A 56365-nucleotide genomic window follows, 5' to 3' on the forward strand; every position below is an offset into this window, starting at 1 on the left:
CGTGGGCCAAGGCACGGACCACCGCCAGGTCGTGGCTGATGAACAGGTAGGTCAAGTCGTACTTCTCCTGGAGCTGACGGAGCAGGGCGACGACTTGTTTCTGCACGGTGCGGTCCAGTGCCGAGGTGGGTTCGTCCAGCAGAATCAACGCTGGCTTGAGCACCAAGGCCCGGGCAATGGCGATGCGCTGGCGCTGGCCGCCGGAGAACTCGTGGGGGTAGCGATGACGGGTCGAAGGGTCGAGGCCGACCTCCTTGAGGGCCTGGATCACCCGGGCTTCACACTGTTCGGGGCTGGAAGGCTGGTGGACCTCCAGGCCCTCGCTGATGATCTGCTGCACCGACATGCGCGGGCTGAGGCTGCCGAACGGGTCCTGGAACACCACCTGCATCTGCTTGCGCCATGGCCGCAGCGCCTTGTGCGACAGCTGATCGAGGGCCTGGCCCTGGAAGTGGATGCTGCCTTCGGAGTCGATCAGCCGCAGGATCGCCTGGCCGAGCGTGGACTTGCCGGAACCGGACTCGCCGACGATACCCAGGGTCTTGCCGCGCTGGATGCTCAGGCTGATACCGTCCACGGCGCGCAAGTATTCCTTGCGCCGGAACAGCCCGCCGCCCAAGGGAAAGCTCACGCGCAGGTCCTGTACCTGCAACACGTTTTCGCGCTCGTCCCGGGGCAGGGCTTCGCCTTCCGGTTCGGCGTGCAGCAGTTCGCAGCTGTAGGGATGTTTCGGTGCGCTGAACAGGGTTTCGCAAGGCGCCTGTTCGACGATTTCTCCCGCCTTCATCACGCACACCCGTTGGGCGATGCTGCGCACCAGGTTGAGGTCGTGGCTGATCAGCAGCAAGGACATGCCGAGCCGTTGCTGCAACGACTTGAGCAGCAGCAGGATCTTGCGCTGCACGGTCACGTCCAGCGCGGTGGTCGGTTCGTCGGCGATCAACAGCTCCGGCTCGCAGGCCAGGGCCATGGCGATCATCACCCGTTGTCGCTGGCCGCCGGACAGTTGGTGGGGATAGGCCTTGAGGCGTTCGGCAGGTTTCTGGATACCCACCAGGGCCAGCAGTTCCAGGATGCGCTGGCGCGCCGCTTTGCCGCCCAGGCCCCGGTGCAGCATCAGGGTTTCACCGATCTGCTTCTCGACGCTGTGCAGCGGGTTCAGCGAGGTCATCGGCTCCTGGAAGATCATCGCGATCCGGTTGCCGCGCAACTCCCGCAGCGTCTTGGCCTCGGCGCCCAGCAGTTCCTGGCCGCGATAGCGAATGCTGCCGGTGGTGCGGGCTTCTGTCTCGGGCAGCAATTGCAGGATCGAGTGGGCCGTCACCGACTTGCCGGAGCCGGACTCGCCCACCAGGGCCAGGCACTCGCCGGGGCGGATGTCCAGGCACAGGTTGCGCACCACCGTCTGGTCGTTGAAGGCCACGCTCAGGTCGCGGATTTCGATCAGGTTGTCGCTCATCTCAAGGTTCTGCTTCATGGCCGTTTCATGATCGTGGGTCGAACGCGTCTCGCAACGCCTCGCCGATAAACACCAGTAGAGAAAGAATCAGCGCCAGGGTGAAAAACGCCGTCAGCCCCAACCACGGCGCTTGCAGGTTTTGCTTGCCCTGGGCGATCAGTTCCCCCAGCGACGCGCTGCCGGCCGGCATGCCGAAGCCGAGGAAATCCAGGGCGGTGAGGGTGGAGATCGCCCCGGTGAGGATGAAGGGCAGATAGCTCAGGGTGGCGTTCATCGCGTTGGGCAGGATATGCCGCACGATCACCTTGCGGTCCGACAAACCCAGGGCCCGTGCGGCTTTCACGTATTCCAGGTTGCGCCCGCGCAGGAACTCGGCGCGGACCACATCCACCAGGGCCAGCCAGGAAAACAGCGCCATGATCCCCAGCAGCCACCAGAAGTTCGGCTCCACGAAGCCGGACAAGATGATCAGCAAGTAGAGCACCGGCAGCCCGGACCAGACTTCCAGCAAGCGTTGCCCGAGCAGATCCACCCAGCCACCGTAATACCCCTGCAACGCACCGGCGGCGATACCGATCAGCGTGCTGATGGCGGTCAGGGCCAGGGCGAACAGGATCGACACTCGCGCACCGAAGATCACCCGGGCCAGCACGTCCCGGGACTGGTCATCGGTGCCCAGCCAGTTCACGGTCGAGGGTGCGCTCGGGGCCGGCTGGTTGAGGTCGTAATTGGGTGTGTCGTCGCTGAACGGGATCGGTGGGAACCACAGCCAGCCGCCGTCCTTGTGGATCAGGTTCTGCACATAGCTGCTGCGGTAGTCGGCCTGGAACGGCAGCTGCCCACCAAATTCCTGTTCGGTATGGCGCTTGAACACCGGGAAATACAGCGAACCCTGGTAGCTGACCACCAGCGGCTTGTCATTGGCGATCAATTCGCCGCCCAGGCTCAGGATGAACAGGCCGATGAACAACCACAGCGACCACCAGCCCCGACGATTTTTCTTGAAACGTTCGAAGCGCCGACGGCCCAAGGGGGAAAACTTGAACATCAGGCGTTCCTCGCGGCGAAGTCGATGCGCGGGTCCACCAGGGTGTAGCAGAGGTCGCCGACGAGTTTGATCAGCAGGCCGAACAGCGTAAAGATGAACAACGAGCCGAACACCACCGGGTAGTCGCGAGACACTGCGGCCTCGTAGCTCATGCGGCCCAGGCCGTCGAGGGAGAAGATCACCTCGATCAGCAAGGAGCCGGCAAAGAACACGCTGATGAACGCCTGGGGAATGCCGGATACCACCAGCAGCATCGCATTGCGGAACACGTGACCGTAGAGCACCCGCTGTTCGCTCATGCCCTTGGCTCGCGCGGTGACCACGTACTGACGGGTGATTTCATTGAGGAACGAGTTCTTGGTCAGGATCGTCAGGGTGGCGAAGCCGCCGATCACCAGCGACGTGACCGGCAGCACCAGGTGCCAGAAGTAATCGGCGATCTTGCCCAGCGTCGACAGTGACTCGAAGTTATCCGACACCAGCCCGCGTACCGGAAACCAGTTCAGCGAGGTGCCGCCGGCGAACACCACGATCAGGAACATCGCGAAGAGGAACGCCGGCATCGCATAGCCAATGATGATCGCCGTGCTGCTCCACACATCGAATGCCGAGCCGTGACGCACCGCCTTGCGGATGCCCAGGGGGATCGACACCAGGTACGTGATCAGCGTCGCCCAGAGCCCGAGGGAAATGGTCACCGGCATCTTTTCCAGGATCAGGTCAGTGACCGTTGCGCCGCGGAAGAAACTCTTGCCGAAGTCCAGGCGAGCGTAGCTGCTGAGCATCAGCCACAGGCGTTCGTGAGCCGGTTTATCGAAGCCGTATTGTTTCTCGATGTCCTTGATCAGTTGCGGATCCAGGCCGCGACTGGCGCGGGAGCTGTTGGTCATGGTGTTGCCTGAACCGCCGACACTGGTGCCGCCGATGCCTTGCAGGTGGGCGATGGCCTGTTCCACCGGCCCACCGGGTGCGGCCTGCACGATAACGAAGTTCACCAGCAGGATAATCACCAGCGTGGGGATGATCAGCAGCAGGCGCCGCGCGATATAAGCCCACATCAATGCGGCCCTCCGGGTGTGCCGCGTTTGATGCGTTCGGCGCGCATCTGCTCGTTGGTCAATGGTGTGGTGCTCACTTCCCACCAGCTTTCGATGGCTTCGTCATTACTGGCCTGAACTTTCGGGATGCCGAAGCGGTTCCACCACACGGTCGAGCTGCCCGGCGGGTAATAGTTGGGGATCCAGTAGTAATTCCATTGCAGCACCCGGTCCAGGGCGTGGGCATGACGCAGCATGTCGGCTTGGGTGGTGGCCTTGACCAGCCCGTCGATCAGCGTGTCCACCGCCGGGTTCTGCAAGGCCATGTAGTTGTTGGCCCCCGGATCGTTGGCGGCCGCCGAGCCGAAGTAGTTGTAGAGTTCCATGCCCGGCGATGTGCTGACGGGGTAGCCGGTGATGATCATGTCGTAGTCGCGGCTCATGAGGCGATTGACGTACTGGGACGCGTCGATACGACGGATGCTCATGTCGATGCCGATTTGCGCCAGGGTTCGTTTATAGGGCAGCAGCAGGCGGTCGATACCGTTCTGGCTGTTCAGGAACGTGAAGCTCAGTGGCTCGCCCTCGGCATTCACCAAGCGGTCGCCGTCGGGTTTCCAGCCGGCCTGTTCCAGCAGCGCCAGGGCTTGCAGTTGCTTGTCGCGGATCACGCCGCTGCCGTCGGTTTTCGGGGCCTGGAAGACTTGGGTGAAGACTTCGTCGGGAATCTGTCCGCGCAACGGCTCGAGGATCGCCCGTTCGCCGGCATCGGGCAGTTCTCGAGCAGCGAGTTCAGTGTTGGAAAAGTAACTCTGCTGACGCACATAGACGTTGCGCATCATCTGGCGATTGCTCCATTCGAAATCCCAGAGCATCGCCAGGGCCTGGCGCACACGACGATCCTGGAACTGCGGTTTTTGCAGGTTGAAGACGAAACCCTGGGCGGTCTGGGGAGCCTCGGTGGCCAGGTGAGCCTTTTGCAGGCGACCGTCGTGCAGGGGCGGGCTGTCATAGCCGATGGCATAGCCGGTGGCGGAGAACTCGCGATTGTAGTCATAGGCGCCGCCGCGCAGCACCTGGCGGGCCACATCGGTGTCGCCAAAATACTCGATGCTGAAATGGTCGAAATTGTAGAGACCACGACTGACCGGCAGGTCCTTGCCCCACCAATCGGCATTACGTTCGAAGGTAATGCTGCGCCCGGAATCGACTTTGCTTACCCGGTAGGGGCCACTGCCCAGCGGGGCCTCGTAGCCGCCGCCGTTAGCGAAGTCGCGGGTCTTCCACCAATGTTCGGGAAAGACCGGCAAGGTAGCGATGTCCAGGGGCAGGGTGCGGCTTTCGTTGTTCTTGAAGTTGAAGCGCACGGTGCGCTCGTCCTCGACCACGACGTCCTTGACCGCCGCGAACTGGGTGCGATAGCGCAGGCTGCCCTGGGTCATCAACAGCTCGAAGCTGTAGCGCACGTCCTGGGCGGTAATGGGTTTGCCATCGGCGAAGCGCGCCTTCGGGTTCAGGTAGAAGCGCAGCGACAGGCCATCGTCGGCCCGCTCCATCTTCTGCGCCACCAGGCCGTAGACGGTATAGGGCTCATCCAGCGAGCGCTGGGCCAGTGGCGAATACAGCATCCCGTCGATCTGGCTGACGCCGATGCCTTTGTCGATGTAGGGCAGGATGTGGTCGAAGTGGCCGATCTCGACGGCCGAGCGGCGCAGGGTCCCGCCTTTGGGGGCCTGGGGATTGGTGTAGGCGAAGTGGCCGAAGCCTTCGGCGTATTTGGCCGGTTCGCCATAGACGGTCAGGGCATGTTGCGGTGCTGCATCGACGCCGACGGCGCCTGTCAGCAGGACCACGGCAGTCAATAGCAGGGAAGGGAACGCCAGTCGCATTGTCAGCCTTAAAGCCGGGTGATCGATGACACGATTTGTACGCGAGCGGCGCCTGGATCGCCAGCCCTTGTGGAGAAGGGATTTATCTGTGGGAGCAAGACCTGTGGGAGCAAGGCTTGCCCGCGATGGCCGCGCCACGGTCCAACAGCTAAGCCGCGTTATCGTTCATCGCGGGCAAGCCTTGCTCCCACAGCGGGGATAAATCCCCTCGCCATAATGAATCACATCACCCTTGAGTGAAGGGTATCTGTACCGGGATCAGTCCTGGCGGCTGGTGACTTCCAGCAGGTGGTAGCCGAACTGAGTCTTGACCGGGCCCTGGACCACATTGATCGGTGCGCTGAATACCACGGTGTCGAATTCCTTGACCATCTGGCCCGGGCCGAACGAACCCAGGTCGCCGCCCTGACGGCTGGACGGGCAGGAGGAGTTGGCCTTGGCAACTTCGGCGAAATCGGCGCCAGCTTCGATCTGGGCCTTGAGTTCGTTGCACTTGTCTTCGGTGGAAACCAGGATGTGGCGGGCAGTGGCTTTGGCCATGGGGGAAATTCCTTTCGCTGTAATTTAAAGGTGCTGAGCCTACCGGATTCATTGACGGGTTGTTGTCAAAATTGCGTCAAAACCATGGGCCCGGCGATCAAAGGCCGGCTTTGCGCAGGCGCTCGGCGTGGCGCAGGTAAAGCTCTGTGGGGTCTGTACCCTTGCGTGATGTGCCGGCTCCTGGGCTGATGGCCTCCATATGGTCCATTGGATAGTCGGAGCGAATGACCTTGCCCAGGTGCGAACTGAAGCGCCCGACCAGACCGTCGTTCTGCTCGGCTTCGGTGATGAAGTAGTCGGAAAAGGCCCGGCAGAAACCCTGCAAAGGCTCCGATGCTTGCCCCGTAGCCTCGCGCAACGTACCGCTCCATGAGTAGTAGCGCACGCCATTGACCCGGTCCGGGCCGTTCCCACCCCAGCTCTTTGGCAGGCCTTGGGGGTATTTGTCGTTGAAGGCGCCCACGCCCTCAGTGGTCAACGTCGCCAGCGCCGCGACGGCGGCGGGCGATAGCTGCGCCTGCCCGTCAAGCAGCGAGATGAAATCGGCGAACAGTGTGGCGACGCCTCTTGCCACATGCCCTGGCAAGCGTCCGGGGATAAGGGCCTTGCGCAGGAAGTCGGCCAGTTCGGAACCATGGTTGGGACCGCTGACCGACGTGACCGAGGCCACTTTGTCGGGTGCCAGCGCGGCGGCATACCGGGCGGACAGCACACCCTGGCTGTGGCCGATCAGGTTGACCCGGGCGGCACCGGTGCCGACCAGGACCCGATCGATTTGTGCCAGTAGTTGTTCGCCTCTGGCCTCGTTGCAATGGGTGGCCGACAGGTACGGGATGAACACCCGGGCACCGCCTGCGCGTAGGGCTTGTTTGATGCCATGGAAAAGTTCGAAACCGCCGATCCTGTCAAACCCGAACAACCCATGGACCAACAGGATGGGAAATTGAGTGGTTGCATTCCGTTGCATGTTCGTACCTTTTTCGAAGAGGTTCACGATGAATTTGCGACTTCACTCTAATCCAGGCCCGTAATGGGCGGTGTAGGAAGAAACCGCGCTGAACCGGGGAAACCGGAATAGAAAAAGTGGGAAGAATGGGAAATAGCCCGGCGCTGGCTAAAGGTGTAGGAGGTCTCCTATAACCCGAGTCGTTTGCAGCTACAGCTTTGAACGCCAGGGACCACCGCCGTTGTCGTCTTGTCTGGCTGTGGGTTTGGCGCGAGCGGGTTTTAATGGGGCCATCGAGCGCCGTTATGCAAACGGTGCCTTCATCCAAGGACTGGAGCCTGCACATGATCACTTATCCTTCTCTTCAACGATCCCGTTCAACCTCAGGAACAAGGCTGCCGCCACCGGTCCTGGCAGCAGCCAGGGACGGGGTGATCGACCCCGCTTGGCGCAAGGCCGTCGTTACCGTCAAGCCTTATCCAATGATGGCGTGCGGGGATGAGGTGCTGCTGCGTTGGCATGGGCTCAACAACGAGGGAGAGCCTTACCGACATGAAGTGGCCGGGTTCGTCACGGAGCGGCAAGTAGGGCGAGACGTCGTGTTTGTCGTGCGCGAACCGCATATCGCCGAGTTGGACGGTGGCTCGCTGGAGCTCTCCTACCAGGTGACGGGCAAACAGTTGCCGGCCATCCTGGTTTCGCAACACCTGCAACTGGACATCGGCGATGTATCACCGCAACTGCTGCCTGCCATTGCCAACGATGCGGTCGGTGGCAGCCTTGATCCGAGTCGGGTACCTGATGGAACGTGGGTGACGATTCGGCCCTACGCCAGGATGGCGGTCGGCGATCGGTTGATCCTGGCGGCCAGCAAGGACTCCAACGCGCTTTGGCGCGATGTGCTGGAGATAGAAGCCCATGCGGTTGGTCGTGAGGTGTTGCTCTGGGTCGATCATTCGCTGATCGCTCCCCATGTAGGACACAACCTGGCCTTGGCCTATGTCGTCAGGCGCGGACATTCGGTGCGCCGCGCCGAACCCTTGTCGTTGCACATCGGTCCTCTGCTGCGTCCTGCGTTGAAGGCACCCAGGATTCGGGAGATGAACGACGGGTGGCTGGATGTCGACGATTTGCAAGAGGGGGTGACGATTGTCATCGATGATCCCGGGCTTGAGGCGGGCGAGCTGGTCTGGTTGCAGTGCAACGGAAACTCGTCTTATGTCCTTGAACGCGAAATCACCGAGGCCACGGCAGGCCAACCGCTCGCTTTTGTGATTCCTGCGGTGTATTGGCAGGATCAAGGCGACAGGTCGGTGGCCGTGTTCTATCAGGTCGAGCGCCTGGATGACGTCAGCCAGCGTTCCGAGTGGGTGACGGTCCAGGTTCGTTCCAGTGCGCCAGGCTGAACGAGGCGCTCCCAGAGAAGATAATGCTGTTCACTTGGGAGGGGCGATAGATCTGTGGCGAGGGAGCCTGCTCCCGCTGGGCTCTGTAGGAGCTGTCGAGCGAAGCGAGGCTGCGATCTTTTGATCTTTCGCTCCAGACTCAATTGGCAATGGAAAGATCGCAGCCTCGTTTCACTCGACAGCTCCTACAGCGCAGCCCAACGGGAGCAAGTGCTCACCACAATGATCCAGACAAGCCACAGTATTTATCCCAGAAGAGGGCGCATTCGGACCTCAGGCTGGCAATTGCAGCTTGCGATGGGCTTCGCGCAGCAGCAGCTCGGTGGACTCCCAGCCCAGGCAACCGTCGGTGACCGAGACGCCGTAGCGCATCGACGGGCCCAGCGGCTGGCAGCCTTCGAACAGATGGCTTTCGAGCATCATGCCGACCAGGGAACGGTTTCCTTGCAGCCGTTGTTCCAGCACGTCATTGAACACCTGCGGTTGGCGCAGCGGGTCTTTGCCGCTGTTGGCGTGGCTGCAGTCCACCATGATCCGGGCCGGTATCTTGAGGCGGGTCAGGTCGTGGTGTATCTGCGTGACGCTCTGCTGGTCGTAGTTCGGCCCGCGATGGCCGCCGCGCAGCACCAGGTGGGTGTCGGGGTTGCCCGGCGTCTGGATGATCGCCGGATGCCCCTGGCTGTCCACGCCGAAATGCCGATGGGGATGGGCGGCAGAGCGCATGGCATCGCAGGCGATGCCGACCCCGCCGTCCGTGCCGTTCTTGAACCCCACGGGCATGCCCAGGCCGCTGGCCATTTCCCGATGGATTTGCGATTCGGTGGTGCGCGCACCGATGGCGACCCAACTGAGCAGGTCGTCGAAGTAACTGGCGGCCATGGGTTGCAGCAGTTCGGTGGCGACGGGCAAGCCCAGTTGCAATATTTCACGCATCAGTTCCCGGGACAAAGTCAGCCCGGCGGCCATGTCATCGCTGCCATCCAGACCAGGATCGTAGGCCAGGCCTTTCCAGCCAACGGTCGTGCGGGGCTTTTCCACGTAGGCGCGCATGACCAGCAGCATGCTGTCGCTCACTTCATGGGCCACGCGAGCCAGGTTGGCGGCGTATTCGAGGGCGGATTTCGGGTCGTGGATCGAGCAGGGGCCGACGATGACCAGCAGGCGGGAGTCCTCACCGTCGAGGATCGCGCGGATGGCCTGGCGATGGGCGCTCACTTGATGGCTCAACGCGGTGCTGAGCGGCAATTGGTGCTTGAGTTGCAACGAGCTCGGCAGACGCAGGGTCAGGGCTTCGTTGGCAGGGTTGAGCGTGGACAGCGGCAAAGCGGAGATGGACGAATTCATGATTTGGCTTCCTGGACGGGCAGCGGGTTCATTCCCGCGCGCCGGTCCTAGTGGGGTGTTCGACAATTGGCCGGATTGGCCCGCAATTGAGGCTTGCCACCGGTAGGTGACCGATCGGAGGCGGCAGGCTGTCCCGAGCGGTGGCTGGTAAATCGCCAGGCGGAAAAACTGTCGTAACGGTAATAAGTGGCGTAGTTCATGGCTCAATCCTCAAGTTGTCTGGTGTTGCAAATGTGTGGGGCCTGAAAAAACAAAACCCCCGGTCGGGAGGCCGACCGGGGGTTTGGAAAACTCTGGAAGGCGACCCGTTTAAAGTGGGCGCCGGTTGGGTATCAGGCGCGCCAGTGGCTAAACCAATACCCAAAATAAAAGCTGACCGGAGTTTGAACACTGTTCGCCCGGGCAGCCGCAACCGAGCGCGGGGCGCTGGCGGTTTGAAGCGGTGAGAGGGCGTTGAACATGGTCTGTCTCCGATGAATGGCCCTGAGCTTACTTGAGGACGGGGCGCCGGTTCAATCAGAAAATTCTATCGAGGGCATGCAATGGTTCGCCCCGGCTTGAGTCCGCTGGGCTTTGTGACAAACTTCAGGTTTGCAGCGCCTCCCAAGGATGACCCATGACCGCTCCAGCCTTCGCCGCCGCCCAGTCGATCTCCATCGCGGGGGACGTTCGCGCCAACCTCCTGCGTCATCAGCATTTCATGCAGGCGGCCGCTGAGCAGGGCGTGCAGTTGCTAGTGTTTCCTGAGTTGTCACTCACCGGCTACGAACGCGGCCTGGCGGCGGATCTGGCCATCCTGCCGGAGGATGCCGTATTACAACCGCTGCGCGACTTGGCCCAAGAACTCGGCCTGACCGCCGTGGTGGGCATGCCCATTCGACTGTCGGCCGACGCTCCGGTGTTGATCGGCGCGTTGGTCCTCGGTGCCGATGGCTCCCTCGGGGTGTACAGCAAGCAGCATCTGCACCCAGGGGAAGAAGTCGCCTTCGCCCCGGGCCATGGCGGCTCGATGCTGACGATGGGGCAGGATCGCATCGCGCTGGCGGTGTGTGCCGATTTCTCCCACGCCAGCCATGCTGCCGCGGCAGCCGGGCAGGGCGCTACGCTGTATGCAGCAGGCGTGTTGATTACCGAAGGTGGCTACGTGCCCGATACGACCTTGCTACAAGGCTATGCCCGGCAGCATGCCATGACCGTGCTGATGGCCAATCATGGCGGCGCCACCGGAGGCTGGGAATCGGCTGGTCGCAGTGCCATCTGGGGGCCCGGCGGTTCGCTGCTCGCGGCAGCGCCTGGCACGGGCGAGCTGTTGGTGATCGCCCGCCGCGACGTCAACGGTTGGGTAGGGCAAGTCGTGCCGGTGGCAGTGCTTGGATGAGGTGTTCATGAGCTTCGAGTGGCGTGCGGCAACGGCAGGGGACATCGACTTCGCCCGGCAGCTGACCTGCGACAACATGCTTGCTTATTACCTCAAGCATGATTTGCTCTGGCAGGACGAAGCGTTCGACTTGGCCTGGATCATTCGCCAGAACTGGATAATCAGTCGTGCCGGCCAGGCACTGGGCTTTGTCAGTCTCAGTCGTGACGCCCGGGCGTTGTATATCCGGGAGTTGCAGATCGACGAGGTGTTTCGCGGGCAGGGCGCCGGGACCTGGGCGATCGGACAGGTTTGGGACCTGGTGGGCCTGGAGCGTCGCCCGGCGCTGCGCCTGACGGTGTTCAAGGATAATCCGGCCAGGGCGTTGTACGAACGCATGGGCCTGCGTGTCGTGGGCGAGGATGAATGTTTCCTGAGGATGCAGCGAGACGCCGGTGCTTGACGCCTCGGATGTCGTGTTGATAAAGATGTGTTGTAACTTTTATCTGTCCCTTTGCGCTAGGTCTGCGGGATGCTTTTTTGCTAAGGTGTTGTGCAATCCAAATAAGACCAAATCGTGAGGTGTCTGCTTGATTAGGGTGTTAGTGGTCGATGACCATGATCTCGTCCGTACGGGCATTACACGAATGCTGGCTGACATCGACGGCCTGCAGGTAGTTGGCCAGGCTGAATCCGGGGAAGAATCCCTGATCAAGGCGCGTGAATTGAAGCCCGACGTGGTGTTGATGGACGTCAAGATGCCTGGCATCGGCGGCCTTGAGGCCACGCGCAAACTGCTGCGCAGTCACCCGGACATCAAGGTGGTCGCGGTGACCGTGTGCGAAGAGGATCCGTTTCCCACCCGGCTGTTGCAGGCGGGCGCGGCGGGCTACCTCACCAAGGGTGCTGGCTTGAACGAGATGGTCCAGGCCATTCGTCTGGTTTTTGCCGGGCAACGCTACATCAGCCCGCAAATCGCCCAGCAATTGGCGATCAAGTCGTTCCAGCCAACCAACGATTCTCCCTTCGACGCACTGTCGGAGCGGGAAATCCAGATTGCGCTGATGATTGTCGGTTGCCAGAAGGTGCAGATCATCTCCGACAAGCTGTGCCTGTCGCCAAAAACCGTCAACACCTACCGCTATCGTATCTTCGAGAAGCTTTCGATCAGCAGTGATGTCGAATTGACACTGTTGGCGGTGCGCCACGGCATGGTCGATGCCAGCGCCTGAAAATGACTGATTTGTTTGATCCAAGCGCGTTCCTGTCCACTTGCAGCGGTCGCCCTGGCGTGTACCGCATGTTCGACGGCGACGCACGCCTGCTGTATGTCGGCAAGGCCAAGAACCTCAAGAAGCGCCTGGCCAGTTACTTTCGCAAGACCGGCCTCGCCCCGAAGACCGCCGCCCTGGTGGGGCGCATCGCGCAAATCGAAACGACGATCACCGCCAATGAAACCGAGGCGCTGCTGCTTGAGCAGACGCTGATCAAGGAATGGCGCCCGCCGTACAACATCCTTCTGCGCGACGACAAATCCTACCCCTACGTGTTTCTGTCCGACGGGGCCTTTCCGCGCCTGAGCATTCATCGGGGTGCCAAAAAGGCCAAGGGTCGGTATTTCGGTCCTTACCCCAGCGCCGGGGCGATTCGTGAAAGCCTCAGCCTGCTGCAGAAGACCTTCTTCGTTCGCCAGTGTGAAGACAGCTACTACAAGAACCGCACCCGGCCCTGCCTGCAATACCAGATCAAGCGCTGCAAGGCGCCTTGCGTGGGGTTTGTCGAGCCGCAGGTCTACGCCGAGGACGTGCGTCACTCGGTGATGTTCCTGGAGGGCCGCAGCAATGCGCTGACCGACGAACTGTCGGCAGCCATGGAAGACGCGGCGGTCAACCTTGAGTTCGAACGGGCCGCCGAGCTGCGCGACCAGATTGGCCTGCTGCGCCGCGTGCAGGACCAGCAAAGCATGGAAGGGGGCAGCGGTGATGTCGATGTGATCGCCGCGTTCATCAACCCGGGCGGCGCTTGCGTGCATTTGATCAGCGTACGGGGCGGTCGCGTGCTGGGCAGCAAGAACTTCTTTCCCCAAGTGGGCATCGAGGAAGACGTGGCCGAGGTCATGGCGGCGTTTCTGGGCCAGTACTACATCAGCAGCCCGGAACGCGACTTGCCTGCCGAGTTGATCGTCAACGTGGTCCACGAGGATTTCCCGGCCCTGATCGAAGCCATCGACAAGCTTCGCGGTCGTGAACTGACCATCAGCCACCGCGTTCGTGGCACCCGTGCCCGTTGGCAGCAACTGGCCGTGACCAACGCCGAACAGGCACTGGGCGCGCGCCTGGCCAACCGTCAACACGTCGCAGCGCGGTTCGATGCCCTGGCCGATGTCCTTAACCTGGACGAGCCGCCGCAGCGGCTGGAGTGCTACGACATCAGCCATTCCAGCGGCGAGGCAACGGTGGCGTCCTGCGTGGTATTCGGTCCGGAAGGCCCGATCAAGTCCGATTATCGCCGGTACAACATCGAAGGCGTCACCCCCGGCGATGACTACGCGGCGATGCATCAGGCGTTGATGCGGCGTTTCGGCAAGCTGAAGGACGGGGAGGGCAAGTTGCCGGACATCCTCTTGGTGGACGGCGGCAAGGGGCAGTTGTCCATGGCCCGCGATGTGCTCAATGAACTGATGGTGCCCGACCTGATCCTGCTGGGCGTGGCCAAGGGTGCGACACGCAAGGCCGGTTTCGAGACCTTGTACCTGAACGACGCCGCCCATGAGTTCACCCTCAAGGGCGATTCACCGGCGTTGCACCTGATCCAGCAGATCCGCGACGAAGCCCACCGTTTTGCCATCACCGGACACCGTGCCCGCCGTGGCAAAACGCGCCGGACGTCTACACTGGAAGGTGTGGCAGGCGTCGGCCCGACGCGCCGTCGCGACTTGTTGAAACATTTTGGTGGATTGCAGGAACTGTCTCGTGCCAGCATCGAGGAGATAGCCAAAGCACCCGGTATCAGTAAAAAGCTCGCAGAGTCGATTTATGCAAACCTGCACAGCGAGTAGAATGCCCGTCAACCTTGTAGCCAGTTGTGCCGATGAATATCCCAAATCTGATTACCGTTCTACGCGTCCTGCTCATCCCGATCTTCATTTTGCTGTTCTATTTGCCGTACCACTGGAGCTACATGGCCTCCGCCTCGGTCTTTGCCTTCGCTGCCGCGACGGACTGGCTGGATGGTTACCTGGCTCGACGCCTGGAGCAGAGCACGCCGTTCGGCGCGTTCCTCGACCCGGTGGCCGACAAGCTGATGGTCGCGGTGGCCTTGGTGCTGCTGGTACAGGAACACGGCAACCTCTGGCTCACCTTGCCAGCGGCGGTGATCATTGGTCGTGAAATTGTCGTCTCGGCGCTGCGTGAGTGGATGGCCGAGCTGGGTGCCCGCGCCCAGGTCGCCGTGTCGAACCTGGGCAAATGGAAAACCGCCGCGCAGATGCTCGCGCTGGTAATCCTGCTGGCCAACCCTTCGGATTTCAGCTTCTGGGTGCTGTTGGGTTACGCACTGCTGCTGGTTTCCGCCGGCCTGACGCTGTGGTCGATGGTCCAATACTTGCGCGCCGCCTGGCCGCATCTGCGGACGGATGTAGAGCCTAAATAAAACTTTTTTGAATCAAGGGGTTGACGGCGTAATCTGAATCTATAGAATGCGCCACACCAAGACGCGGGAATAGCTCAGTTGGTAGAGCACGACCTTGCCAAGGTCGGGGTCGCGAGTTCGAGTCTCGTTTCCCGCTCCAAGATTCAGAAAAAAGCCACTCAGATGAGTGGCTTTTTTTTGCCTGAGATTTATGTGCAGGAGGCGTCGGCCTTTAGCGTTTGTGATCAATCGTTGGGCAGATGCAACTGCACCTCCATGGCGTCATGGAGGAGTCGGACGATCTCAATCACGTCGCCGTCTCCCACACGATAGAACACGATATGTCGCGGACTTTTGACCACTCCATGAAGTTGTTTGGCCTGCTGGCGTGAATAGACGAGGTGATAGCTGCGAAGGCCCGGTGCAAGCTCATCGCGGTCGTGGCTGCCAACGCGATAAGGCGTGTTGGCAATCGCTTGCAGCGCCGCGAGGATCAGTGCCTGGTAGCGCTGGCGTGCTTGATCGCCGAACTGCGTCTGGGAGAGCCTGAGAATATCGACAATGTCGGCGCGCGCCGCGTTGGAAATCCGATACTGCGGCATGCTCAGTGTTTCTCGCTCGCGGGGAGGGTTGCCTCCAGACTCAAGCCCTCGAGGTAGTGCTCCAGATCCCCTTCGTTCAACTGCGTGAAGCGCCCGTGCTCAAGGTCCATGATGCCGATCGAGGTCGCCTGACGCAGGGCCTCAATTTTGGCGGTGTCTTCGGCGACGCGTTGCTCCAATAGCCGCAAACCTTCTCGCATCACTTCGCTGGCATTCTGATAACGGCCGGACTGAACCAGGTCATGGATAACTTGTTCCTGGTGAGGGGTGAGCACAACGTTTCGCGTCGCCATAATTAACTCCAGCTCTGGGCAAACAGGTTATTTCGACCATTGGCATATTATGCCATTTATGCCATTTTACCCGCGAACACATAGTTTGGGATTTGTATCTGACGAACTGGGTCGTACGGGGGCATCCTTCGCGCCGAACAGCGCGTGCTGGCTCCGGAGGGCATTTGCAAATGCACAGAAGGGTGTTGCAGGCGGGGCATCGGGGCCGTTTGATCAGTGTGGGTCTTGGGTTCTCAGCTTGGCCAGGCCCTGTTTGATGTGTCCGGCGTTCTCACCGATCGTGTGAGGCGCGCCACGGGCATTGTCGCCAGTATCTGTCGCACCTTGGCGTTCAATCCTTAAGGTCAACTCCAACACGGCCGCCTCTAAGGCGAGCTGGTTTTGGTACAGGCGCTCAAGGACATTAGGCAGTGAGTATTCGGGGGGGGGGGCATAGCTTCGACTCCATTCGAGAGAGTGGGGAGTTTAGCTGCGGGAATGGCTGACAACAAAAAGCTCGCGCATGGTGGGCTCTCTGAATGGGGGCAAATTGATCAAGTCGTCGAGCAAGCTAGCCTGATCCGGACTTAGCTGCTCGCTTCGCTTGGCAAATTTAAAGCGCTTGAGCAGCGTGATCTAAAGCTAGGCCAGCGATTCAAATTGATCGTCGATCGCAGACTGCCTGAACTCGAAGATCTTACTCTCATGCGTCGCCCCCCATTCCCGCATCGCGCTGATCAAAGGCGTAAGCGTGTTGCCTAATTCTGTGAGCGAATACTCCACCTTGGGCGGAACCTCACGATAGATTTCGCGATGTATAACCCCGTCTGTCTCCAGCTCTCTCAATTGCAGCGTGAGCATCCTCTGAGTCACATCTGGTATCAGTCTGCGCAACTCGTTGAACCGCTTCGTCCCTGACATCAGGTGGAACAGAATGAGCGATTTCCACTTCCCACCAATGACGTCAACAGTAAAGGCGACCGGACAAGCAAACGCCTCGATTTCCCCCTGAGGGATGCATTTTTTCACCGGGAATCTCCTTGGTATAAAAAATGTGCCTACAGCACAAAAATGTGCGTACTTATGTAGTAGTGCTGTGTACGTTACCATCATTCCATATCAATCACTATGGAATTGCGTAGATGAGCTTGCTGCTATCCCCTTATGAAATCAAAGGCCTCAAACTGAAAAATCGAGTCGTTATGTCGCCCATGTGCATGCACATGGCCGCGGATGATGGCTTTGTCACTGAGTGGCACCGAGTGCATTACGGTGCTCGCGCCTTGGGCCAGGCGGCGCTGATTTTCCCCGAAACGCTGGCCGTCCACGCCGACGGCCGTATCGGGGCTGGTGACCTTGGTATTTGGAGCGACGCCCACGTTGGCGGCTTGAAGGCGCTGACTGAACTGCTTCACAGCTTTGGTGCAAAAGCCGGCGCTCAGATTGGCCATGCAGGGCGCAATGCTGACCTGCCCAATCTCATTCACATCGCGCCATCGGCGATTCCGTTCACGGAAACCAGCCCTGTGCCTCGCGCACTCGCGGCTGATGAAATTCCGGGTTTGGTAAAGCTCTACGGCGATGCCGCACGACGCGCCAGTGAAGCGGGCTTCGATGTGCTTGAGATCCATGCCGCACATGGTTATTTGCTGAATGAGTTCCTCTCCCCACTCGCCAATACCCGCGACGACGAATATGGCGGTGATGCCAAGCGTCGCTATCGTTTCCTGCGCGAAGTGCTGGAGGAAGTCAAAACCCATTGGGGCGATCGTCCTCTGTTTGTTCGTATCTCCAGCTCTGATTACGCCGACGGCGGAAACACGCCCGAGTCGTTCCTTGAATACGGTCGCTGGATGAAAGAGCAGGGCGTCGATCTGATCGACTGCAGCTCCGGCGGGATCAAGATGATCAAGGTTCAGACCTATCCAGGTTACCAAGTCCCGGCGGCTGAGTTGCTGCGCAAGGAGCTGCATATTGCGACGGGGGCGGTGGGTGTAATCCAGAGTGGTCGTCAGGCCGAAGAAATCCTGCAAAACGGCCGAGCTGACTTGGTGTTTGTCGGGCGGCAAATGCTGCGTGATCCATTTTGGGTGCGTACTGCGGCAGATGACCTGAAAGAAATCATTGAGATTCCTGTAGCCTACACACGCTACGGTTCAGTCTGGCTTGATACCAAAGCCTGAATTTGTCCGCGTCGTAAGCGGGCGTCTGGAGAATGCTAATCCTGGCATCAGAAGCTAAGGCGTCCAAATAGCTGAGGCGAGACGCTTCTTTCTATATGGACTTCTGTGTCCAGGGTGAGCTTGTCTAAGTTACATTCGTTGTTAATAGGACCGGACTTTCAGAAAAAAATTTAATGAACGGGAACTCCCGGCTTTCTTCTGGGCGGCTGGAGATTGCGGGTTGTCCCGGTCAAAAGCTTCGTCAGGTTCCACGCCTGATGCCATGTGTGCCCAGTCGCTATCGCATGTGCGGAGCTTGAGCCTGGTCAATGCTGACCAGTTTGAAGAATCCATACCTACTTCATTGAGAAGCATTCGATCAATCGGTTTCCACCCTATTTGCACTACGCATGAAGTCGACAAACGCACGCAGCTTTCCAGGCATGTGCTTGCGATGCGGATAGTAAAGATGAAACGCGTCGTCCAGTGCGCTGTGCCGTTTCAGTATCTGCCGCAGCCTTCCGCTAGCCAACTCTTGCTTTGCGAAATCCTCGAAGACGAAACCGATGCCCTGGCCTTGTATCGCTGCATCTAGAACGGATCTCATTTCGTCGAAAATAAAGCGTCCTTGAACATCGACTTGAACCATTTGGCGTCGAACTTCGAACTTCCATTCAAACAACCTGCCTCCAACGGAATAGCGCTGGCGTATGCAGTTGTGCTTTAGCAGTTCCTCAATGGTTTCTGGTTCACTCCGTTCGCGGAAGTAATCCGCTGCAGCCACCACAATTCGTTTTTGTGCCGCTCCCAACTGCACGGAAATCATATCGTTTTGCACTCTTTTTCCCATGCGTATGCCGATATCAAAACCGGCGTTGACTATATCACTAAGCCGGTTATCCAGTGATACCTCGACATTGATAAGTGGGAATTTTTCCATGAAGGCGGTTAGATGCGGTTCGATAAAGATACGGTATGCGACGTACGAAGAGTTGAGGCGCACTGTGCCAGACGGTTGGTCGGTCGCGAGCAAGGCTTGAGACAAGGCATCCTTGATCAGTGCAAGTGCAGGTACTAATGCGGCGTTCAAGGAGTCGCCAGCCTCGGTCAAACTGACACTGCGAGTTGTACGATTAAACAGTCGCGCATTTAGCTGCGCTTCCACGCTTTTGATGGTGCGTGATACCGCTGTAGGCGTGACCCCTAATTCGACGGCAGCGCGAGCAAAATTCAAATGCCTGGCTGCAGCCTCGAACGTTAACAGGCCGGGAAGGTGCACGGGTGGGGGGGCGATTTCGCCTTTCTGAGCATCCGTGTGTGCCGGGCTCTTTATTATGACTTTATTGCTCATACGGTATCCATGCTTGTGATCATTTTCTTCATTATTACAGATCCCTATAGTGGTGCATCAAGTACTTCATCACGCCAAATCAGTGATCAGCAATCCAATGAAGCAGGAATAAACCATGAGCAAACCTACTTACGTACAAGAATACCAAGCCATAGCCGAGGTGCTGAACAAGTACATCGAGGGCTGCAAACAGGCCAAAAGTAGCATCATGAAGCCTGCTTTCAGTGAGCAAGCAACGATGTTTAGCGTCGATGGCGACGGTAAGCTTGCCGGAGGCGCGATTCCAATCCTGTTCAATGGCATCGACACGGGGTTCCGCCCATCCCCTGATGCACCGGCAGCGATCGTCCGCATTGAGGTCGTCGGTACGGCGGCTAGCGCCCGCATCGACGCCAACGACATGTCAGGCATCTCCTTCACCGACTTTTTCCATCTGTTGAAAGTCGATGGCAAGTGGACGGTAGTCAGCAAGATCTTCCACACCCACGTCGCGTCTTGAACCTCTGTCTTCCTTAGGTACGCGGCAGATTAGGCTTCCCGGCATGCCTGCAGTGTTTTTCCTTGCAGGCGAACGGCGCTGGAACTGTGCGTCCGGCCCGCCGTCTGGAGACGCAGCCTTCGACCGCCTGATTGAAGACGCAACGAACTTATAAAGTGGCTCGCTATTTAATGATGCACACACTGAGGCAATACAAAGGAAAGATCATGAAAACCCTCACCTCCGCATTCGCCCTTTCCGTCGTGACGCTATCGCTTGGTAATGCATCTGCAGCCGACCAGCCCGGCGTTGAACACAACACGGCGAAATTCTTGCAATCCCTTGAAGGCGGCGAGACGCTGGACTCGATGACGCCGGTCGATGCCCGCGCCGCGCTGGTGGCTGCTCAAGCTGCCCCTCAAGTGGCCTTGCCGGCAGCAGACGTCAGCGAGAAGACGATCCGAGTCAATGGCAGCGACCTGAAGCTGACCATCGTGCGCCCGGCCGGCAGCAACCAGAAGACTCTACCCGTGTTCATGTACTTCCATGGCGGCGGCTGGGTCCTGGGCGACTTTCCGACCCACGAACGGCTGGTGCGTGATCTGGTAGTAGGCTCGGGCGCGGTGGCAGTCTTCGTCAACTACAGCCTGTCGCCTGAGGCGGGATACGGCGTCGCCATCGAGCAAGCCTATGCCGCGACAAAATGGGTGGCCGAGCATGGCGAAGAGATCAAGGTAGACGGCAAGCGCCTCGCAGTAGCTGGCAACAGCGCAGGCGGCAACATCGCCGCTGTGGTTGCCTTGATGGCGAACGAGAAGGGCGCACCTGTATTGCGTTCGCAAGTATTGCTGTGTCCGGTGACGGATGCGAACTTCGACACACCGTCCTACAAGGAGTTTGCCAACGGCTACTTTCTGACGAAGGACCTGATGGTGTGGTTCTGGGACAATTACACGCGCGACGCCGAGGCACGCAAACAGATTTACGCTTCGCCGCTGCAGGCGACGACCGAGCAGTTGAAGGGCTTGCCGCCGACGCTGATCCAGACCGCCGAATTCGATGTCCTGCGCGATGAAGCTGAAGCGTACGGCCGCAAGCTCGACGCTGCGGGTGTACATGTGAAGTTGGTGCGCTACAACGGCATGATTCACGATTTTGGGTTATCGAACGCGTTCAGCCATCTGCCGACGCCCCGCAGCGCGATCGCGCAGGCCTCGCAAGAACTCAAGAGCTACCTGAGCAAGTAATTTCCAAGAAATGGAACCCGTAGGTCACGGTGAAACTGCGGGGCTCATTATAGAAACATGCCGTTCATTTTATTGCTTGGCTACAGCGGCATCGAAATTTCCCCAATGTCTGCTGTGCTTTTACAGTCGAGCGTCAATCATAATTGCGATCTTTATTAAGAGCGACTAAGTGAAAACTACTTTTATCAAGAGTTTGTTTTTTGTGGCAGTAATTGCGGGCTTTGGCTCGATAGCTCAAGCAGAAGATCTTCCGCGTGACCAACAGGTTATAAGTAATAAAACCATAAGCGAACCTACGTACGTACAAGAGTACCAAGCTATCACCGAGGTGCTGAATAAGTACATTGAAGGCTGCAAGCAGGCCAAGAGCAGTATCATGAAACCCGCTTTCAACCCACATGCGACGATGTACAGCGTTGGCGCCGATGGCAAGCTTGCCGGCGGCGCCATTCCAATCCTGTTCGAAGGAGTCGATAAGGATTTCCGCCCATCTCCCAACGCACAGGCCGCCATAGTCCGCATCGAGATTGTCGGTACAGCGGCTAGCGCTCGCATCGACGCCAACGATATGTCAGGCATCTCCTTCACCGACTTCTTCCATCTGCTGAAAGTAGAAGGCAAGTGGACTGTGGTTAGCAAGATTTTCCAAACGCATGTAGCGCCTTAAAAACCATCTGAACAGTTCTTGCCCCGCATCAATTGACAAAGGGACTGTTTCACTGGCGAACTGCCGTCAAGTCGTTGCCCAATGCGCATCATGCATTTTGTTTGGAACGATGACTGAGGCGATGTTCAATGAGTCGGACACGAGACGAATCTCGTGTTCCGCTCTAAACATTAAGAAAAAGCCACTCAATAGAGTGGTTTTTGTAATTTCTGCTCCAAGTGGTGAATGTTCACACCCCCTTCACAGAAGCCTTCATCACGAACCAGGTCCCGATGTAGTGGGATGTTGGTCTTGATGCCGTCAACCACGATTTCGTCCAGGGCATTACGCATACGGGTCATGGCCTCGTCGCGAGTGGTGCCCCAGGTGATCAACTTGCCGATCAGTGAGTCGTAGTTGGACGGGACCTTGTAGCCGCTGTACAGGTGCGAGTCGACGCGAACGCCGTTGCCGCCTGGAGCATGGAAATGCTTGACCAGGCCAGGACTCGGGATAAAGGTTTTCGGGTCTTCGGCGTTGATCCGGCACTCCAGGGAGTGGCCATGGATCTTCACGTCCTCCTGTTCGATGTCCATGGTGCTTCAACCATTTGTAATGGGCAGCGTCTTGAATGTGTATTGGCCGTAGTGTCGAGCTACCTGAGAAGATCGCTCTTGGACGTCTCACGCAATGTGAGAATGGCCAGCAAGGCACATACCGCAGCACCTGCCATGAAATAGCCCGGTACCAGTAAATTGCCGGTCTTGGTGATAATCGAGGTGACCACGTAAGGGGTGATTCCGCCACCCAGGATCGCGCCGAGGTTGATGCTGATCGCCATGGCCGTATAGCGCACACGTGTCGGAAATTGTTCCGCGTAAGTGGGGTAACCCACCGATTGCACGATCGGCATGGGCAGGGTGGCGACGAACATGGCCAGTGCAGCAATCCAGAGGCTGCCGCTGTCCATCAGGATCATCATGGGAATCACCAGAATGGCGTAGCCTAAAAAGCCAACGCTCAACGCTTTCTTGCGACCGATACGATCTGACAGACCACCCCAGAACGGCATCATCGCCGCCATGCACAGGCTGATCACTGCAATTACCCAGTAGACTTTGGATTTTTCAAAATGCAGATACGTCGTCAGGTAGATGTTCATGAACACCATCCCGATGAAATAGCCCGCGTTTTGAGCTGACGCGAACACGATGACCCGGAGCAGCGCGGGCAAATTCTTATTGAAAACTTCTTTGACCGGCGCGATTGGTGGCTTTTCCTTGGCAAGGAACGCTTTGAACTCCGGCGTTTCCTCGACGTTGTGCCGCATGTAAAACGAAAACAACACCAGCGGTATGGACAGGAAGAACGGAATGCGCCATCCCCATGCCTGCAATTGCTCGGCACTGAGAAGCCCTGTGGTGATACCGCAGACAATCGCGCCAGTAGCACCACCGACTGCGACGCCCAGTGGCGTGAATGAACCAAAGAAGCCGCGTCGGCCGTTTGGCGAGGATTCAGCCACGAATGCCGCGGCGCCCACCACTTCGCCACCAGCGAAGAAGCCTTGGGACAGTCGTAACAGCACTAACAGGATGGGCGCTGCCAGGCCGATTTGGGCGGTGGTAGGCAACACGCCAATCAGCGCAGTTGCAGTGCCCATTCCGATCACGGTGCTGAGCAGAACTCGGCGGCGGCCGATTCGATCGGCCAGGCGACCGAGCAGCACCCCGCCTATAGGGCGGATGACAAAGGCAATGCCGAATACGGCCAATGTGGCGAGCAGGGCGGCGGCGGGGTTGTCACCGGGGAAAAACAAAGGAGCGATGATGGTTGCCATGTAGCCGTAGATACTGAACTCATAATATTCAACGGCGGTGCCCGTGGCCGAAGCCATTGCTGCACGCTTTGCGATGAGGGCTGACTGCGTTGTGCCAGCAGTGGCTTGTGTGTCGAGCTCGATTTGCGGCGAGTTCGTATTTTCAGAAAGAACACGAGACATAAATACCTTCCACTCTGGCCAATGGCCAAAAGAGTTAAGTGGCAGCCGGGGCTGCCTTGAAAGTGACGTACTGAAAACCGACAGTGCACAGCTCATCCGGGCGGTCAGGCGCCCAGGCGTATCCGTGGTTGACTATTCAGCTTTCAGACGAGGTTTTAAGCTCGGCAGTTAAAACGAGGGGCTTGATTCACGAGGCATGTCAGTTTCCTTTTTATTATGGGGTGCGACGGGTGGGTGAATTAGGTAAGAGCACGCTCACTGTTATTGCGACGCGCGGGTTTTTGAATGGTGATGCCCTCTTTGAGGAGTGCCTGCCTGATCGCACTGGCAAAAGCAGCGGCGCCAGGCTGATCGCCGTGTATGCAAAGGGTATGTGCCTTCACAGGAATCCAGATCCCTTGGGGCGTGCGCACTTCGCCTAAATGCAGCATGTTCATCACTTGATCGATGGCATCGTGGAGGCTTTCGATCATTGCGCCAGGCTGGCCACGGGGCGTCAGAGTGCCGTCCTCCTGGTAGCTGCGATCAGCGAACACTTCCTGCGCCACTGACAAGCCGCAGTGTTCGGCGGCGGTGACCAAGGCGCTTCCCGACAACCCGAAAAGAATCAGGCCTGGATCAACGTCTTTGACTGCCCTGCAGATCGCGTCGGCTGTGGGCCGGTGGACGGCGGCAAAGTTGTAAAGCGCACCATGGGGTTTGACGTGGCGCAGTTCGACGTTGGCCGCTTTGGTAAAGCCCAGCAAGGCCCCCACCTGGTAAACGATGAGTTCGTAAACCTCATCCTCGGACAGCGTCATCATCCGGCGACCGAAACCTTGCAGGTCGTCAAAGCCCGGGTGGGCACCGACTGCCACGCCCAACTTCGCAGCCAACGCGACGGTTGAGCGCATGGAGCGCGAATCCCCGGCGTGAAAGCCACAGGCGATATTGGCTGAGGTGAGGTGTGGAAGAATCGCCGCATCGTCGCCTGCGCGATAAATGCTGAAGCCTTCCCCCAGGTCACTGTTGAAATCTATTTCAGGCATTGAAAGCCTCCATCGCCTTGAGTGTGCGAGCACGGGTTAACAGCAATGCTTGCGCAGCGCTTAAATCTATAAGGGAGAATCGCAACTTGTCGCCCGGTAACAACTGTGCCAAACGGGGTAAATCGACGCTGGCCACTTGGGCAATCCTTGGGTATCCGCCGGTCGTTTGGCGGTCAGCCATCAATATCAGCGGCCTGCCGCTGGGGGGGACTTGGACGGTGCCGAACGCGACACTTTCCGACAACAGTTCTTTGGGTGAAGACAGTGTCAGTGGCGTGCCGTCGAGCCGGTATCCCATACGGTCCGAGTCACCGGTCAATGTGTAGTCATGGCTCAAGAAGTGCTCTTGGGACTCAGCGCAAAAGTCCTTCCATTCCCGCCCCGCGATCACTCTTATTGGTTCCAGCGCGCCGGTTTCGTAGAGCCCCAGGCTGGACATTGGGTTGAGGCGTGGTGGATTGGCAAACGAGGAGCAGATCGGAATCAGATCTCCGGTTTGAAGTGCCCGGCCCCGCAGCCCACCGAACCCGCCACGCGAGTAGGTGCTGGTGCTGTTCATCAACGGTTGCAGCAAAAAACCGCCGCCCACCGCGAGGTAACTCCGGGCTCCGTGTCGCCGTTTGCCGAAACTCAAAATACTGCCTGGGGAAACCAGGGCGGGCACGCCGGGCTGGAGCGGAACTGCATCCAGTTCGGCACCGAGGTCCGCGCCGGCGAGTGCGATGACGGCCTTGGCCTGAAAATGCAGCGTCGGGCCTTGGAGGGTCATCTCCAAGGTGCTGAAGGTGCGAGGATTACCGACGAGGAGGTTGCACAGGGCATGCGCATCCTCATCCATCACGCCGGTCACAGGCACGCCCCAATGCTGAAACCCGTGCCGTCCGGTGTCCTGGAAGGTTGAGAGCATGCCGGGTTTGATCACCTTGATGGTCACTTCGCGTTCTCCCGAGCCAATAGCTCAAACTCATGGCGGGTAATGGGTACAAATTGAATCTTGTCACCGCCCTGTAAAAGACAGGGCGGTTCGCTCAAGGAGGAGAACATCTGCAGCGGTGTTCTCCCTATGAGGTTCCAGCCTCCGGGGAGATCGGCCGGGTAAATGACGCTTTGTCGGTTGGCGATGCCGATACTGCCTTGCTTGACCAGCGTGCGCGGTGTCGCGCGACGCGGCAGTGACAGGGCGCTGTCGTGCATGCCGATGTACGGATGGCCAGGTGCAAAACCGACCATCAATACATCCAGCCAGTCGGCCGTGTGAGCCGCGATGACTTCGTTGACGGGGAGGCGGCAGGCCTGTGCGATGTCCTCGAGGTCCGGGGCATATTCCGGGTCGTAGCACACGGGGATTTCGAGGCAGGCACCGATCTTTGCCGCAACACTTCGCGAATCCTTGAGACGTTCAGCCACAAGCTTGCAGATCGATTCGTAGGGCGACACATCGGGGAAGTGGCCTGCAATTAACTCAGGAGAGTAATGAATGCCTACCGTCACCATCGCAGATACAACATCCGTGACGCCCGGTAGCAGGCCTTGGGCACCCAGAGTACGTAATTGATTGCCGATCAAGGCGGCCTGACGGTTGAGGTCAATGGAAAATACGTTGCCGAATATCAGGATTACACAGCGATCACCGCAAGGCTCGAACTGCCATTGGTAGCCGGTATTATCGGGGTGAAGAGGCGCTGCTATCGGCTCATCCAGGGTGCGACTGAGGTCGGACATAGTGTTCTCTATCCTCATGCGGCAGGCTAAGTAGCGGCCAGGCGCGTGCAGCAGGACAGAGAAAGCACAGGCTTTCTGCAGGTATCCGGCGCAACACAGCAAGGCTTCTCGGCTTGATAGTGCGCCGTCGCTCTAATGGCGACGGTCGCTTGACCAACGTATTACTTGGCGAAGAGCTGGCTCATATCCTTGAACGCTTTGAACTCCAGTGCATTGCCGCACGGGTCGAACAGGAACATGGTGGCCTGCTCGCCGACCTGGCCTTTGAAGCGAATGTAGGGTTCGATCACAAATTGGATCGCGCGCGCCTTCAAGCGCTCGGCCAAGGCTTCCCATTGCGCCCACTCCAGAATAATCCCGAAGTGCGGAACCGGTACGTCATGGCCGTCTACCGGGTTGCTGTGGACGCTTTCCTGCGAAGCGGTTTTAGGATGCTCGTGGATGACCAGTTGATGGCCGTAGAAGTTGAAGTCTACCCACTGCTCGCTCGAGCGGCCTTCGGCGAGACCAAATACCTCACCGTAGAAGTGACGTGTGGCGGCCAGATCGTAGACGGGAATTGCCAGGTGGAAAGGAGAGAGGCTCACGGTGGTTTCCTATTGATTTGTTTTGATCTGAATCAATTCTTATCCGGAAACCATGCAGGTAAAAGCGGAAATTCTGTGTTATGAGCACGAATAATTTCGATGAGTCGCGTGGTTATATAAGGTTTTGCACCAGGGTTGTTCATGGTGCACCACAATGGTTCGCTTTCCGGTTGAAAAGCTCGCGATTGATTTTCCGATGCAGGTATGCTCCCGATGGGTATCACACCACATCAAGAACGCAGGCCCGGAAGATATTGAAAAGCGGTGAATGTTTTTGCCGATATTTAGATACCAGTACGATTTCTCGGAAAAACGTGAGCTTGCGCAATTCAAGCACCCTGACGTCTTCGGCATGTTCAAGCCACAAACCCGCCTTGGGCACCAGCGAAACACCCAGTCCACTGCGCACCATCTTCACAATGGCATCCAGTTCATCAAGCTCCAGTGCCTGGTGCACATGTATTTTTTGCTGCTTGAGAAACTGGGTGACCAGGCGCCCCCCAAAAGATCCTCGGTCATACCGCACGAAGGGTTGTTCTGCGAGAATCGCCAGCGGGTCGTCACCTTGCACATCTTTGGACGTGATCAATACGAACGCCTCGCGCGCGATGACTTCGGCATGCAAATCCTTGGGCAGCGAAAAAGGCGGTTTGATCATGATGGCCAAGTCCAGCTCTCCGGCATCCACTTGGCTGAGCAGATTCAACGACACGCCAGGTACAAGGTTCGTTTCGATGAAAGGTGCCTGTGACTTTAATGCCACCAGCGCCTGAGGCAGGAGACCGGTCTGAACCGTGCCGATCGCGCCAATGCGCAGCGCCCCATGAAAGTCATTACCGCTGTCGGCGGTGCCCATTCGAAGGAAAAGCTGCAGGATTTCCTCGGCCAAGGGGATAGCACGCTGGCCCGCTGAGTTAAGCGTGGCCGAGCGCCCGGTGCGATCAAACAGTTTGACGCCCAATGTGTCCTCGAGACTTTTGATCTGTGCGCTGACGGCGGACTGCGTCAGCCCTACCTGCTGGCCAGCCGCTGCGAACGTGCCCCTTTGCGCAACGCAGATAAATGTCTTCAATTCTCTGATCATGTCGAACCTAGATCCATATGTGGTTGTTCGCGCAGAGGGTAGTCATTTTCAATAGGTTTACCAACGGCGCTTGATTCCGGCGCATCGCCGAAACCTGGTTGAGTAACGCCAACCTGTTCGTCGATCAAATGACGCGTGCCATTCAGGCGGGATGGGAGCCGTAGAGAGGCGGTGGACGCATTGCTCAATTGACAAAATAAAATTGTGTTCGTGAAAAAATTATATTGATTTTTTTTTGATTGGCTCCGCTTTAGCATAAATCCACCTTCAAAAAAACCGCTGGGCAGCGAGCGCGGTGTCCGGCATCACAAACCAATAAAAAATTGTTATCGGAGTCCTGATGAGTCTTTCTCCTTTCCACCTCGCAATCCCTGTGTATGACCTGGCCGCTACGCGCACCTTTTACGGTGAAGTGTTTGGCCTTGCCGAGGGCCGATCCAGCACCCAGTGGGTGGATTTCGATTTTTACGGCCACCAGTTGGTCATCCATGAACACCCAAAGACCGCTTCTCAGGAAAGCGTGCACAGCAACCCGGTAGACGGCCACGACGTACCGGTTCCGCACTTCGGGATTATTCTGGAGTGGGCTCAGTGGGAAGCGTTGGCTGAGCGTCTGAAATCCTTTGGCACCCAATTTGTGATCGAACCCTACATTCGCTTCAAAGGCCAGGTCGGTGAGCAGGCCACCATGTTCCTGTTCGACCCGTGCGGCAACGCGCTGGAGTTCAAAGCGTTCAAAGATATGAGTCAGCTCTTCGCTAAATAATAAAAATCTGGCGCACGTTAAAGAGTGCGCCAAGAAACTTAAATGAGCTGGAAGCTCATGAATCTAGCTACTGCGTTCACGCAGTCCTTTCATTCCAACAAAAAGGCTAGACATGAAACGTATACCATTGGTTTGGCAAATTGTTGCTGGGCTTTTGCTTGGCGTGCTCGTCGGTTGGTACTTCAATACCCATCCACACAATCAGGTTTGGGTCAGTACCGAAATTCTTAAACCCCTTGGCGACATTTTCATCAAGATGATGAAGATGGTTGTTGTTCCCATTGTTTTCTGCTGCATGATCCTTGGTATTGCCGGGGGCGGTGATAACAAGTCCTTCGGACGCATGGGGGCAAAATCGCTGGCTTATTTCTTCGCGATTACCAGTTTGGCCATTGTCCTCGGACTGTGCTTTGCCAATTTCTTCGAGCCTGGTGCGGGCACCGAAGTTGCGGGTATCTCCCACGGAACCTCAACGGTCAATATCGAGCCCTCGAAAGGTGCGCTGATCATCCTGCAAAACATTGTTCCCGATAATGTGATTGTGGCGATGTCGGAAGGGAAGCTGCTCTCAGTGCTGTTTTTCGCTGTGCTCCTAGGGCTGGCGTTGAACACCCTGCCAAAAGCAAAAAGCGCACCGGTCATCTCCGTTATCCAGGGTTTATCGGATGCGATGTTCAAGGTGGTCTCGTTTGTCATGGCGTATGCGCCTATTGGCGTATTCGGGATGATCGGCTCGACCGTTGCGACCTTTGGCTTCGCCTCGTTGTTGCCGTTGCTGAAGTTGATTGGCGTGGTTTACCTCGCGCTGATAGCCTTTGCCTTGGTTTTTCTCGGAGGCATTTGCTACCTGATTGGCGAAAACGTCTTCAAGTTGATCAAGTACTTCAGGGATGAACTGATTCTGGCGTTCTCCAGCGCTGCCTCGGCGGCGGTCATGCCGCAGTTGATGAAGAAGTTGGAAAACTATGGCGTCCCTCAACGAATCGTCAGCTTCGTGGTTCCGGTGGGGTATGCCTTCAATCTGGATGGTGCATCCATTTTCCTCGGCGTCGCGACGATCTTTGTTGCCCAGCTCTACGGAATTGATCTGTCGCTGACTCAGCAAATACTGCTGGTGGTCACGATGGTGTTGACGTCGAAGGGCGCTGCTGGAGTGCCCGGGTTTGCCATCATTATTCTGTCTGCCACCTTGGCGTCGGCCGGGCTTCCGCTGGAAGGGGTCGCCTTGATCGCGGGTATATTCAGGATTATTGACAGCGGGACCACTACGTTGAACGTATTGGGTAATGCGATTGCTCCCTTGGTCATTGCCAAGTGGGAAAAGGTTGGCCTAGAACCTTCAGGTGCTGGGAGAACCGGACAACAGGTTTAACACCTTGAAAGAGCCTTCGATGTTATCCGCGTCGAAGGCTCTTTTTTGTTTATGCAATAGAGATAAAAAACATTCGATTTTTGTTCTTCGGTGTTGAGTTGTGCGGTTGGAACTCCGGTTGCGCACAACTTGAATCGTCGAATTCTGCTGCCAAATTTTAATAAAAAGACAGGTGGTTTATGTGCAAAAAATCTTTACTCGATTGGGCGCGTCGGTGTGCCTGGTGCGTGTCGTTTCTGATCGTGAGTGTCAATCCAGCAGCCTCAGCGAGCCCGCGGCCTCAATTGGCCCAATCCGCTGTCGCCGTACCTGATCGCTTTGCCGCGGAGACGGCCAATGCCATTTTTGCCAAAGGCGGTAATGCCGTTGATGCGGCAGTCGCCATTGCTTTCTCGCTGGCCGTTACCTATCCCGAGGCGGGCAACCTGGGCGGTGGCGGGTTCATAACGATTTATCACGAGGGTAAACCTTACTTCCTCGATTACCGCGAGCGTGCGCCGCTCAAAGCCACCCGAGACATGTTTGTCGACAGCAACGGCCAAGTAATCGCTGCCGATAATCCTGCTGGAAGTGTTGTCGGTTACCGCGCTGTGGGTGTGCCCGGCACGGTGGCGGGTATGTGGGAGGCTCACCGGCGTTTTGGAAAGCTCAAGTGGGCAGATCTGATCGAACCGGCGATTCGCTATGCCCACGCAGGTTTTGTCGTCGATGAAACGCTCGCCAATCTGGCGGTGACAGAAAATGAAAAGCGATTCTCCGGTAAAACCAATTTCACCGACTATTTCGGCAAGCTGCATGCCGGGGCCAGGTTCAAGCAGCCTGAGTTGGAGAGGGTACTCAAGCGAATCGCCGCCCAAGGCCCTGGAGGGTTTTATACCGGTAAGACGGCCAAACTGATCGCTGCGGATATGAGCGCTCATGGCGGTTTGATCAGCGAAGCGGATCTAAAGGGCTACGAGCCCATTTGGCGAGAGCCGTTGCAGGCATATTGGAATGGCTTTCGTATCGTCACTGCGCCACCGCCCAGTTCCGGTGGGATCGCTTTGGTTCAACTTTTAAAGATGAAGGAATTGCGCCATGAAGATTTCCGTGGCGTGCCGCTCAACTCCGTCAGCTACATGCATTTGATCGCTGAAATAGAGAAACGTGTGTTTGCCGATCGCGCTCAGTACCTGGGTGATCCCGACTTCTACAAGGTTCCCGTGGAGCAGTTGCTGGATGATAAATACCTGTCCGGCCGCGCAGCCCAGGTGAATGTTTCAGAACCCTCGGATACCAACAACGTGGTCGCTGGTTTGGACATCGCTTCGTTGGAAAAACCGCAGACCACGCATTTTTCCATCGTGGACAAGTGGGGAAACGCGGTCTCCAATACTTACTCGCTCAATGGGTTCTTTGGTTCGGGGGTGGTCGCCAGCAAAACCGGCATTTTGCTTAACGATGTAATGGATGACTTCTCCGCGCTGGCGGGCGTACCGAATCAACTGGGTGTAGTGGGCCATGACACCAACGCCATTGTGCCCGGGAAGCGTCCCTTGTCATCGATGACGCCAACGATTTTCCTGAAGGACGGGAAAGTCGCGCTCGTTATTGGTACACCCGGAGGGTCGCGGATCTTTACCTCAATCTTTCAGGTGGTCAGCAATACCTATGACTTTCAGCTTCCATTGAAGGATGCGATTTCAACGATGCGCTTCCATCACCAGTTGCTGCCAGCGAACACCATTTTCTGGGAGCCTTATGCCCCTATCTCCGGGCAGTTGGCAACCGACCTTGAAGCCAAGGGCTATAACTTGGCTGATCAGGGTTTCAACGGTGATGTCCAGGCGATCAAGGTTGAGGGACGAGTCCCTGAGCCCGTTTCAGACCCGCGGGGGAGAGGCGTGACGTTACTGGCGAAGTAACGCGATTCTTTGAGCTGGATTTCAATCGCCTGAAGCTCCTTCATTTGCGTCTTCAGCTTGGCGATTTTCTCCTCCAGCCGCACCGCTTTTGGTTCGAAGACATGGTCTCTTGCCGATCGGCAACATCAAGTGCTGTCAGGTACGAATTCCAGAGCTGTTTCCCGCTAACCCGCGGTTGACGAAACTCCGGGTTTGGTAACGCTATATGGCGATGGGCGCACGGCCGCGGATGATCTGAAAGAAGTTATTGAGATTCCTGCTGCCTATACACGCTATGGATCAGTCTGGCTTGATACGAAGGCTAGGCCAGACGAATATCCTGCCTGTGCCTGATGCTAATGTTTCTTCGCGGCCTGCTCGGTTATCAGTTGAGCCAGCAATTTTACCGGCTCGGTAAGGCTGCGGCGTGCACGATGAACCAGGCCAATATCGCGATGAAATGTACGTTGTTTGAGATCGATGGCGCGTACTTCGGCAGGCCACTCCTTGCGGGTGGTCGTTTCCGGAACCAAGGCTACACCGACACCGTTTGCAACGAGCTTGATGATCGCATCCAGCTCATCAAGTTCGCAGACTTCATGCAATGAAATATGGGTTTGCCGCAAGAACCTATCAACCTGGCGTCCGCCAAATGATGAGCGGTCATAGCGGATAAAGGGCTGGCTTGATATCAACTCTGCCCAGTCTTCTCCCGGCGTATCGGCGGGGACGATCAATCGATATGGCTCGCGCGCCAACGTTGTCCATCGCAGATCGCTATGAAGAGAGAAGGGTGGACGGATGATCGCGGCCATGTCTATTTCACCTGAATCGACCTGATTCACCAGTTCCATTGAAAGGCCGGGTACCACACGCGTCCGACATTCCGGAGAGCGTTGGTGGAATTCAGCGAGCGCTTCCGGCAAATAAGAGCGTTGAACGGACGCAATCGCTCCGATCGTGACCAAGATACTGGCCGGAAGGCCCACCGGGCTTGTGCCCAAATTGTTAAACTGGCGCACCAGTTCCTGACCCTGCAATAGAACTTGATGCCCCATCTTGTTGAGTTGGGCCGAACGTCCTTCGCGGTCGAACAACTCTACCCCAAGCTCTGCTTCAAGGCGCTGCATCTGGGCACTGACGGCTGCTTGGGTAAGGCCTATCTTGCTGCCGGCTGCAGCAAAGGTGCCTTCCCTCGCCACCGCGATAAGTGTTTTAAGTTCTTTGATCATGCGCAAATAATAATTATATTTCGATGGGAAATATATTTATATTTTTGTGGATTAATTGCTCCGCCGGGCGCCTGACGCGTGATCGTTTTTTTTGATAGCATGCGCCGCATTATGAAGAAACCCGCCCACGATATGCGCCAGCACATCATTGATGTCGCCAGGTCGCTTATGACCCAGAAAGGTTACACCGCCGTTGGCCTTACCGAGTTGCTCGCGGCCGCGGGTGTACCTAAAGGGTCTTTCTATCACTACTTCCGCTCCAAGGACGAGTTTGGCCAAGCGCTGCTCGAAGAGTACTTTGAAGAGTACCTCACGAGGGTCGATGTGCAATTGGCCAGTGCGGGCTCCGGCGCCGAACGTCTGCTGAGCTATTTACACTATTGGGCCGAGACACAGGCGTTTGATCACACCGATCAAAAATGCCTGGTGGTCAAATTGGGCGCGGAAGTATGTGATCTGTCCGAAAACATGCGCGGGGTGCTCGAGAAGGGAACTGCCCTGATCATTGAGCGAATGATTCGTTGTGTTGAGCAAGGCAAAGCGGATGGTTCCATCGACGCGTCCGTCGACGCGGCAATACTGGCTGAAGCGCTCTACCAGATGTGGTTGGGCGCCTCGTTGCTGGTCAAGGTCAACAGAACGCGCGAGCCTTTTGACGCGGCGCTTGAGATGAGTCGACGCTTGCTGTCCTAATCTCGATCGGCAGGCTTTGTCATGCTGCTCGACGCCACCACGTGAATGCCTGGGGCCTGTTTGATCGCGGCTTCCAGCAGCGCCCGAGCAATAAGCACCGGGGGGTTGAGACGCCAACGTTTAGGTAACAGCGGCGACGCAAGCTTCAACAGGAGGATGAGTGCGCGCTCGGCATAGCGCACTTCTTCACGCTTACCCCCGATGACACCGGGCCGCACATACGTCAGCGATTCAAACCCCACCCTCGCCAGATCCTCTTCCAGACGGCCTTTGACCTGGTTGTAGAAAAACGAAGACCCGGCATCTGCGCCGATCGCCGAATTGAGCACATAGGTCGACGTTCCGTGATCACGCGCGAGCCTGGCCACTGCCAATGGGTAGGTATGGTCGACCCGCTCGAAGGCTGCTCTGGAGCCCGCTGTTTTCAGCGTAGTGCCCAGCGTGCAGATCACTGCATCCACTTGCCGGAGGTCTGCCTGTTCATCCAGGCGTTCAAAATCGGTAAGCGTGGCGACGAGTTTCGGGTGCGCCGCCAAATCTTTGCGCGTGGGCGCATAGACGACGCCGATGCGCGAATCCGACAGTGCCAGATCCAATACATGACTGCCGACCAGCCCGCTTGCACCAACTAGTAGCAGCTTGACTGTTTTTGGCTCGTTCATGCCTGAGGGCACTCCCGGACAAAATTTTGAATAGCCTCATCGACCGGCGTGACGCCTTGGGTCAGTTCGATGATGACGCGATTCACCCTCGGCTTCTCAATGATCTGCAACAAGGCTGCCGCGACATCTTCGCGAGGCACGTCCCCATAGGGGATGGCAAGGCCGGCGTGGACCTTGCCGGTGCCAGTCGAGTCCAGCAACGTGCCAGGGCGCAGGATGACCCAGTCAAGGTCTGTTGCGGCCAGGTGCACGTCGGCGCGTTTTTTCACGGCCATGTAATTTTCGAATGTCTCGGAAACCGCTTTGCCACGCGATGCCTCTGGAAACGCCGAGACCAGAATAAAACGCCGAATGCCCGCCCGTTGAGCCGCTGCCACAGACAGCTCCAACCCGCGACCATCAATGGCATCGGTCATTTGCGCGCCACCCTTGCCGCCGGCACCGGCCGCGAATACGACGGTATCACTGCCCGCCATGAGCTTGGCCAGCGCTTCTGTATCGAGTTCAAGCAAGTTACCGGCTACAGGAGTGGCGCCGAGTGCTTTCAGCCCCTCGGCTTGTTCCGCATGACGGTATAACGAACGTGGCTGGTGACCGCATTCTGCCAGTTGTTGGGCGAGACTACGGGCGACTTTGCCCGAGCCACCGACGATGAAAACTGAGCGCATGGTTCCTCCAGAGCAGGCGATATTTCAAAAATGGCCCGCTCAAGCGAACCTGCAAACGTTGTTGACGAATGCATGCTGAGCCATATTCTATATTGATCGCTACAGAAATTGTCAAGGGTCTGGAGCGGTTGCTCCCGGCTACTTTGTTCCAGTTAAAAAGGCGTCAGGGGAACAGAAGCGCATAACAATAAACAAATAAAATTGATTTTTTGCATGCCTATATATTGTTTTAATTGTTTTCTTAGGGCCGCTAGCATTCACGCACTATCAACGAAAGCTGAAGGGTGGTCCCATGCAATTGCTCGGAAATCTGCTGAAAGCGGTTAAACCCTCGCCAACGCTGGCGATCACACGCAAGGCGGCAGAGCTGCGCCGCAATGGGGCTGATATCATCAGCTTGTCGACGGGCGAGCCGGACTTTCCAACCCCCGACCATATCAACGCGGCAGCCAAAGCGGCCATCGATGCAGGCCAGACCCGCTATACCGACGTGGACGGCACTCCCGAACTCAAGGCAGCGATCGTTCGCAAATTTCAGCGTGAAAATGGCATCACTTACGCGACCGACGAAATCAGCGTGGGCACCGGCGGCAAGCAAGTGCTGATCAACGCACTGCAGGCAACCCTGAACCCTGGGGATGAAGTCATCATTCCTGCGCCTTATTGGGTCTCCTATCCGGACATGGTGCGCCTGGCCGGGGGCACACCCGTGGAAGTTGCTTGCGCGGCAGATCAGCATTTCAGGATCACGGCCGAGCAACTCAAGCAGGCGATTACGCCGCGCACCAAGTGGCTGATTTTGAATTCGCCAAGCAACCCGACCGGTGCTGGCTATAGCGCGACGGAGCTCCAACAGTTGGGGGCCGTGCTGTTGGATCACCCGCAGGTCTACGTGCTGACGGATGACATGTACGAGCACTTGAGTTACGACGGCTGGGTGTTTTCCACCATGGCTTCGCAGGTTCCGGCCCTGCACGATCGTGTGTTGACCGTGAATGGCGTTTCCAAAGCCTATTCGATGACAGGCTGGCGCATTGGTTATGCGGGCGGGCCCAAGCCGTTGATTGCGGCCATGGCCACCATTCAATCCCAGACCACCAGCAACCCCTGCGCGATATCCCAAGCCGCCGCCGTGGCAGCGCTGGATGGGCCTATCGATTTTCTGTCTGAGCGGAATGAGGTGTTCCGTCAGCGTAGGGACCTTTGCCTGGACGCTTTTAACACCACACCCGGTCTGGTGTGTCGCCGTCCGGAGGGCGCTTTCTATCTCTTCCCTTCATGCTCGGGACTGTTCGGGCGCAAAACGCCAGCGGGTATGGTGCTGACAAATGACGTGGATGTCTGCCAGTACCTGCTTGAGGCCGCCCAAGTGGCCGTAGTGCCGGGGAGCGCATTTGGATTGGAAGGGTATTTCCGCATTTCCTTTGCTACCTCAACGGCGCTACTGGAGCTGGCGTGCACACGCATCAAAGAGGCATGTGAACAGCTCGCGTAACACAGCGGTTGGTTTTGCGGAGTACGTCCCAGTCAAGCTGAGAGGGAAGGGGTCAGCATCGATACGGCTGTTGCGCCAATGCCTTGCAGATCTTCCCGGCTGGCGGCGTCATGTGCTTGCAGTGACATGCCTTCGAGCAATGTGTTCAAGGCCGAGGCGAGCAGGCGGGTATTCGTGTCGTGGCGGAGTTGGCCGTCCTCGACCGCGCGGTCAAGTCGCTGCTGCAAATAGTCACGACCTTCTTGGCGCAAGGCCTTGAGGGTGGCGGTGACTTCTCCTGCATCGTCCGAGACGTTGACTGCAGCGAGTACCACCATGCATCCACACGGGGCCTCAGGCTCCGTCAGGATCGACGCTGAGGTATGGAAGAAGTCACTGATGGCGCGCACGATGTCCGGCTCACTGTTCATGCGCTCCCATGTAGCATCCCAAAACGTCGCCTCGTAATAGGCAACCGCTTCCAGGAACAATTTGGCTTTATTGCCGAAAGCCGCGTAAAGGCTGGGAGGGCTGATGGCCATCGCTGAACACAACTCCGCCACGGAGGCTGGCTCGTAGCCACGCTTCCAAAACACTGCCAGGGCATGCAGCAGGGCCTGGTCGCGGTCGAACGCGCGCGGACGTCCTTTTGCGCGTGGAGCAGAGAGTGGGGCGGGGTCGGTCATTGAGCGCATCACCTTAGGGCGTATCGCCAGACGAGCACGTCTGGAAGAGAGTTCTGCTCCAATGATACACAAAATGAAATTTTCGGTTGCGCGACATGAATGCTGGCTAACCTGGGGTTCTCAGCTCACTGGTGAGGCGTTTACTGTTGTCGTTACGTTGTATCGATCCAGCACGTGTCGAATGCCACTCAATAGCGGTATCAGATGCTTCGCGATATCGTCGGCGACATCGGTGGGTACCATCTTTGAGTTCCTGCGAAAAAACAGGGGGTCCTGGAAACTCAGTCTGAGCTTGGACAGGCTGTTGCTGACGGCTGGCTGCCCGATACTCAATCGCTCAGATGTCCGGGTGACACTTTTTTCCTCATAGAGCACGGCGAAGATTACCAGGCAATTCAGGTTGAATTGTGCGAGGGGCTCGGTATCGAACGGTGAAGTGAGAGTGGGGGCTGACAACCGGTTTTTCCTCCTCGCAGGTACGCATTGATACCCTGCCTCTTTTGCAGGGATAAGATGGCTCGATTGCGTGCCTTGAGCAGGGCATTCGTCACCTTTTGCCATGGGTCGTAGAAAACGAAGTCATTCTAAAATTTACTAGACGACCGGTCTAGTTTTTATTAGGGTGACTGCATTATGAAAAAGCATCATTCGGAAACACGCCAACATATCCTGGATGTCGCCAGGATGTTGATGACTCACAAAGGCTATACCAGCGTCGGTTTGGCTGAGGTAGTGGCTGCTGCGGCCGTACCGAAAGGGTCGTTCTACCATTACTTCAAATCCAAGGACGAATTTGGTCAGGCATTTCTTGAGCAGTATTTTTCCGACTACCTGGAAACGGTCGACACCCTCTTGATGGGATCTGCCCCCGCGGCGCAACGGTTGCTGAGTTACTTCCAGTATTGGGCGCAAACCCAGTGCTCCGATCTGCCGACCGACAAGTGCCTCGTCGTCAAATTGGGCGCCGAGGTGTGTGATCTCTCGGAGGGCATGCGCCTGGTGCTCGATCGAGGTACGCAAGCCATCCACGCAAAGCTTGAGCGTTGTATCGAGCAGGGGCTTGTCGATGGATCGATCACGTCCACCGTTCCCAGTGCGACGCTTGCGCAAGCGCTCTATCAGGTTTGGCTCGGCGCTTCTTTGATGATGAAAATCGGCAAGCGCGACGACGCCTTTGAAAACTCCCTGACCATGGCAAAGCGACTTTTGTCGTAGCTATATTTTTACCAACTTACTAGACGACCGGTCTATTTAATCGAGATCTATCATGACAGACAACTCTGCTCGTACTGACTTATTCACTCCTATTAACCTGGGCGCGATGCAACTCGCCAACCGTATTTTGATGGCCCCTGTTACCCGTAGCCGTTACGCCGAAGATGGCATTCCCAGCGAGCTGCACGCTGAGTATTACGCCCAGCGCGCCACTGCCGGGTTGATCGTTGCCGAAGCCACCAATATTTCCCCTCAGGGGCGCGGATACGCCGCCACACCAGGCATCTGGAGCGAAGAACAGGTTGCCGGTTGGAAGAAAGTCACGGATGCCGTGCATGCCGCTGGCGGCAAGATCGTCAGCCAGCTGTGGCATGTGGGGCGGTTTTCCAGCGTAGAGCTGCAACCAGGCGGCGCCGCGCCGGTCGCGCCTTCTGCCATCAAGGCCGAGGGTGACACCTACACCGTCAACGGTTTCGTCCCAGTGTCGATGCCTCGGGCGCTCGAGACCGATGAGATCCCAGGGATTATCGAGCAGTACAAACGTGCTGCCGAGAACGCCAAACGCGCTGGTTTCGACGGTGTAGAGGTGCACTCGGCCAACAGTTATCTGCTCGACCAGTTCCTGCGAGACTCGACTAACCACCGCACCGACCAATATGGCGGCTCGATCGAAAACCGTGCGCGCCTGACCCTGGAAGTCACCGATGCGGTCGTCAACATCTGGGGCAATGACCGCGTTGGCATCCGCTTGTCGCCGGTGACGCCCGACGCGGGCAATACGCCGCCCGACAGCAATGTCATGGCGATGTATGGCTACCTGATCCAGCAGCTGAACGCATTCGACCTGGCTTACCTGCACTTCGTCGAAGGCGCTACTGCCACCTCGCGTGAAGTTCCGGAAGGCGTCGACATGGACGCACTGAGCGCGCAGTTCAAAGGCCCCTTCATTGGCAACAACAACTATGACCTGGACATGGCCATTGAGCGCCGTGCCCAAGGCAAGATCGACGCCGTTGCGTTTGGTCGACTGTTCATCTCCAACCCGGACCTGGTCGAGCGTCTGCGTCGTGGGGCTGAGCTGACCATCGCACCGCGCGAGTCGTATTACGGTGGTGGCGCGAAGGGCTACACCGACTGGCCTGTCGGCAACTACTGATATCCGCGATAACCCCAACAACTGCCCGCACAGACGGGCAGTCACTCTCGAGAGGAACGCCCATGAACTATCTGCAGAATAAAACCGCGGTCATCACTGGCGCATCGTCTGGCCTGGGTGCTGCATCCGCCCGTGCCCTGTCCGAGAAAGGCGTTCGAATTGTCGCTGCAGCATTGGACCAGCAAGGTCTGGATACCATCGTCAGCGAGTTGAAAGCCAATGGCGGTGAAGCAGTAGGTCGCGTCAGCGACGTTACCAACCCCGGCGATATGAAGGCGCTGGCGCAATTTGCCCAGGACTCGTTTGGTTCGGTAGATATCCTGATCAACAACGCGGGCCTGATGCTGTTTTCCAACTGGGTTGACCTGGCCACCGATGACTGGGAAAAGATGATCAACGTGAACATCAAAGGCTACATGCATGGCATCGCCGCCGTGCTGCCATTCATGCTGAAACAGAAGTCGGGCCAGATCCTGAATATGGATTCGGTTGCAGGTCACCAGGTGGGACCTGCTGCGGGTATCTATAGCGCAACCAAGTTCTTCGTCCAAGCCATGACCGAGTCGATGCGCAAAGAGCTGGGAGTGCAACACGGCATCCGTGTCAACACGGTCAGCCCAGGTGTGATCAACACCGGTTGGGCCGATAAAGTGACCGATCCTGCCGGGCGTAAAGCTGCCCAGGAACTGAACAAAATCGCGATCTCGCCGGATGATATCGGCCGTGCCGTGGTGTACGCGTTGAATCAGCCTGAAAACGTCACCGTCAACGACCTGATCATTTCGCCGACCCGTCAGGATTGGTAAGCAGATAGTCGCTGAACCCATCAAGCCCAGGCGCTGGCGCACTGCTGTGTGCCTGGGCACTACAGGATTCGTCCTGTCTTCCCTGTAAAAGCAATGAGACCCTTCAATGGCACACCGTATTTCGATTGTCGGCGGTGGCGCGGGCGGCCTGGAACTTGCGGCGCGGTTAGGCAATACCCTTGGCAAACGCGGCACCGCCCATATCACCCTCATCGACGCCAACCTGAGCCACATCTGGAAACTGCTGTGGCATGGGGTGGCCGCAGGCTCGCTGATGGCCGCTGTCTGCTCGTTATTGATGTGGGCGTTGTAACCCCTCTGAACCGTGCCCAAGCCGACGTTACTGAGTTCAACAGCCGATCAGTCGAGCCTGCGTGTTTCAGACGGGTTCATTGCGTGTCTTTCTTTGTAGCGACGTCCAGCGCTTCGCCAATCGCATAAAAGTGGCCGCCTGCGATGTAGTGCAGGCTCCGGAAGTCCGGATGAGCACTCTCGAAGTGCCAATGTCCGTCCCTGAATACACGCGTGTCGGCCCAGGCACCGACGACCTCACCGATAAACAGGTCGTAGGTCGTCTGGTTGTGCGGTTCGGGCAACAGCTTGCACGCCAGCCAGGCCGAGCAGCCTGCCACGAACGGCACGTCATAGCCGCTGATACTGAACAGCTCAGTGCCGCTATGAGCCAGCTTGTCGGGATCTTCCCGAAGGCTCACGCTGCCGACGTCACGGGTCAATTGCAGTTGTGCCACTGTGGGAACCTGGATCACGAACATGCCATTACGCTCTACCAGTTCACGGGTCTTGGCGATCTTGTCCAGCACTACGGTGACTTTGGGAGGTGAGAAATCCAGCGCACAAGCCCATGCGGCAGCCATTACATTTCGGGTCCCATCATGTTGTGCAGACACCAAGACGGTCGGGCCGTGGTTGATCAGACGATAGGCTTTTTCAAGTGGCACTTCGGCAATGTGGTCGTGCATCGCATCTCCAAAAAATAAGCCCCGCACCCATTGCTGGGGCGGGGTAGGACACATTTATGCCGTGGCGGTTTGGTTCAGGTAAAGCTGGAGGCTTTCATGCCCGCCAACAATGAGCGATTCCACGGTCGAGGTCCATTGTCCCTGAGGGTCAGGCTCGCGCGTGTCGAAGGTCGCAGACCACAGAATCACGGTTTTTTGCTCGCCGGTCAGTGGGATCAGGCGGACGGTCAACACGTAGTTGTCTATGGGCAGCGGCGCCTCAACGAAACGGTAGGAGAACTGCAGATTGACTGCGTCCACCGACAACAACTGTTCACGCAGGATAGTGCCGTCCTCCAAGGTCAGACGACGGATGCAGCCGACCAGTCCGTCAGGCTGATTGTCTTCAATGACGCTCTGCGAAATTGCCGGGTGCCATTGGCTGATTTTCCCGAAGCGCTTGAGTACATCCCAAACGCGCTCGGCGCCGCCGTCTACAACGGCGCTGTATTCAACTTTTGCCATGATTCACCACCTTAAGAAACATCATTACCTTTCAGACCGCGCTGATCAGCCTTCGAACTGGTGATAAACCTTGGCGATTATCTTCCAGGTGCCGTCGATTTTGATCAGCGTCAGATAATCGTTGTAGTCGGCACCAATCGCGTCCTTTTCCATGTCCACACGAACCACGGCAGTGGTCGGGGTGATCGCCAGCACGTCCAGTCGTGTGCTGATATCCGGGGCCTTGCCATTCGTGCGGACGAAATCGAACAGGTTGCTGATAGGGCCGCCCAACAATTCACCATTGGTGAAACCGTACATCACAGCTTCTTTGTGGAAGGCCTGCTCCAGAATTTCCGGGCTGCCAACACGCAGGCCGTCAGCGTATTGCTGGGCCACGGCGACAACTGCGTTGTAATCCTGGGTCGGTACCGCTTTGATGTTTTTGCTCATGGTCAAACTCCTTTGCATGTTTGTGGCGCCACCGGGGCGCGGTTCAAACGGGTGGGTTAAGGAGCTACGTGGGTGTGGTAGATCTTGCTGACGACAGTCCACTTTCCATCAACCTTCAGCAGGTTGAAGAAGTCGGTAAAGCAGAAGCCGGAAATGTCATTGGTATCGATACGTGCGCTGGCAGCGGTGCCCACGATATCGACGTTGACGATGGCACCTTTGGCTTCCGGTGAAGGGCGGAAGGCGCTGTCGATGATGTCGAACAGACCCTGAATCGGGCCACCGGTCAGTTGACCTTCGCCATCCACGCCAAAGATGGTTGCCTGCTCGCTGAAGGCAGGTTTCATGAGGCTGCTTTTGGCTTGCCTGCCACCTTCGTTATAGTGGTTAAGCACCACGACGATGGCGTTGTAGTCTTCGACGTAAGTGGGATTGCTCATGGGGCTACTCCTGGTTTGAAAAGGGTTGAACAAGGGCTTGGTTAATTGCTTTGCGTGCATATCGAGCGATGGTCAGCAGTGCGATTAATGCAACGACCAAACCCGCCCAAGTCATCACTTGAGTCGAACGACTGGTTGTTACCTCGCCACTGATGATCTGTGCGACATCAGCCGCCAGAGAGCCCAGGTACGCGTACAGAAATGTTCCAGGAAGCAGGCCGAACCAAGTCGCCAGCATGAAATCTCGGCGGGCGATTCGGCTGGCTCCGAGGCCATAGCTCAGCGGAGCGAACGGCACGATGGACGCCAGGCGTAAGAGGAAAACAATCCGAAAACCTCCTGACGCGATAGCGCGGTCGACCGCCGCTGATTTGGGGCTGTTAGCCAGGTGTCGTTTGACCCGAGGGCGCAGAAGCGATCTGCCCAAGGCGAACGCGACCGTTGCAGATAGCAAGCCAGCGGGCGAGATGAGCAGGGTTCCCCACATCGGGCCATACAAAAAACCTGCAAGCGCCGTGAGCATCGAGGCAGGCACAAACGCGACAGTGGCGACCACAAATATGGCGGCATAGAGCGCAATCCCGACGGCGCCGAGCGAGCGAATAATTTCGATCCATTGCGCGATGTCGTGTACGGCCAGCTCTATCACTTTGCCTATCCCATTCTTCTCGGTCGGTCGGGATGCTACCCGTCCAGCGCATCACAGACGGCTATTTAAATAACGGTCGCTACATATTGCATTCATTCTATAGCGATCACTACAGTTAGTGTCAAGTAATTTGCTGTCGATGTTGGCGGGGTACGAAGTGGGCGTTCGACGGTACTTTACGGCCAATACCTGAGGACCTGCGGGAGAACACCATGACGCAAAAGGTTTACGCGCAGGGCACCTGTTTCTACAGCGCTATGGGCACCTACAAGGCGGGGACTTCACGCGTTAGACCCGAGGGACAAAGAGCCTGTGGTGCGCTGACTGGCGAAGCCTTGTCTATCGTGCGACAGCGCAATGTTCGAATCCGTACAGTGCTGATTTTCAACGTCCCTGGATGTGAGTTTCTGATCAATATTATTTGTATAAAACAGTAAATATTATTGTTTTTATTATTGTCGAGTGCCCGTTACTGTCCTAATGCTCGCGTAACCATGTCGCTTCCTTTCCAGGGCTACTTCGTTCTACGCACCTCTTATAAAAATGACTCGATCCCATTCTGGAGTGCAGATGAACGTCAAACAGAAATTGACCTGGGCGTTTGTGGTCATCGCTTGCTTGCCTGTCTGCCTGATTGCAACATTGGTCGTGCTGGATTTGCGCAGCGATGCGCACGATGATTTTATCGAAGGCAGCAGCCGCGAAATAAGGCAGGTCGACACGGCCATGCAGTTGTATTTCGAAGGTATTCGCCAGAACGTCGACTACCTCGCTTCTCAGCCGTTATTGCGCAACGCTGACGGCAGCCTGAAAAACTACAGCGGTGCCAACGCCCCGACCATTGCGCAAGGCGCATTGGATAAGCAGATCTTCGATTTTTATGCGCACTTGGCCAATAGCCATTCGGCTTACTCCAATATCATCTTCGGTAACAGCTCCGGCGGTTTCGTGTCTTGGCCCGACAATCCGAACCGGGCCAATTACGATCCTCGCGAGCGGCCTTGGTACAAGTCTGCGTTGAGCAATCCAGGCAAAACCCTGCGTACCGATGCTTATTACTACGCGCCTAAAGATGCGGTGTATGTCAGCGTCGTTCGCAGCATCGATACCCAATTGGGTACCAACAGCGGCGTGATCAGTATCGACGTGTCACTGCAGCAACTCACCGAAATCATCAAGCACATCAAACTCGGCGAGAGCGGTTACCTGATGCTTGTCGAGCGCGACGGCAAGGTCTTGGTTGACCCTCAGCAACCCGCGCATAACTTCAAGACCCTGACGGAGATCGGCAACGGCTATGAACAGTTGGCCAAGTCTGGAAAAGGCGCGTTTGAAGTTGAGCTCAACGGTGAGCGTTACATGGCTAACGTTTGGCCCTCCGAGCTATTGGGCTGGAGCTTTGTTGGCCTGATCAAACAACAGGAGGTGATGAGCTCGGCGACCCACCTGGCATGGGTGATTGCGATCATTGCCGGCGTGCTGGCGCTGGTGTTTGCCCTGGTTGGCGCGAGCTTCGCAGGCTTGATCGTGCGGCCGATCCGCAGCGTTGCCAGCGGCTTGCAGGGCATCGCCGAAGGCGATGGCGATCTCACACAAAGTCTTCACATCCGCGGCAATGATGAAACGGCGCAGTTGGCCAGTTGGTTCAACCAATTCCTGGCGGCCATCCGCAACATGATCAGCAGCATCGGCCAGGCCGCACATAACATTCTGACGACATCCCAGGCCTCTACACAGGTCTCCAGTGACATGGCTGACGTCGCCGGGCGGCAGCGTGAGGCTGTGGATATGGTTTCAACCGCGTTCCGTGAAATGGTTGCCACCGCCAACGAGATTGCACGTGCGTGCAGCCAGGCTGCTGAGTCGGCTGACAGCGGTTGGATCAAGGCACGCGAAGGGCAGCAGCAGATCGATGCTGCGGTCAGCAGCGTTGATCAACTGAGTCATGAAATCGAGAAGTCAGCCGAGTCGATGCAACAACTGGAGCGTGACAGCAATGATATTCAGTCGATTCTGGGCACCATTCGCTCGATCGCCGAGCAAACCAATCTACTGGCGCTGAATGCCGCCATTGAGGCCGCGCGAGCTGGGGAGCAAGGGCGTGGATTTGCCGTAGTCGCCGATGAGGTGCGAGCACTGGCCAAGCGCACGGCTGACTCCACTGCAGAGATCGATAGTCTGCTGGGCACTTTGGCCAAACGCACCAGCGTCGTCACGCACCAGATGCGTGCCAGTCTGAATGTCTCACAACAGTCGGTGAACCGTATTGGCGTGGCGCGCACCAGCTTTGGGCTTATCCGCGATTCGGTGGATGTGATTCGAGACATGAACACTCAAATCGCCACGGCGGCCGAAGAACAACATCAGGTCGCCGAAGGCATCAACTTGCATATCAGCCAGATCCATGGTGATGCGCAACGTGTTGCAGAGCTCGCCGAATCGGCGCGGTTGAACTCTTCAGGCCTGGCCGGGTTGTCCGCTGAACTGGACAGCCTGGTCCGACGATTCCGTACCTGATAGACGAGTAGGGTGAGGGCCAATACTGGCATTGACCCTCTTTGTGTCGCGCTATCGGTTACTCATACCAGGCGGGCGACTTCAGCGCGGTGCGAACGAACTCAGTGTTGTGACCGATGCCTGTGCACTGAACATAAAACCCTCTCGGCTTTAGATGTGAGCCACGTTGCGGTTACAAAAATCAAACGCAAAGGGCAACACTATCTGGGGGAAAGTGTTGGCTTGGCCCGTCCTTATGGTGTTTCGTGGGCAAACCACAGCTCAGAAGCTAATCAACCTGAAGCGATAGATCACGAGCAGCACCGTCGGCCAGAACAATGCATTAACAATGTCATGGAGGCTCTCGACCCACCGCTAGTATCCGAGGCTATGCCTTATCATCCATCAGATCTCGGTCGATGCGTGTTCAGGCCCTGTGAGACTGCTTGCCGTCCAATTGGCCGGGACGAAGCAAGTCTCATGCTCCGAAGCCACCCCTCTTGACCCTTGATACCCTTCAAAAACAAGTCCAGAATCAAGTCTTTTCCTGCCCCGGCAAGAAAAGAAACCCCTTAGATTTCAAAGGGTCGGAATCCAGATACGAGTCTCGTTTCCCGCTCCAAGATTCAGAAAAAAGCCACTCAGATGAGTGGCTTTTTTTTGTGCCTGAGAAATGCCTGCACTCATGTCGACAAGCTGCTTTCGGCCGAAAGCTGTCTTGGCCGCTACGTGTCGTCTTCGCATCAAGGCCGTTTTTGATTGATCAGCGAGAAGATCGCGGCCTGCCAATCCTTGTTGTGCTGTTTGTAGTAGGCCAGTAGCAGCGAGAGGTGCGAGTTGAAGACCTTGTGGAGGCTAACCTCGCGTAACTGTTCCACTGGGGGACGGTGCAGCCAGAATCCGCATGGGAAGGTGAAGCGAAAATCCCAGGCGTGCTCGGGATCTGTGAGACTTAAGCCATCTAGCTTGTAGGCCCGGCTGAATCGCAAGGTATTGACGATGCCCGAGTGAAGGAAGCCTGTCAGGCAGACCACCACGGCATCGATGTTGGTCATTAGCGATAGATTGGGGATGACCGAGTTGGGTAGCTGGAGGCTGTTACCCGCAGCCCTGGAAGCTCTGATTAGGCCATAGGGCCCGTGCAGACTTTCCATGACATCAGCGTATTCATCCGGATCGTTGCAGCAAAGTAATACGACGTTCATGTCATTGTCACGGCGCAGCAACTGGCAATTCGCGTCTCCAAGAAAACGACCGATAGTAGGGGCAAGGGTAGCTTTCATTTCGATACCGACGTCGTATAGCTGCTGCTTGATCGGCTCTGGTAAGAAGTATTTCGTGCCTCCTTCGTCGTCTGTAGAGAAGGCCTTGGAGAAAGCTTTCACTTCGACGTTGAAGCGAATGCCCTCGGCTTGGAACGTGAAGTCGAAATTCTTGTCCGGGCCGGTGCTCGAACAGTCCGGATTCGGAACATGGTTTGCGAACCCTTCTGGATGGATTTTCCTGAAATACTCCGCTGCTCCCAGTTCCGATATCTGCGCGAGAAACTCCTCAATATTGTCCGCGCGAAGCAGGCCTGCTAGGCCATCAGCTATTTCCTGAGATGTCTTGTTTGGGTGCTTTTGATATTCGATGGCTGTGGCCAGGAGCGCACAGTACTGATCGAGGATCTCACCTTGAACGACATCCGGACGTTCCTGCAGAGCAAGGCGAATGACCCAGGCGGCGGCGTCACGACTTCCCGGCGCAGGGTCGACGGCTGGATCGTAGGGGATGAAGTTTTCCTTGTTGAGCTGCCACACTAGATCGGAGACCAGTTGCCTATCGCGCTTGCGATTGGCTGCCGCGTCGCGGAGGAGGGCGCCGAAGCGCAGGGGGGATATGTCGGGATAGTGCGTGGCACACCAGCGGAGCGCTTCGCTAAGGGAAAATGACTGGATTCCAGATGCTTTCCAATAACTCAGCATTTCCTTGAGGTGATTTTCTGTAGGCGCAACAGCAGATTTACTATCCATTGTGTCTCCTCCTTGGATAACACACGCATTGTGTCTACAGGGGTAACAGTTCAACCAGTGGGCGCGAGCTTTCCTGGAGAGCGGAAGAAGCGCAGAAGGTCCCACGGGCCTCATCCTTGTCTCTGACGCAACCGTCATGCATTGGAGCCAGTAATGGGCGGGGGACTATTTAAGATATTCCATGCGTCGTTTGGCCTTGTAACAGTCATTGGTATCGATAGCCTTCTGGTAATACTCCAAGCGGCGCGCACGATTGCTGTCGCCCTGTAGACGGTAGATTTCAGCTTGATAATCACGACCGTTGCCCCATTGCATGGCGAAGCCCACAGGTTCCTCAGGCTTGCATTCAAGCCGGACAACTGGCTGTGGAAAATACTTTTCGTAGAGCGGCATGCTGGTTTCCATGGCCTGCAAGGCTTTTTGGTACTCGGGCGTATCGCTAAACGCCAAGCACCAGGAGGCAATTTCAAGTGCTGGCGGAGCGAAGCCTTGGGCGAGGCTTCGTTCGAACAAGGGGCAAGCTTTCTCTTTGATCACTTCGCTCGGAGACAGCATCGCGTAAATCAATCCGAGACGATATTGTGCTACGGGATGATCAAGTGCCGCTGCTTGTTCAAGCAAAGTAAAGGCAGGTTTGAGTAGCGCACCTCCTTCTTCGGCTAGAGTTAGGGAGCGCTGCCTCTCCTCTTCGCTTGTTGTTGGGGTATCAGCTGTCACTGCTTCGAGCTTGTCATTCGCTTGTAATAGGTATGGAACAGCTTCTTGGTAAAGGCTCTCGGCACGAGGGTCTATATGCAGTGTGCTGGCCAGGCTCAACTGTGGCAACAGACAAGTTAATAGGGTGTAGCTCCAACGATGTAGGTACACGGATTGGCCTTCTTGCATCAGCTATTGGGGGATGGTCTAGACCAACTGTCTGACGTTCTTTGCCACCATGGGCATCTGATTTTGGCCGACCGCCGGCTTGTATCGGCCGGTTCTGTTTAAAAATTAGCTCCGCTGTCTGACCGACAGCAAAATTTCTGCATTGGCCGGTGGGCGATCGCACTGCATGATGGGACAGCTATCGACTGGGCGGGAGCGACTGTTTCACCCGTTCAACCTTGGATTTCACATCCCCACCAATCACGTTCTGCACAACATTGATAAATGTCTCGATTTGAGCGATCTGTGCTATTAGCTGCTGCGTACAGTATGGCTTCGATGATCCGAACGACGGCTGAGTGCATCGAACCCAGAGCTTCGCTACGGCAGAAGCGGTGTTACAACTCCGACCTAGTTATCCAAGAAATCCGTGAGTATGTCTGTGGATAACCGCGCTGATGCCAGGTAGGTAGAGCGTTTTAACGGGCGCTCAAAAAATGTACAGGCAGGTTGGCATCATCCCGCCGTAGACCATTGATTTTAAACAGCGCTGAACACCGGGATCACCTTGCATGCATGTTCATGATGTCGACAGATTGGAGCCAAGTTTTTGAAATTCATATGGGCTATCAGCGTTGGAATACTGCTGGCGGGATGCACAAATACACCCGCTAATCTCATGTCTGATTCGGACAGTTACGATGGCTCGATCCAGGCGAACGTTACTGCTCAATCCGCTTATCGCAACATCCGTCAGGCCAGCCGAATTTGTTTGGAGCACTCGCCGCTGGGGACTCCGGTCACCACAGAAAGCGAGTTCGATTCGGAGTTCAGTAGCGGGCAGATCACCCAGCGTATGGTCGCCCAGGGCGTGAGGCTCAGTTTGGCGATCATCACTGTCGAGCCTACCCCTCAGGGCATCGCTGAGATAAAGCTATACACCCTCAAGGGCTGGAGTTCGATTGGGGTCAAGGCGCCTACGTTGGGCAAGCTTCGTTCGTGGATCAACGGCGATCAATCCTGCTAAACGTCGACTGCATTGTGAGGGCTGGCTGTTCTGCGCTCCTCGCGAGAGGAATCGGATGGCCTTGTGGTTTTATTAGATGATCGCGCTTCTGGTGTGCTTCATCCAACACACGCAGGCTGACCGAGCATTCAGCACCCACGGGGCGGTGCTTGATCTGCAGGTCGGGCTGGTGTCGCTATCGTTGCGGAAGGATCTAAATCATGACCTACCAAGCCCCTGGCATTCGCTTCTCTGATGTCGAAACAGCAGTGCCTACGACCTCCGGTCTTTATCAGATTGTCACTGACGTCGGCGAACTCCTGAAGGTTGGCATCAGCGGTAATCTTCGTAAGAGACTGATACAGCATCGACAGTCGAAACAGGCTCGATTGAAACTCAGGGAAGGAGGTGATTGGCGTAACCCGGCTGACGTCATCAGCAAACAATCAATCCTCGCCAAGCACCTTTATTTTTCACCACCAGTTTTGGGTTATGACTTACAGACCGAACTCGGTCGACAACGTTATCTGGAGGAGCGGTGTCACCTTCTCATCACGCTGACCAAGACTCGGGAGGAGGCAAGGGATTTGGAGCGACGTAAAGAAAAGAGCGGGGACTATCGATTTGGAGGGCAAGTTAAGGCTCTGCCGCTCGACTGAGGTTTAGGGTACGCCCCCCATGGACCGCGTTGCGCAGCCCGCATCGATTCTACTGCCAGATTTTTTTCTATTCCTATTTCAGAACCAGACGCTTTCCGTTCAGACTGGCGTTTGGCCTCGTCCGCGGGACTGCATTGCTCAGTCTTCGCCGCCATCAAAGCTTTCAATTCGTCGTATGTATGGGCTTTCAAGGTTTGAGTGTCGAGTTGGCCTTTATTCAAGAAACTGCGGACCCAATGCTTTCAAGGCTCCGTGCAGAAACTCGGCGATGCTTGAAGCCCGCACTGAATCGCCTAACGCCCAGACGCTTCAATTCATCGGAGAGGGCAGTCCGTCTCGGAACGACAGATTGACTGGCAGTTTGGTGTCCCGCCAGATGGTGGCAATTTTGTTCGAATCGATCACGCCAGCAGCAAATAGTGAAAAAGCAGCAATTGGCCGATAGGTGTGCCTTAGGTGTCGATTTGCAGCTTAAGGTCAATGGTGCCTAATGCGAGAAGGTCTGGAGATCAACCGCTGGGTTACGGTCGATGAACGCTGCGATCATTGATGGACAGTCATAAGGAAGCTGGTTTTATTGTTACCTACAGGGGCAATGACTAAGTACATGCTTTCGATCGTCTGATTGGGGGTTGTTGGATTTGTTTTAACTTTCGCATGTCCAGAGCTAATGCAGGCGATATCATATGCTTGCTGTGCTTCTGCGTTAGTCTCCCAAAGCTCCTGCTTTGTGCTGTTAGGAACGTTGGCTTTTGAGTAATAATCTATAAATCTGAATTTGACCCTTATGTTTTTTTCGATAAGTCCAAACCTGCGGAGAAAGTCTGGTATTGTGGCGTCGGTGCAAGTGCGGCACGGGCTCCAGTATTGGTAGAAAATAATTTTTGAGTTGGCCGGCAGGGTGTTAAGGCCTTCACCAAATTTTTTATGGAGCTCTATCATGAGCTCTTGTTCAATATGAGCGCCGTAATTGAATGTAATTGACTTAATAAAAAAAGGGTTGTCCTTTCCCAAGGCTGTCGTAAAGACGCATACTACTCCTGACATTGTTCCTGGTGTAAAACTGAATTTGGAATCATAAAATGATTCCGCAATTTGAGTTGATAACCCCATGATTGATATCTCCATGCATGAGTATTTCCTTGTTATTCTTGATAGCACTTAATTAACGCCTGTCAAGCATTGGTGCAATATTTGCGCTGTCAGCTGTTAGGCATCCATCGACTAGGCGCTGTCCGAAAAATAATGTCGAAAACATCGCATAGCACAGGCTAACGAGACCATCGTCGCGTCTTTTTTCCGAGCTTGCCGAAGTGTGTAACGATGCGAAGACTCTCCTTCAGCCCGCCGAATGTACATTCGATGATGTTGCGTTGCCGATATTTCGGTCGAAAACGAGCGAGGCAAGCCGGGCTTGGATTTGCGCTTCATGGATCGTAGAGGGATCACCGGTTGCATCCGGTAACGATTGCTTAATCCCTGCTCGTTCAGCCTGAAATGCAGTCACTTGAGCATCAGATCGATACTCCAATCTTGGAACCGCTGGTAGACCGTTGACCAAGGGTCAAAGCGTTCCGGAATGTCGCCCCGCGCAGCGCCTGAGCAAAGCATCCAGAGCAAGCCATTGAGCGTCATCGGCCCTCGGCCGACCTCTGCGCCGAGGCTGTTCAAAAAGATCAGCAACCAACTCCCAGGCTATATCGGGGATTTCGTACCGCTTAACCATCGCTATTCCCTGCGTGCGATGGGCGCGAAGTCTACCGAATACGGGGGCTCAAGTGCCGCAACAGCGCCTTAAGGTGGTAGCTACAAGACCCAATGCAATCTCGTCGCGGCTCTGAGTTCCAGGCTGCAGAACATGTTGGCAATAGCTTGCGGTGAGGATGTAGTTAGCGGTTCATTTATGAAGTGTCTTTTGCTGACCAGCGATTGTTTCTACGTCCGGCTCGGACATATTCGTTTCTTTAAGTGGGACTTCACCTACCGAAAGCGCACGCTCGATGAGTAACTCGCTGCCCTTGTCTTTCAATAAGGCCTGAAGCCGCTGGAATTCGCCGCACCAGATGGTTTCAATGTCGCGATCCCGCGTCCTGTCGCGATCACTGCTGAGGGCTATGGCGCGAACCTGCAGACGGCCATTATCGGCTTTGCCACCCACTTCCACTCCGTAGCCGGGGGTAGCGGCCTTGCGCAGCACGACCTTGCCGGTTTCTGCCCAGGCAGTCGCCATGCCTTCGCGCACTTCGTAGCCGAGGCTGGCCAAGCCGCCGAGCACGGCTTCGCGGCGGGCGAGGGCGGCCTGGTCCTGTAAGTGGGAAGCGATAAGCGTTTTGCACTGCTCGATCAGTCCGGTCGTTACCGAGAGCTCGGTGTCGGTTGTACAAGCGCCAATATGACCGAGCAAGGTTGCGTGTTCGATGCCTGTGTAGGTTTTGACTTCGCTGGCCAGATCCTGCAGTTGTTCGAGACATTCGCGTTGGCGTCGGAAGTTTCGGGTGGACGCGGCGAGGTCGAGTACTAGGCTGTCGAGCAGCAGGTTGCGCCGCTTGGCATCGGTTTCCGTTTCAGCGCTTTCCAGTGCCAGGAGGAAGGGTGCGGCACGCTCAGTGCCTTGCAGCAGTTGCAGCTCCACGATGTGGCGGTCAATGCGTAGCAGCCGTACGTCGCGCGTTGCATCCGGTTTCCGGGCCGCAATCCATTGGCGCAGGGAAACTTCGGGTTCGTCGACCTTGAGTTGCTGCGCCAGGGCGCGTTGGGTATCGCTCAGGGTTGGCTTCTCGCTTGCCTTGCTCAAGTGGGCGAAACCCTCGGCCAGTAGACGTTCGGCATCTTCCCGACTGGCACCGCTGGCCAGTCGTGAGAGGGATTCCAGCAAGGCCTGGTCGACGCTTTCGGGGTCGGCTTGCAAAGCATCAAGCAGGGTTTCTGCGTTTTCCTGGACGCGTCGGTCGCGTTGGCGTCGTTCGGCGGCATGAATGATCGCGCGCTCTTCGCGGTCCTCCAAGTCACGGCGCAGGTGCTCGATCTCCACTGGCACGGCCTTCTGCAGTTCCGCCAATCGGTCTTCTGCCAGCAGGGCGCGAAGGCGAGCGTGTCGCTCCAGGGAGGCGGAGCGCTCCTGCTCACTGAGTTCGCCAAGCCTTGTGGCCTGTGTCTGCCAGCGGTCCACGGCGCGCTCCAGCCGTTGCAGGTGGCCTTCACAAATGGCGATGATTTCTTCGCGGGTAACAATGCGAACGACCTTGGGACCACTCATTGGCAGATTTCCGTATCAACTGAAGTAGGGCTGGGTTGCAGCGGCTGCTCGACTTGCATGGCGTGTTCGATTGCTTCACGCAGCCGTGAACGTTCGCTGTCGCCGCTGTGATACCAGGCTTGCGACGACACACGATGGATGTGCGGGATGGCGCGGTGCAGCACGGACGGGCGCCAAATTTCCCGGGCGCGGGCACGTTCCAGCAGATTATGGCAAGGCGCATCGCACTCGATGCCTATTGCGTACAGGCCCGTGCCTGGATTCTCGATGGCGAAGTCGAGACCGAAAGCGTCGCCTTCACTGGCGGGAGCGGCCTGCCATCCCAGGGAATGAATGAATTCACCGACCAGCCTGACAAAGCCATCACTTTGCTGACCTTGCTCACGATGCTGGCTGCTGCGGTCGGTCTGCAGGCGCTCCAGCAACTTGGTGCTGTTGCTGAACTCGCCCGAGGAGAGGGCGCGAGCATATTCCAGATAGCCTTGCAGATAGTCTCGCGGGCTGTTGGGGGCACGGTGCGTGTTGAGCATGTCGGAGATATCGGCGATCGGCATCGATGTGATCATCACCACCTTGCGTCGCGCGCGGGTCACCGCCACGTTCAGGCGTCGTTCGCCCCCCGTCTGCCCCAGTACGCCGAAGCTACGGCGGAATGTGCCTTGGCTATTGCGACCGAAGGTGGAGGAGAAGACGATGATATCGCGTTCATCCCCCTGCACGTTCTCCACGTTCTTGACGAACACCGACATGTCCTCGCCGTCTTCGCTGCGCTCACGCTCCTGGGCGTAGGCGGCGCGGAACAGTTCATCCTGCTCTGCACGCTGCTCCAAGTGCTCCTCGATGAGGTCGGCCTGCTTGCGGTTGAAGGTGACGACACCCACCGAGGGGCGCTGGTCGTAGGGCTCCTGCCACAATTCGCTCAGGTACTCGACGACCCGTTCGGCTTCCTGGGCGTTACTCTGGTTCTGATACAGCCCGCCGACCTGGATCAGCTCCAGCGGCTTGATGCGCTGGATGTTCGCCTGCGGGTGACGGACCGGAACGTTTAGGCGATTGCCATAGAACGAGGCGTTGGAAAAGCCGATCAGTTCACGGTAGGCCGAACGGTAGTGGATCTGCAATGTGGTGCTGGGCAGGGCGTTGCGCGCCAGCTGCAGCAGGTCGGGGCAATCCTTGATCTCACGACGGTTCCAGGTGTCTTCGAACGCTTCGCGCTGTTCCTCATCCGCGTCTTCATCAGGTTCGTCGCCGTCAAACACTTCGGCTTCGTCGCTTTCGATGCGACTGGAAAAGAATGCCGTCGGCGGCATTTGCTTCTCGTCGCCGCTGACAACAGTGACCTGGCCGCGGAACAGGGTTGGCAGGGCGAACTCAACCGGCATCTGTGAGGCTTCGTCGTAGATAACGGTATCGAACAGGCCTGCCTTGAGCGGCAGCACACGGCTGGCGACGTCCGGGTTCATCAACCACACCGGGCGTAGGCTCATCAGGCCTAAGTTACTGCCCAGTTCAATGAATTCGCGCAGGCGTCGTGAGCGTTTGCCAGTCAGGCGAGTGACATCCTCCCATTGTTTGCGGTTACCCAGGTGATCAAGGTTGATGGCTTTGGCCAGCAGCTCGCGATTGAGCAGCCGCATCTGCGCATCGGCTTGCGCGAGGCTGGCGACTTTGGCACGGGCTTCGTCCTGGCTGAACAGCAGTTCGGGATTGGTTTGCTCGACGCGGTGTTTCCAACCCAGTCGAGCTTCGCGGTTGAGCAGGCGCCGTACCGCGGCTTCAAGCTGCTCGGGCGCAATGTTGTCCAACTGTTCCTGGCGTTGGCGCAGCAATGCGAGCAGCTCCAGGTCGGCTGCTGTCAACTGAGCGGCGCGCCCGCGGAATGCCTGGTAGGCGGCCAGGAAGGGCAGCGCTTCATGCAGCCGATCAAGAGACAGTTGATTGCTCAGATTGTGCTCGATGGCGTGCTGCAGTTGCTGCACCAGTTCTTCGCCCAGCCAGTCGCCGAGTATCTTGAGTTGCTCGAGGCTGGATTGGCGAACGCCATGGCGCATCAGCGAAGCATCGAGCTCGCTGAGCAGCGCCTCGAGATGTTGTTTGTCGCCGGCGAGGGCGGCCTCGTCGGCCTGTCGGGCGCGAGGCGATTGCGCCAACGCCATGGCCAGCGCCTGGATTTCCAGCAGGTGGCGGATGTCGCTCTTCACGGAGCTGATCAATTCCAGGCAGGCTTGCTTACTCACAGCTTCCAGTTCCAACGCCTGGTGCAGGGTACTCAGCTCGGCGCGCAATGGTCGCCACTGGCTTTCAAGACGGATGGCTGCCTGTAGGGTTGGTAGTGCTTCAATAACACGGCTTTCCCCCTGGCCCTGAAGGAAGTTGCGCAGTCGTTTGCGCCGCAACAGATGCAGCGGGTTGATGTTCGCCAACCAGGACCGGGCTGCCATGACCTTGGTGCAGTCTTGATCCAGATGCCTGAGGGCCTTGTTTTCGAGCAGGCAGAGGGCCGGTGACAAGGCGGAGGCGTAGTGGTCCTGATCCAGTTGGTCGAGCTGCTGATCCAGTTGCTGTAGTTCGCCGAGAATCGACTCTCCCCGTGGGGGTTGGCCCGCTTCGCGGC

General features: G+C 57.1%; 53 protein-coding genes, 1 tRNA gene and 6 pseudogenes (2 of these 60 running past the window's edge). 24 read left to right on the plus strand and 36 right to left on the minus strand.

Going from position 1 to position 56365, the window contains the following annotated elements; translation table 11 throughout:
* From LOY50_RS10975 to LOY50_RS11000, 6 genes are all read right to left on the minus strand, one after another.
* Window positions 1-1459, minus strand: the 5' portion of a protein-coding gene (locus tag LOY50_RS10975) for an ABC transporter ATP-binding protein (protein ID WP_253478483.1). 122 nt of this gene lie to the left of the window's left edge; 1459 of the gene's 1581 nt are visible here — the first part of the coding sequence; its start codon is at window positions 1457-1459; the stop codon falls past the left edge of the window.
* A gap of 25 nt (window positions 1460-1484) precedes the next feature.
* On the minus strand, window positions 1485-2507 hold the full coding sequence (locus tag LOY50_RS10980; RefSeq protein ID WP_253473462.1) for an ABC transporter permease: 1023 nt from the start codon (window positions 2505-2507) through the stop codon (window positions 1485-1487).
* Entirely contained in the window at window positions 2507-3565 is a 1059-nt protein-coding gene (locus LOY50_RS10985) for a microcin C ABC transporter permease YejB (protein ID WP_253473465.1), read from the minus strand. Before LOY50_RS10985 ends, LOY50_RS10980 begins: the two co-directional genes overlap by 1 nt.
* Window positions 3565-5433 (minus strand): extracellular solute-binding protein, encoded by a 1869-nt coding sequence (locus tag LOY50_RS10990; protein ID WP_258690833.1) that lies wholly within the window; start codon window positions 5431-5433, stop codon window positions 3565-3567. The genes LOY50_RS10985 and LOY50_RS10990 overlap by 1 nt, the downstream gene beginning before the upstream one ends.
* Before the next feature lie 258 nt (window positions 5434-5691).
* Window positions 5692-5973 carry a peptidylprolyl isomerase gene (locus tag LOY50_RS10995; RefSeq protein WP_003200262.1) on the minus strand — a complete coding sequence of 94 codons (282 nt, stop codon included), beginning with the start codon at window positions 5971-5973 and terminating at the stop codon, window positions 5692-5694.
* Window positions 5974-6070: 97 nt separating this feature from the next.
* Window positions 6071-6940: a triacylglycerol lipase gene (locus tag LOY50_RS11000; protein ID WP_258690834.1), complete on the minus strand. Its 870-nt coding sequence runs from the start codon at window positions 6938-6940 to the stop codon at window positions 6071-6073.
* A gap of 410 nt (window positions 6941-7350) precedes the next feature.
* On the opposite strand from LOY50_RS11000, the gene LOY50_RS11005 reads away from it, so the two are divergent.
* Window positions 7351-8325 carry a hypothetical protein gene (locus tag LOY50_RS11005; protein ID WP_258690835.1) on the plus strand — a complete coding sequence of 325 codons (975 nt, stop codon included), beginning with the start codon at window positions 7351-7353 and terminating at the stop codon, window positions 8323-8325.
* Between the two features lie 273 nt (window positions 8326-8598).
* On the opposite strand, the gene LOY50_RS11010 is transcribed toward LOY50_RS11005, so the two are convergent.
* Window positions 8599-9669 (minus strand): 3-deoxy-7-phosphoheptulonate synthase, encoded by a 1071-nt coding sequence (locus tag LOY50_RS11010; RefSeq protein WP_258690836.1) that lies wholly within the window; start codon window positions 9667-9669, stop codon window positions 8599-8601.
* A gap of 616 nt (window positions 9670-10285) precedes the next feature.
* Here LOY50_RS11010 and LOY50_RS11015 point away from each other — a divergent pair.
* The 6 genes from LOY50_RS11015 to LOY50_RS11040 all read left to right on the plus strand — a co-directional run bounded on the left by LOY50_RS11015 (window position 10286) and on the right by LOY50_RS11040 (window position 14816).
* The gene (locus LOY50_RS11015) at window positions 10286-11047 is read left to right on the plus strand and encodes a carbon-nitrogen hydrolase family protein (protein ID WP_258690837.1); all 762 of its coding nucleotides are present in this window, start codon (window positions 10286-10288) and stop codon (window positions 11045-11047) included.
* 7 nt (window positions 11048-11054) lie between these two features.
* A complete protein-coding gene (locus LOY50_RS11020; RefSeq protein ID WP_253473480.1) occupies window positions 11055-11489 on the plus strand; it encodes an N-acetyltransferase in 435 nt (144 codons plus the stop codon).
* A gap of 127 nt (window positions 11490-11616) precedes the next feature.
* Window positions 11617-12258 (plus strand): UvrY/SirA/GacA family response regulator transcription factor, encoded by a 642-nt coding sequence (gene uvrY / locus LOY50_RS11025; RefSeq protein ID WP_003200277.1) that lies wholly within the window; start codon window positions 11617-11619, stop codon window positions 12256-12258.
* A gap of 2 nt (window positions 12259-12260) precedes the next feature.
* Window positions 12261-14084 carry an excinuclease ABC subunit UvrC gene (uvrC, locus tag LOY50_RS11030; protein ID WP_018608068.1) on the plus strand — a complete coding sequence of 608 codons (1824 nt, stop codon included), beginning with the start codon at window positions 12261-12263 and terminating at the stop codon, window positions 14082-14084.
* A gap of 32 nt (window positions 14085-14116) precedes the next feature.
* Complete coding sequence (gene pgsA, locus LOY50_RS11035; RefSeq protein ID WP_003200282.1) at window positions 14117-14677, plus strand: CDP-diacylglycerol--glycerol-3-phosphate 3-phosphatidyltransferase; 561 nt, start codon at window positions 14117-14119, stop codon at window positions 14675-14677.
* Between the two features lie 63 nt (window positions 14678-14740).
* Window positions 14741-14816 (plus strand) — tRNA-Gly (locus LOY50_RS11040).
* Between the two features lie 85 nt (window positions 14817-14901).
* On the opposite strand, the gene LOY50_RS11045 is transcribed toward LOY50_RS11040, so the two are convergent.
* The 4 genes from LOY50_RS11045 to LOY50_RS11060 form a co-directional block, all read right to left on the minus strand.
* Entirely contained in the window at window positions 14902-15258 is a 357-nt protein-coding gene (locus LOY50_RS11045; RefSeq protein WP_258690838.1) for a type II toxin-antitoxin system RelE/ParE family toxin, read from the minus strand.
* A 2-nt stretch (window positions 15259-15260) separates the two neighbouring features.
* Window positions 15261-15551, minus strand: coding sequence for a type II toxin-antitoxin system ParD family antitoxin (locus LOY50_RS11050; RefSeq protein ID WP_092221617.1), 291 nt, complete (start codon window positions 15549-15551; stop codon window positions 15261-15263).
* Between the two features lie 213 nt (window positions 15552-15764).
* Window positions 15765-15962, minus strand: coding sequence for a hypothetical protein (locus LOY50_RS11055; RefSeq protein WP_258691223.1), 198 nt, complete (start codon window positions 15960-15962; stop codon window positions 15765-15767).
* A gap of 210 nt (window positions 15963-16172) precedes the next feature.
* Window positions 16173-16559 (minus strand): helix-turn-helix domain-containing protein, encoded by a 387-nt coding sequence (locus tag LOY50_RS11060; protein ID WP_258690839.1) that lies wholly within the window; start codon window positions 16557-16559, stop codon window positions 16173-16175.
* Window positions 16560-16672: 113 nt separating this feature from the next.
* Between LOY50_RS11060 and namA the strand changes: the two genes are divergently transcribed.
* Window positions 16673-17713, plus strand: coding sequence for an NADPH dehydrogenase NamA (gene namA / locus LOY50_RS11065; protein ID WP_258690840.1), 1041 nt, complete (start codon window positions 16673-16675; stop codon window positions 17711-17713).
* Between the two features lie 358 nt (window positions 17714-18071).
* Here the strand turns inward: namA and LOY50_RS11070 are convergent, their stop codons facing one another.
* On the minus strand, window positions 18072-19043 hold the full coding sequence (locus LOY50_RS11070; RefSeq protein WP_258690841.1) for a LysR family transcriptional regulator: 972 nt from the start codon (window positions 19041-19043) through the stop codon (window positions 18072-18074).
* 115 nt (window positions 19044-19158) lie between these two features.
* On the opposite strand from LOY50_RS11070, the gene LOY50_RS11075 reads away from it, so the two are divergent.
* From LOY50_RS11075 to LOY50_RS11085, 3 genes are all read left to right on the plus strand, one after another.
* The gene (locus LOY50_RS11075) at window positions 19159-19542 is read left to right on the plus strand and encodes a nuclear transport factor 2 family protein (RefSeq protein ID WP_258690842.1); all 384 of its coding nucleotides are present in this window, start codon (window positions 19159-19161) and stop codon (window positions 19540-19542) included.
* Between the two features lie 206 nt (window positions 19543-19748).
* A complete protein-coding gene (locus LOY50_RS11080; protein WP_258690843.1) occupies window positions 19749-20768 on the plus strand; it encodes an alpha/beta hydrolase in 1020 nt (339 codons plus the stop codon).
* 283 nt (window positions 20769-21051) lie between these two features.
* On the plus strand, window positions 21052-21435 hold the full coding sequence (locus LOY50_RS11085; RefSeq protein ID WP_258691224.1) for a nuclear transport factor 2 family protein: 384 nt from the start codon (window positions 21052-21054) through the stop codon (window positions 21433-21435).
* Window positions 21436-21620: 185 nt separating this feature from the next.
* Here the strand turns inward: LOY50_RS11085 and LOY50_RS11090 are convergent.
* The 7 genes and pseudogenes from LOY50_RS11090 to LOY50_RS11120 all read right to left on the minus strand — a co-directional run.
* Window positions 21621-22010: pseudogene (locus tag LOY50_RS11090) on the minus strand (acetyl-CoA carboxylase biotin carboxylase subunit); the annotation flags it as partial.
* A 59-nt stretch (window positions 22011-22069) separates the two neighbouring features.
* Window positions 22070-23416: an MFS transporter gene (locus LOY50_RS11095; RefSeq protein ID WP_258690844.1), complete on the minus strand. Its 1347-nt coding sequence runs from the start codon at window positions 23414-23416 to the stop codon at window positions 22070-22072.
* 239 nt (window positions 23417-23655) lie between these two features.
* Window positions 23656-24444 carry a LamB/YcsF family protein gene (locus LOY50_RS11100; RefSeq protein ID WP_258690845.1) on the minus strand — a complete coding sequence of 263 codons (789 nt, stop codon included), beginning with the start codon at window positions 24442-24444 and terminating at the stop codon, window positions 23656-23658.
* Window positions 24437-25378, minus strand: a complete 942-nt coding sequence (locus LOY50_RS11105; protein ID WP_258690846.1) for a biotin-dependent carboxyltransferase family protein — start codon at window positions 25376-25378, stop codon at window positions 24437-24439. The genes LOY50_RS11100 and LOY50_RS11105 overlap by 8 nt, the downstream gene beginning before the upstream one ends.
* Window positions 25375-26166 carry an allophanate hydrolase subunit 1 gene (locus tag LOY50_RS11110; protein ID WP_258690847.1) on the minus strand — a complete coding sequence of 264 codons (792 nt, stop codon included), beginning with the start codon at window positions 26164-26166 and terminating at the stop codon, window positions 25375-25377. Before LOY50_RS11110 ends, LOY50_RS11105 begins: the two co-directional genes overlap by 4 nt.
* 161 nt (window positions 26167-26327) lie before the next feature.
* Window positions 26328-26753 (minus strand): VOC family protein, encoded by a 426-nt coding sequence (locus LOY50_RS11115; protein ID WP_258690848.1) that lies wholly within the window; start codon window positions 26751-26753, stop codon window positions 26328-26330.
* A gap of 220 nt (window positions 26754-26973) precedes the next feature.
* Complete coding sequence (locus tag LOY50_RS11120; RefSeq protein WP_258690849.1) at window positions 26974-27837, minus strand: LysR family transcriptional regulator; 864 nt, start codon at window positions 27835-27837, stop codon at window positions 26974-26976.
* Between the two features lie 340 nt (window positions 27838-28177).
* Here LOY50_RS11120 and LOY50_RS11125 point away from each other — a divergent pair, with 340 nt between their 5' ends.
* The 3 genes from LOY50_RS11125 to ggt all read left to right on the plus strand — a co-directional run bounded on the left by LOY50_RS11125 (window position 28178) and on the right by ggt (window position 31879).
* Entirely contained in the window at window positions 28178-28603 is a 426-nt protein-coding gene (locus tag LOY50_RS11125) for a VOC family protein (protein WP_102592082.1), read from the plus strand.
* A 112-nt stretch (window positions 28604-28715) separates the two neighbouring features.
* Entirely contained in the window at window positions 28716-29975 is a 1260-nt protein-coding gene (locus tag LOY50_RS11130) for a cation:dicarboxylate symporter family transporter (RefSeq protein ID WP_258690850.1), read from the plus strand.
* A 179-nt stretch (window positions 29976-30154) separates the two neighbouring features.
* Window positions 30155-31879, plus strand: a complete 1725-nt coding sequence (ggt, locus tag LOY50_RS11135) for a gamma-glutamyltransferase (protein ID WP_258690851.1) — start codon at window positions 30155-30157, stop codon at window positions 31877-31879.
* A 335-nt stretch (window positions 31880-32214) separates the two neighbouring features.
* On the opposite strand, the gene LOY50_RS11140 is transcribed toward ggt, so the two are convergent.
* On the minus strand, window positions 32215-33090 hold the full coding sequence (locus tag LOY50_RS11140) for a LysR family transcriptional regulator (RefSeq protein WP_258690852.1): 876 nt from the start codon (window positions 33088-33090) through the stop codon (window positions 32215-32217).
* A gap of 111 nt (window positions 33091-33201) precedes the next feature.
* Between LOY50_RS11140 and LOY50_RS11145 the strand changes: the two genes are divergently transcribed.
* Window positions 33202-33783 (plus strand): TetR/AcrR family transcriptional regulator, encoded by a 582-nt coding sequence (locus tag LOY50_RS11145; RefSeq protein ID WP_258690853.1) that lies wholly within the window; start codon window positions 33202-33204, stop codon window positions 33781-33783.
* Here the strand turns inward: LOY50_RS11145 and LOY50_RS11150 are convergent.
* Window positions 33780-34445, minus strand: a complete 666-nt coding sequence (locus LOY50_RS11150; protein WP_258690854.1) for an NAD(P)H-binding protein — start codon at window positions 34443-34445, stop codon at window positions 33780-33782. The two genes, LOY50_RS11145 and LOY50_RS11150, sit on opposite strands and share 4 nt — an antisense overlap.
* Complete coding sequence (locus LOY50_RS11155) at window positions 34442-35113, minus strand: NAD(P)-binding oxidoreductase (RefSeq protein WP_258690855.1); 672 nt, start codon at window positions 35111-35113, stop codon at window positions 34442-34444. The genes LOY50_RS11150 and LOY50_RS11155 overlap by 4 nt, the downstream gene beginning before the upstream one ends.
* Before the next feature lie 292 nt (window positions 35114-35405).
* On the opposite strand from LOY50_RS11155, the gene LOY50_RS11160 reads away from it, so the two are divergent.
* Window positions 35406-36608 carry a pyridoxal phosphate-dependent aminotransferase gene (locus LOY50_RS11160; protein WP_258690856.1) on the plus strand — a complete coding sequence of 401 codons (1203 nt, stop codon included), beginning with the start codon at window positions 35406-35408 and terminating at the stop codon, window positions 36606-36608.
* Between the two features lie 32 nt (window positions 36609-36640).
* On the opposite strand, the gene LOY50_RS11165 is transcribed toward LOY50_RS11160, so the two are convergent.
* Window positions 36641-37273, minus strand: a complete 633-nt coding sequence (locus LOY50_RS11165) for a TetR/AcrR family transcriptional regulator (protein ID WP_258690857.1) — start codon at window positions 37271-37273, stop codon at window positions 36641-36643.
* 120 nt (window positions 37274-37393) lie between these two features.
* A complete protein-coding gene (locus tag LOY50_RS11170) occupies window positions 37394-37834 on the minus strand; it encodes a LysR family transcriptional regulator (protein ID WP_258690858.1) in 441 nt (146 codons plus the stop codon).
* 72 nt (window positions 37835-37906) lie between these two features.
* Between LOY50_RS11170 and LOY50_RS11175 the strand changes: the two genes are divergently transcribed.
* The 4 genes and pseudogenes from LOY50_RS11175 to LOY50_RS11190 all read left to right on the plus strand — a co-directional run.
* Complete coding sequence (locus tag LOY50_RS11175; RefSeq protein WP_258690859.1) at window positions 37907-38488, plus strand: TetR/AcrR family transcriptional regulator; 582 nt, start codon at window positions 37907-37909, stop codon at window positions 38486-38488.
* A 52-nt stretch (window positions 38489-38540) separates the two neighbouring features.
* Entirely contained in the window at window positions 38541-39644 is a 1104-nt protein-coding gene (locus tag LOY50_RS11180) for an alkene reductase (protein ID WP_258690860.1), read from the plus strand.
* 62 nt (window positions 39645-39706) lie between these two features.
* The gene (locus tag LOY50_RS11185) at window positions 39707-40450 is read left to right on the plus strand and encodes an SDR family oxidoreductase (protein WP_258690861.1); all 744 of its coding nucleotides are present in this window, start codon (window positions 39707-39709) and stop codon (window positions 40448-40450) included.
* Window positions 40451-40556: 106 nt separating this feature from the next.
* Window positions 40557-40724 (plus strand): annotated as a pseudogene (locus LOY50_RS11190) (FAD-dependent oxidoreductase); the annotation flags it as partial.
* Window positions 40725-40839: 115 nt separating this feature from the next.
* On the opposite strand, the gene LOY50_RS11195 reads toward LOY50_RS11190, so the two are convergent.
* From LOY50_RS11195 to LOY50_RS11215, 5 genes are read right to left on the minus strand one after another with little or no spacing between them, the layout of a single operon-like run.
* A complete protein-coding gene (locus tag LOY50_RS11195) occupies window positions 40840-41430 on the minus strand; it encodes a flavin reductase family protein (RefSeq protein WP_258690862.1) in 591 nt (196 codons plus the stop codon).
* A 54-nt stretch (window positions 41431-41484) separates the two neighbouring features.
* Window positions 41485-41934: an SRPBCC family protein gene (locus tag LOY50_RS11200; protein WP_258690863.1), complete on the minus strand. Its 450-nt coding sequence runs from the start codon at window positions 41932-41934 to the stop codon at window positions 41485-41487.
* Window positions 41935-41979: 45 nt separating this feature from the next.
* Window positions 41980-42366, minus strand: coding sequence for a nuclear transport factor 2 family protein (locus tag LOY50_RS11205; protein ID WP_258690864.1), 387 nt, complete (start codon window positions 42364-42366; stop codon window positions 41980-41982).
* A gap of 56 nt (window positions 42367-42422) precedes the next feature.
* Entirely contained in the window at window positions 42423-42806 is a 384-nt protein-coding gene (locus LOY50_RS11210) for a nuclear transport factor 2 family protein (RefSeq protein ID WP_258690865.1), read from the minus strand.
* A 4-nt stretch (window positions 42807-42810) separates the two neighbouring features.
* Window positions 42811-43455 (minus strand): TVP38/TMEM64 family protein, encoded by a 645-nt coding sequence (locus tag LOY50_RS11215; protein WP_258690866.1) that lies wholly within the window; start codon window positions 43453-43455, stop codon window positions 42811-42813.
* 726 nt (window positions 43456-44181) lie between these two features.
* Between LOY50_RS11215 and LOY50_RS29075 the strand changes: the two are divergent.
* Window positions 44182-45114 (plus strand): annotated as a pseudogene (locus LOY50_RS29075) (cache domain-containing protein); the annotation flags it as partial.
* A 261-nt stretch (window positions 45115-45375) separates the two neighbouring features.
* Window positions 45376-45972: pseudogene (locus LOY50_RS29080) on the plus strand (methyl-accepting chemotaxis protein); the annotation flags it as partial.
* A 722-nt stretch (window positions 45973-46694) separates the two neighbouring features.
* Here LOY50_RS29080 and LOY50_RS11225 read toward each other — a convergent pair.
* Together LOY50_RS11225 and LOY50_RS11230 are read right to left on the minus strand one after the other, a co-directional pair.
* The gene (locus LOY50_RS11225) at window positions 46695-47966 is read right to left on the minus strand and encodes a hypothetical protein (RefSeq protein WP_258690868.1); all 1272 of its coding nucleotides are present in this window, start codon (window positions 47964-47966) and stop codon (window positions 46695-46697) included.
* Window positions 47967-48131: 165 nt separating this feature from the next.
* Window positions 48132-48833, minus strand: a complete 702-nt coding sequence (locus tag LOY50_RS11230; protein ID WP_253473490.1) for a hypothetical protein — start codon at window positions 48831-48833, stop codon at window positions 48132-48134.
* Between the two features lie 607 nt (window positions 48834-49440).
* On the opposite strand from LOY50_RS11230, the gene LOY50_RS11240 reads away from it, so the two are divergent.
* The gene (locus tag LOY50_RS11240) at window positions 49441-49857 is read left to right on the plus strand and encodes a hypothetical protein (RefSeq protein ID WP_253473493.1); all 417 of its coding nucleotides are present in this window, start codon (window positions 49441-49443) and stop codon (window positions 49855-49857) included.
* A gap of 200 nt (window positions 49858-50057) precedes the next feature.
* Window positions 50058-50495 carry a hypothetical protein gene (locus LOY50_RS11245; RefSeq protein ID WP_258690869.1) on the plus strand — a complete coding sequence of 146 codons (438 nt, stop codon included), beginning with the start codon at window positions 50058-50060 and terminating at the stop codon, window positions 50493-50495.
* 137 nt (window positions 50496-50632) lie between these two features.
* Here LOY50_RS11245 and LOY50_RS28960 read toward each other — a convergent pair.
* From LOY50_RS28960 to LOY50_RS11265, 5 genes and pseudogenes are all read right to left on the minus strand, one after another.
* Window positions 50633-50924 (minus strand): annotated as a pseudogene (locus tag LOY50_RS28960) (isocitrate lyase/phosphoenolpyruvate mutase family protein); the annotation flags it as partial.
* 114 nt (window positions 50925-51038) lie between these two features.
* Window positions 51039-51623: a hypothetical protein gene (locus LOY50_RS11250; protein ID WP_258690870.1), complete on the minus strand. Its 585-nt coding sequence runs from the start codon at window positions 51621-51623 to the stop codon at window positions 51039-51041.
* Between the two features lie 96 nt (window positions 51624-51719).
* A pseudogene (locus LOY50_RS11255) lies at window positions 51720-52221 on the minus strand (transposase).
* Window positions 52222-52392: 171 nt separating this feature from the next.
* Window positions 52393-53751: a hypothetical protein gene (locus tag LOY50_RS11260; RefSeq protein ID WP_258690871.1), complete on the minus strand. Its 1359-nt coding sequence runs from the start codon at window positions 53749-53751 to the stop codon at window positions 52393-52395.
* Window positions 53748-56365 carry the 3' end of an AAA domain-containing protein gene (locus LOY50_RS11265; RefSeq protein WP_258690872.1) on the minus strand. The gene runs 3691 nt beyond the window's last position, so 2618 of the gene's 6309 nt are visible here — the last part of the coding sequence; its start codon lies beyond the right edge, outside the window; its stop codon occupies window positions 53748-53750. Before LOY50_RS11265 ends, LOY50_RS11260 begins: the two co-directional genes overlap by 4 nt.

This window comes from Pseudomonas sp. B21-010, assembly GCF_024749325.1.
GTDB classification, from domain to species: Bacteria; Pseudomonadota; Gammaproteobacteria; order Pseudomonadales; family Pseudomonadaceae; genus Aquipseudomonas; species Aquipseudomonas kilonensis.

Excerpts from the sequence above, each read along its gene's own strand:
- LOY50_RS10980 (WP_253473462.1), bottom strand. The coding sequence starts at position 2,507 with ATGTTCAAGTTTTCCCCCTTGGGCCGTCGGCGCTTCGAACGTTTCAAG.
- LOY50_RS10985 (WP_253473465.1), bottom strand. The coding sequence starts at position 3,565 with ATGTGGGCTTATATCGCGCGGCGCCTGCTGCTGATCATCCCCACGCTG.
- LOY50_RS10990 (WP_258690833.1), bottom strand. The coding sequence starts at position 5,433 with ATGCGACTGGCGTTCCCTTCCCTGCTATTGACTGCCGTGGTCCTGCTG.
- LOY50_RS10995 (WP_003200262.1), bottom strand. The coding sequence starts at position 5,973 with ATGGCCAAAGCCACTGCCCGCCACATCCTGGTTTCCACCGAAGACAAG.
- LOY50_RS11000 (WP_258690834.1), bottom strand. The coding sequence starts at position 6,940 with ATGCAACGGAATGCAACCACTCAATTTCCCATCCTGTTGGTCCATGGG.
- LOY50_RS11010 (WP_258690836.1), bottom strand. The coding sequence starts at position 9,669 with ATGAATTCGTCCATCTCCGCTTTGCCGCTGTCCACGCTCAACCCTGCC.
- LOY50_RS11015 (WP_258690837.1), top strand. The coding sequence starts at position 10,286 with ATGACCGCTCCAGCCTTCGCCGCCGCCCAGTCGATCTCCATCGCGGGG.
- LOY50_RS11020 (WP_253473480.1), top strand. The coding sequence starts at position 11,055 with ATGAGCTTCGAGTGGCGTGCGGCAACGGCAGGGGACATCGACTTCGCC.
- uvrC (WP_018608068.1), top strand. The coding sequence starts at position 12,261 with ATGACTGATTTGTTTGATCCAAGCGCGTTCCTGTCCACTTGCAGCGGT.
- pgsA (WP_003200282.1), top strand. The coding sequence starts at position 14,117 with ATGAATATCCCAAATCTGATTACCGTTCTACGCGTCCTGCTCATCCCG.
- LOY50_RS11045 (WP_258690838.1), bottom strand. The coding sequence starts at position 15,258 with ATGCCGCAGTATCGGATTTCCAACGCGGCGCGCGCCGACATTGTCGAT.
- LOY50_RS11050 (WP_092221617.1), bottom strand. The coding sequence starts at position 15,551 with ATGGCGACGCGAAACGTTGTGCTCACCCCTCACCAGGAACAAGTTATC.
- namA (WP_258690840.1), top strand. The coding sequence starts at position 16,673 with ATGAGCTTGCTGCTATCCCCTTATGAAATCAAAGGCCTCAAACTGAAA.
- LOY50_RS11070 (WP_258690841.1), bottom strand. The coding sequence starts at position 19,043 with ATGAGCAATAAAGTCATAATAAAGAGCCCGGCACACACGGATGCTCAG.
- LOY50_RS11075 (WP_258690842.1), top strand. The coding sequence starts at position 19,159 with ATGAGCAAACCTACTTACGTACAAGAATACCAAGCCATAGCCGAGGTG.
- LOY50_RS11080 (WP_258690843.1), top strand. The coding sequence starts at position 19,749 with ATGAAAACCCTCACCTCCGCATTCGCCCTTTCCGTCGTGACGCTATCG.
- LOY50_RS11095 (WP_258690844.1), bottom strand. The coding sequence starts at position 23,416 with ATGTCTCGTGTTCTTTCTGAAAATACGAACTCGCCGCAAATCGAGCTC.
- LOY50_RS11100 (WP_258690845.1), bottom strand. The coding sequence starts at position 24,444 with ATGCCTGAAATAGATTTCAACAGTGACCTGGGGGAAGGCTTCAGCATT.
- LOY50_RS11110 (WP_258690847.1), bottom strand. The coding sequence starts at position 26,166 with ATGTCCGACCTCAGTCGCACCCTGGATGAGCCGATAGCAGCGCCTCTT.
- LOY50_RS11120 (WP_258690849.1), bottom strand. The coding sequence starts at position 27,837 with ATGATCAGAGAATTGAAGACATTTATCTGCGTTGCGCAAAGGGGCACG.
- LOY50_RS11125 (WP_102592082.1), top strand. The coding sequence starts at position 28,178 with ATGAGTCTTTCTCCTTTCCACCTCGCAATCCCTGTGTATGACCTGGCC.
- LOY50_RS11130 (WP_258690850.1), top strand. The coding sequence starts at position 28,716 with ATGAAACGTATACCATTGGTTTGGCAAATTGTTGCTGGGCTTTTGCTT.
- ggt (WP_258690851.1), top strand. The coding sequence starts at position 30,155 with ATGTGCAAAAAATCTTTACTCGATTGGGCGCGTCGGTGTGCCTGGTGC.
- LOY50_RS11140 (WP_258690852.1), bottom strand. The coding sequence starts at position 33,090 with ATGATCAAAGAACTTAAAACACTTATCGCGGTGGCGAGGGAAGGCACC.
- LOY50_RS11145 (WP_258690853.1), top strand. The coding sequence starts at position 33,202 with ATGAAGAAACCCGCCCACGATATGCGCCAGCACATCATTGATGTCGCC.
- LOY50_RS11150 (WP_258690854.1), bottom strand. The coding sequence starts at position 34,445 with ATGAACGAGCCAAAAACAGTCAAGCTGCTACTAGTTGGTGCAAGCGGG.
- LOY50_RS11155 (WP_258690855.1), bottom strand. The coding sequence starts at position 35,113 with ATGCGCTCAGTTTTCATCGTCGGTGGCTCGGGCAAAGTCGCCCGTAGT.
- LOY50_RS11160 (WP_258690856.1), top strand. The coding sequence starts at position 35,406 with ATGCAATTGCTCGGAAATCTGCTGAAAGCGGTTAAACCCTCGCCAACG.
- LOY50_RS11165 (WP_258690857.1), bottom strand. The coding sequence starts at position 37,273 with ATGACCGACCCCGCCCCACTCTCTGCTCCACGCGCAAAAGGACGTCCG.
- LOY50_RS11170 (WP_258690858.1), bottom strand. The coding sequence starts at position 37,834 with ATGGCAAAAGGTGACGAATGCCCTGCTCAAGGCACGCAATCGAGCCAT.
- LOY50_RS11175 (WP_258690859.1), top strand. The coding sequence starts at position 37,907 with ATGAAAAAGCATCATTCGGAAACACGCCAACATATCCTGGATGTCGCC.
- LOY50_RS11180 (WP_258690860.1), top strand. The coding sequence starts at position 38,541 with ATGACAGACAACTCTGCTCGTACTGACTTATTCACTCCTATTAACCTG.
- LOY50_RS11185 (WP_258690861.1), top strand. The coding sequence starts at position 39,707 with ATGAACTATCTGCAGAATAAAACCGCGGTCATCACTGGCGCATCGTCT.
- LOY50_RS11195 (WP_258690862.1), bottom strand. The coding sequence starts at position 41,430 with ATGCACGACCACATTGCCGAAGTGCCACTTGAAAAAGCCTATCGTCTG.
- LOY50_RS11200 (WP_258690863.1), bottom strand. The coding sequence starts at position 41,934 with ATGGCAAAAGTTGAATACAGCGCCGTTGTAGACGGCGGCGCCGAGCGC.
- LOY50_RS11205 (WP_258690864.1), bottom strand. The coding sequence starts at position 42,366 with ATGAGCAAAAACATCAAAGCGGTACCGACCCAGGATTACAACGCAGTT.
- LOY50_RS11210 (WP_258690865.1), bottom strand. The coding sequence starts at position 42,806 with ATGAGCAATCCCACTTACGTCGAAGACTACAACGCCATCGTCGTGGTG.
- LOY50_RS11225 (WP_258690868.1), bottom strand. The coding sequence starts at position 47,966 with ATGGATAGTAAATCTGCTGTTGCGCCTACAGAAAATCACCTCAAGGAA.
- LOY50_RS11245 (WP_258690869.1), top strand. The coding sequence starts at position 50,058 with ATGACCTACCAAGCCCCTGGCATTCGCTTCTCTGATGTCGAAACAGCA.
- LOY50_RS11250 (WP_258690870.1), bottom strand. The coding sequence starts at position 51,623 with ATGGAGATATCAATCATGGGGTTATCAACTCAAATTGCGGAATCATTT.
- LOY50_RS11260 (WP_258690871.1), bottom strand. The coding sequence starts at position 53,751 with ATGAGTGGTCCCAAGGTCGTTCGCATTGTTACCCGCGAAGAAATCATC.